Source organism: Bacillus sp. OK048 (genome assembly GCF_900103525.1).
In the GTDB taxonomy this organism is placed as follows: domain Bacteria; phylum Bacillota; class Bacilli; order Bacillales; family Cytobacillaceae; genus Neobacillus.
The window spans coordinates 173015-230685 of record NZ_FNHN01000007.1; the positions used below are offsets into that span (position 1 = coordinate 173015).

Here is a 57671-nt window from a genome sequence, read left to right on the forward strand (position 1 = left end):
AGGAGCATGCGGGTGAACTGTTGCTTCGTCATTTTACGGGAATGTCACGGGCGCAGTTGTTTGCCAATGTTCGTGAGGATCTCCAACCTTCTCAATGGGAAGCGTTTGAAGCAGCCGTCCACGAACATGCAAAGGGAACGCCGGTTCAATATATTATTGGATTCGAGGAGTTTTATGGGCGGAAATTTATCGTCAATGAAGAGGTCCTGATTCCTAGACCGGAAACGGAAGAACTTGTTTACGAAACGTTAAAGCGCATCAATAAGCGCGCGTTGAAGGTTGTTGATATTGGGACGGGCAGTGGAGCAATCGCGATTAGTTTAAAGCTTGAACAGCCGTCACTACTTGTCTATGCCTCGGATATTGCCGAAGAATCCTTGACAGTAGCCAGAGAAAACGCCGGCCAGCTTGGTGCTGACGTTCAATTTGTCCAAGGGGATTTACTGCAGCCATTTCGTGGTCAACGATTTGAAGTGGTGATCTCGAACCCACCCTATATTCCGGTAAGTGATATCGAGACTATGTCAGTAGTAGTAACGGAGCATGAGCCTCATCGTGCTTTATTTGCTGGTGAGGATGGGCTTGATTTTTATCGGCGTTTTATGGCGGAGCTGCCAGAAGTGATAGCTCCAGGCGCGCTGGTTGGCTTTGAGATTGGGGCCGGTCAGGGGGAGGCGGTAGCCGACCTTTTTAAAAAGGCTTTTGCGAACGTGAAGGTAGAAATCATCAATGATATCAATGGCAAGGACCGGATGGTGTTTGCGGAGATTAGTGAATAATGAAAACCGTCTTATGTGTAAGGCGGTTTTTTGCAAAATAATTCAGAATATTAAAAGGAAATTACCACCTTTATGTCGAAATAATAGGTGAGGGGGATGACCCAATGAATAAAGAGATATTGTTCAAGAAATTAAGTAGTTCCAGTCGTGGTAATTTGTTTGCAGTCGAGATTCAAAAGGTTACAGAAGAAGATGAAAAGGCGATTGAGGCATGGGCTGGAGAATTAGAACGTGAAGGCAAAATCAAGTTAAGAGAATGTATCCGGCGGGAATACTCCGTATACTTACATGGAATCCTGAAGTATGTACCGTAATCGTATAGGTGCATATTTTTTTTTGATTAAGACTGTTATTATTCATGGTTGATTTTCGTAGAGGTATGAGAAGTAATAGGCGGAGAATTTCCGGTTAATCTATATAGAGGAGGCTTTAGAAGCAGATATAAGCGGAGATATTCCGGTTAACTGCTCTAAATATGACAAAATCCATCGATTTGGATCGGATAACCGGAAAAACTCCGCTTATTTTAAGGGAAATATGAGTATTTTCCAATATAAACGGAATTTTTCCGGTTATTTTTAAAACGCAGGAAATCAATATTCAGTTATAACAGAGACTTTTGATTAAGCCTGTTTTCTAAAGTTTCACTCCAAAAGTTTAGAAAAGAGTCGTAATTAAAATCTAGCTTTTTTTAAATTTACTAGTTTAAGATTCTTGGCATTTGTCCACAATGAGGATAGTGAAGGGACGGTGCGAAGAATGAATAGTAAAGTGTTGGTTTGGTCTTATTTAATCATTTTATCGTTTGGAACGATATTGAATTTATATATTCCTAAAACGGAAGCGATGGCGAAGGATTCGGTGGTGATTCCGGCTGAAGCGATTCGACTGCGGATTCTAGCAAATAGCGATCGTGCACAGGATCAGGAGATTAAGCGCAAGGTTAGAGACGCGGTGAATGAACAGATTACGTTGTGGGTTCAGGAGTTAACCTCTTTGGAAAAAGCAAAAGCGGTGCTTACCTCGAAGCTTCCAGAGGTTCAAGGCATTGCTGAAAAGGTTGTGGGAGAGCAGGGCTCAAGTCAAAGTGTAAAGGTGGAGTTTGGCAAGGTTCAGTTCCCGACTAAACTGTATGGTGAGTTTTTATATCCAGCGGGAGAGTACCAAGCGATCTTGATTACACTGGGTGAGGGGACGGGCGCCAATTGGTGGTGTGTGCTTTACCCGCCATTATGTTTCCTTGATTTTTCAAATGGAGTAGCTGTTAAAAGTGATGGCTTTGAAGACAAAGCATATGCAGCAGAGAATGCAGAGGTAGAAAGTAGTCCAGTTGCAACGGAAGAGGTTGCCACTGTAGCGAGGAATACGAATGCAGAAGAAGTGGTGACTAGTAATAAGAAGAAGGTTGTTGAAGAGGTAGTAGATAGTAATAAGAAGAAGGTTGTTGAAGAGGTAGTAGATAGTAATAAGAAGAAGGTTGTTGAACAAGTAGTAGATAGTAGTAAGAAGAAGATTGTTGAACAAGTAGTGGATAGTAGTAAGAAGAAGGTTATTGAACAAGTAGTGGATAGTAGTAAGAAGAAAGTTATTGAAGAGGTTGTGGCTGGTAGTAAGAAAAAGGTTGAAGATACGAGTGCTAGTAAGGAAGCAGTGAAAGATGCTTCTGTCCGGGTAGTAGAGGCGAAGCCGAAAGAAGCTCCCGTCTATGCGTCCGATGATGAAGAGCCAGTGAAAGTGAAGTTCTTTGTGGTAGAAATGTTTGAGAGTATTTTTCGATAATCTTGCGAGGGCCAGTCCGAAATTGGGCTGGTTCTTTAGTTTGAAAAACTTTTAGTAGATTTCGTTCTAGTTCTCTTATTTTTTCATAGAGATAGAGTATCAAATAAAAGAGGTGGTAGGGATGCAAGCGGTTATTCGTTGCGCGAACAAGGACGATTTGGGTGCTTTGAGGGAGTTTCTTACGAGAGCGAATCTTGGAAGTGATGGTTTGACAGAGGAAACGGTAGAGTACTTTTTAGTGCTCGAGGATGAGGATGGTGCGATCAAGGGTACATTGGGAATGGAGGCATTCACGGAATGTGGATTATTACGTTCTTTGGTGGTTTCACCGGGTCAAGCGGAAAAGGATATTGTCCTATTGATAACCCAAATGATGCAAGTAGCGAAAGAAAAAGGAATGAGAAGCTTGTTTTTGGCAACAAATAAAGAAGTGGCATTGCCATTCTTTGAATTGCTAGGTTTTAAGAAGGTAGGGCGGGACCAATTGCCTGTAGAGTTTTATTCGTTAGAACACATTTTACAGGTATTTAATGTGGATAACTCGTTATTTTTAAAATTTTCACTATAATTGTGGATTAATCCACAAAGTTATCCACTTTTTCATGATAGTTATGCACAATTTGTGGATAAAGGGTTGTGTTTATCCCCATCATCTTTTATACTTTCAAAAGTAATATGAGACAAAGAGCCTAAATTCGGCAAATTTCGATAACATTTGCGCTTCTAAAAAAGGTGGATAACGATGAACACAAAAGTGTGGAAAGTGGATAAATATGTGGATAACCTTGAAAATAATCCACAGGTTGTGGATGCCGCTCATTTTTTACAGGAAAATGAAGTGGTGGCACTGCCGACCGAGACAGTTTATGGTCTAGGGGGAAATGCCAAAAGCGATGTGGCTGTGGAAAAAATCTTTGCTGCGAAAGGCAGACCAAGTGATAATCCACTGATTATCCACATTGCGGATAAAAAGCAAATCAATGCCTTTGTTACGGAGATTCCTGAAAAGGCTGAATTATTAATGGAAAAGTTCTGGCCGGGACCATTGACGATTATTTTTAAAAAGAAAGCTGGAGTTCTGTCAAATAAAGCTACGGCAGGCCTTGATACTGTCGCAGTTAGGATGCCGGACCATCCTGTAGCGTTGGCACTTTTGAAAAAATGCCAGCTGCCGATTGCGGCTCCGAGTGCAAATAGTTCCGGAAAGCCCAGCCCGACTAATGCCCAGCATGTAATCGATGATTTAGATGGGAAGATTGCTGGTGTGCTGGATGGCGGCGCGACGGGTGTCGGTGTAGAATCGACGGTAGTTGATTGTACAGAGGAAATCCCTGTGATCCTAAGACCGGGCGGGGTGACGAAGGAGCAGTTAGAGATGGTGATCGGCGACGTTCATCTTGATGCAGCATTGAGCGATGAAACATCGAAACCAAAAGCTCCTGGGATGAAATATCAGCATTACGCTCCAAATGCACCGCTTTATTTAGTGAATGGAAGTCAGTCCTTTTTGCAGCATTTAATAGAAGAAAAGCGAAACGCAGGGCTTCGAGTAGGTGTGCTTGCAACGGAAGAAAGTGTCGGGAACTATACGAGTGATGTGGTGATTGCTTGTGGAAAAAGAAGCGAGCTTGAAACTGTTGCTGCCGCACTTTATGAAACGTTACGGGCATTTAATCAGGAAAAAGTCGATGTTATTTTTAGTGAAATATTTCCGAGTACGGGTGTAGGCCATGCGATCATGAATCGTTTGCAAAAGGCTGCAGGGAATAAAATGATTATCGAGTAATGGCAGGTCCTCCTTCTTGGGAGGGCCTGTTTTTTTATAAGACAAATATAAGTTTTTAAACTTAGATTACTGTCCAGCTCCAGCGCCCTAACGGCTAGTGTCCTTCGCTCTCCGTCCTACGATAAGTCAACATCGAATCGCCTCTGGCTCTTCGTGTTTCCTTTATCTCGGTTGGAGCGCTCCAGGCCATACGCCGCTGACCAGGTCGCTTCCGCTTTTCTTGCTTCTAAACCGAAATGGACGTGCATATGTTAAATCAGGGCAAGTCCGAGGGGGTCGAAGTCACGTGTATGGAATGATTGGGCAATTGGTGACGCTGTTGTTAATAGCGTTTGCGCTGGGAATGGATGCTTTTTCTGTTGGCCTGGGAATGGGGATGTTTAAGTTAAGGATGCGGCAAATTTTTAAAATTGGAATTACCGTTGGGTTATTCCATGTGTGGATGCCGCTAGTTGGCATGCTTGCCGGAAAGTTTTTATCCGATAAGTTTGGAGCGTTTGCTTCCGTCGCTGGTGGATTGCTGATGATGGTGCTCGGGGTGCAAATGATCTGGTCAAGCCTGCGCAAAAGCGAAGAATCGCTGATGACACCAGTTGGATTCGGATTACTTATCTTTGCTACAAGTGTCAGTCTTGATAGCTTTTCACTCGGGCTAACGTTAGGGATATATGGGGCAAAGACAATCATGGTGATCATTTGCTTTGGCGTTGTGGCCACGATCTTAACATGGGCCGGATTACTGCTCGGCAGAAAAGCGCAAGGCTGGGTTGGTTCCTATAGCGAAGCGCTTGGAGGCAGCATCCTGTTAGCGTTCGGAATTAAATTAATGTATCCCTTTTTATAAAGCTGGGGGACGATTGCTTTAAGCGGAAAGTGTATTTTCACGAATTTTTACAGAACAGCGTTTAAAGGTTTTTTCAATGGTGATGGAGAAATGATACAATGATACATAGAAAAGCGGAAGTGCCATGTTCAAAGGCGCTGAAGCTAGACAATAGTTGAAAGGAGGCTGGCAGCTTGCAGCGCATTTTGTTTGTTTGTACAGGTAATACGTGCAGAAGTCCGATGGCGGAAGCGATATTAAAAGGTAAGAAGATTGATGGTTTTGAAGTGAAGTCGGCAGGAATTTATGCGGCAACCGGGAGTGAGGCATCTGCTCACGCCAAAAAGGTACTAGATGACCATCGAATTGATCATCAGCACTCCTCCCATTTGCTAGACCGGGCATCTGTTCAATGGGCGGATTTAATTTTAACGATGACCGGCTCACATAAAAATGCGATTCTTCACCAATATCCTGAAACAGCAAGGAAGGTTTTCACGTTAAAGGAGTTTACCGGTGAGCAATATGATGTCGATGTCGTCGATCCGTATGGCGGCAGCTTGGCGATTTATCAGGAAACGTATCAGGAACTCGATCATTTGATTTCGAAAGCGATTGAAAAAATCCAAAGCTCTCAATGATGAGGGCTTTATATTTTTTTATCATTTTCCGACAGAAGACTCCCACCTCAAGGAATGAGAAGGGCGAAGCCCAATGAGTAGGCGGGAGATGAATGTCGGTTGGCGCTAGCCAAACTTCCCTCATTATGATACGATAGGAACAAATGTTCCGTTAGATAGTGAGGTGAATATTTTGTTAAGATGTAAAGCCTTCAAATTTAGAATCTATCCTAATAAAAATCAGATTGAACTCATTAATAAGACAATCGGCTGTACAAGATTTGTTTTCAACTTCTTTCTAGGTAAACAAAAAGAGAAAGATGCTTATTGGTATATTGTTGAAGAGATGGTTCAAAACGGTCAACTTCCAGCGAACAACTGGAAAGGAATGTGCTTAAATAAATTCGAAACGGTAAAATCACTTCCAGAATTAAAGAAGCAGTATCCTTTTTTAAAGGAAGTAGATAGCATTGCTTTGCAAAAATCTGTTGAAAATTTAGCTGATTCTTATTCTCGCTACTACAAAAAACAAAACAAACAACCTCGATTTAAGTCTAAAAAGAACCCCATTCAATCTTACACAACCAAGTATACGAACGGAAATATCACAGTCTTTGAAAATAAAATTAAGATACCGAAACTTGGTCTTGTTCGTTTTGCGAAAAGTCGTGAAGTAAAAGGGCGAATTATGAGTGCGATCATAAGGCGGAACCCTTCGGGTAAATACTTTGTTTCTCTAGCAACTGAAACAGAGGTGACAGAATTACCTAAAACCAAATCGGCTATTGGTATAGATTTGGGCTTAAGGGAATTCGCTACTCTCTCGGATGGCAAAATCTACTCCAATCCAAAGTTTTTCCGTACCTTAGAAACAAAATTAATAAAAGCACAGCGCATCATGAGTAGACGAACCCCAAGCGGTGCAAACTGGTACAAAGCAAAGATTAAAGTAGCACGCATTCATGAAAAGATAGCAAATACAAGAAAAGATTACTTAGACAAGATTTCAACCGAAATTGTCAAAAACCACGACATCATCGGTATAGAAAACTTGACGGTATCCAATATGCTTAAGAATCATAGCCTCTCAAAAGCAATCAGTGAAGTATCTTGGTCCCAATTCAAAACAATGATTGAATACAAAGCGAATTGGTATGGAAAACAAGTCGTGGCTGTCGCATCAAACTACCCTTCCAGTCAACTTTGTTCTTGTTGTGGCTATAAAAACAAAGACGTTAAAAATCTCGGTTTGCGTGAATGGGATTGTCCGAAGTGCAATGCCCATCATCAAAGGGATATTAATGCAGGATTAAATCTTAAAAATGAAGCTATAAGACTTCTAACCGCAGGAACTGCGGGGATCGCCTAATCATAATCAACCGATAGGTTGGTGTTCTTAGGAATCCCCTACTTCAAATTTTTGTTAGAAAATTAAGCGGGGGTAGTTCAACGGTATGTCAATATTAAATCTGAATAGACGAAGACGCCTCGGAGCTGGACAGTCATCGAAGTTCAGTTATATAGTTAGGTTTATAAAGATTAGTAGGGAGGTTTTTTAAATGAAAGTAGCATTAGCATCAGATCATGGCGGAGTCAATCTTCGTAAGGAAATCGCCAATTTAATGAATGAACTTGGGATTGAGTATCAGGATTTCGGCTGTGATTGCGAAGGATCTGTTGATTATCCGGATTATGCCCTGCCGGTTGCCCAAAAGGTGGCAAGTGGTGAATTTGATAGAGGGATTTTGATTTGTGGAACAGGGATTGGCATGAGTATTGCCGCGAATAAGGTCAAGGGAATTCGCTGTGCCCTTGTTCACGATACCTTTAGTGCAAAGGCAACTCGGGCACATAATGACACCAATGTTCTTGCCATGGGCGAGCGTGTCATCGGTCCTGGACTTGCACGTGACATTGCCGAGATTTGGCTGACGGAAGGTTTTGAAGGCGGCCGTCACGGGACTCGTGTAGGAAAAATCAGCGAATACGAGCAGAAGTAGGATGAAGAAAATGATTCAAGAATGGGAAAAAGAGCTTGAAACGATTCTTTCGGACTTTCAGATGCAGGCTTCCTTACAGCCTGGACAGCTAATGGTGGTAGGTTGCAGCACCAGTGAAGTAATCGGCGAGAGAATCGGCACAGCGGGTACGGTTGAAGTGGCGGAGATGATTTTTCGCGGGTTAAGTCGATTTGCGCAAGGTGCGGGGGTCAGTTTGGCGTTCCAATGCTGTGAACACTTGAACCGGGCGCTTGTCGTTGAAAAATCGGTGGCGGTTGCCCGTGGATTAGAGGAGGTATCCGTTGTTCCCGTTCGAACGGCGGGCGGAGCGATGGCAACGTACGCGTTTGGAAAATTGGATGATGCTGTTGTGGTTGAATTTTTGAAGGCAGATGCTGGGGTCGATATCGGGCTAACCTTGATAGGGATGCACTTGAAACATGTGGCCGTTCCGATAAGAGTCAAGCAAAAAAGCGTTGGCCATGCTCATGTAACATTGGCGAAATCACGGCCGAAACTCATTGGCGGTGCGAGAGCAGTCTATGAAAGAACAGAGGGAAATGCAAGTTGTCGTTAGTGCATATACGAATGATTTCTCGTAATTTCCTGGTAACGTTCGGGTAAATAAAGATTTAGCCCCTTAGTAGCTTGATGTAGAATAAATAAAAAGGGGATTTTCGATTATCCCCCGTTCTCTTTTAGAGAGATCCGTGTTATTATATAGAGGGAATTTTCAAAAAGTTAATTCAGGTTCATACATACAGGGGGGAATTACCATGAAGCATTTGTCGAATCAGGACAAGCAGGTATTTGAAGCGATTCAACAGGAATTAGGCCGCCAGCGCGGAAAAATTGAATTAATTGCCTCAGAAAACTTTGTAAGTGAAGCGGTAATGGAGGCGCAGGGTTCTGTGCTGACAAATAAATATGCAGAAGGCTATCCAGGCCGCCGTTATTATGGCGGTTGCGAATATGTGGACGTTGTCGAAGACCTAGCGCGCGATCGTGCGAAGGAGATTTTTGGTGCAGAGTACGTAAACGTTCAGCCGCATTCCGGGGCGCAAGCGAACATGGCTGTTTATTTTACGGTTCTTGAACAAGGCGACACGGTGCTTGGTATGAACCTTTCACATGGCGGTCACTTAACACACGGAAGTCCAGTTAACTTTAGTGGTGTTCAATATAATTTTGTTGAGTATGGTGTCGATGAAAGTACACACCGAATCAATTATGACGATGTCTTGGCAAAAGCACGTGAACATAAGCCAAAAATGATTGTTGCAGGTGCAAGTGCCTATCCACGTGAGATCGATTTTGCGAAGTTCCGTGAAATCGCCGATGAAGTTGGCGCATATTTAATGGTCGATATGGCTCATATCGCTGGACTTGTGGCAGCTGGCTTACATTCAAATCCAGTTCCTTACGCTGACTTTGTTACGACTACTACGCATAAAACCCTTCGTGGCCCTCGTGGCGGGATGATTTTATGTAAAGAGGAATTTGGCAAGAAAATTGATAAATCGATTTTCCCTGGTATCCAAGGCGGACCACTCATGCATGTGATTGCGGCGAAGGCTGTTGCATTTGGTGAGGTTTTGCAGGATAGCTTTAAAGAGTATGCTGGAAACATTATTGCGAATGCTCACCGTTTAGCAGAAAGCTTAACGAAGGAAGGCATCAAGCTCGTTTCTGGCGGTACAGACAACCACTTGCTGCTGTTAGATATGCAGACTCTAGGACTAACGGGTAAGGTTGCCGAAAAGGTCCTCGATGAAGTGGGAATTACCGTTAACAAAAATACCATCCCATTTGATCCACAAAGTCCATTTGTGACGAGTGGTATTCGCATTGGTACGGCTGCTGTGACGAGCCGCGGCTTTGGTTTAGAAGACATGGATGAAATTGCCTCAATTATTGCGTTTACGTTGAAAAATCATGAAGATGAAGCGAAGTTGAAGGAAGCTGCTGACCGCGTTGAAGCATTAACAGGTAAATTCACGCTTTATCCTGAATATTAAACATCTGTGGAATTGGCTCGCGACAGTGGGGCCGATTTCTTTTTTATGTGTGTTGCTCATTGTAGTTTTTTTCTGTAAAATGATACGGAGTTAAATTTAATAAAAGGGGCGATCATTGTGGCAAAGGTATACGTCTTCGACCATCCACTTATTCAGCACAAGCTTACATACATACGTGATAAAAACACGGGAACAAAAGAGTTCCGCGAATTAGTAGACGAAGTGGCAACATTGATGGCATTTGAAATCACAAGGGATATGTCACTTGAGGATATCGAGATTGAGACACCTGTCTGCCTGACTAAATCAAAGGTATTATCAGGTAAGAAAATGGGCGTTGTCCCGATTTTGCGCGCAGGAATTGGTATGGTTGATGGGATTTTAAAGTTAATTCCGGCTGCCAAGGTGGGTCATGTCGGTTTATACCGAGATCCGGAAACATTACTGCCGGTGGAATACTACATCAAGCTTCCTAGTGACGTGGAAGAACGCGAATTCATCGTCGTTGATCCGATGCTCGCAACGGGCGGATCCGCCAATGTGGCGATCGATAGCTTGAAAAAGCGCGGCGCGAAACACATTAAGTTTATGTGTTTGATTGCGGCACCAGAAGGCGTGGAGGCAGTTAAGGCTGCGCACCCAGATGTGGACATTTATATTGCGGCATTAGATGAGAAGTTGAACGATCATGGATATATTGTACCTGGGCTAGGAGATGCTGGGGATCGGTTGTTTGGAACGAAATAATGGTTTTTTTGGGGCTGAGTAGACAAATTGTCTGCTCGGCTTTTTTATTTTTTCCATATATTGTATAAATTTGACTAGATTTTTTCCATATATTGTCTAAATGTACAAAAGGGGTTCAAAAATGTACAAAACCCCCATAAAAATGTACAAAACCTACGTAAAAATGTACAAAACTCCTCCCTCCCTGGATTCCCCCGATTAAAAGTTCACCAAATATCCTTATTTTTTAAAAGGAATTCGATATTTTTCTAAGAATTTAGACATTAACTTTAAAAAGAGGTGATGAAATCGTGATCATGTTGGAATTAATCGTTCCTGTTCAGGCGGAACAATGTATAGCTCTACTGAAAAGGATGCCAAAGGGCCATCCTGTAAGACCAACTGTAGAAAAGGATTTACGTTTGTGGCTGAAAGGGTATTATGGAGAATTAAATGTAGCTTATTATCTTTCATTTTTACCTGAAGACGAGTATTACATTTTTCATGGATTGCGTTTGATGGATAAAAAGTCATTCCAGATGGATTTACTACTGATCTCATCCAAATTTGCCTTAATCATCGAAGTGAAAAATATTTCAGGTAAATTGAAGTTTAATAAAGGATCGGACCTGATGACAAGGGAACTTAATAATCTTGAAGAAGGCATGGATAATCCAATTCAACAAGTCAAAAGGCATCATCTCCAATTTACTAACTGGTTGAAAAACAAGCAATTTAAGGGGATACCACTAGAACGCCTAGTCGTCATTAGCAAAACGTCTACCATTATTGAAACTACCCCGGATAACCTGCAAATTTTTCAAAAGCTGATCTACGCTGAATCACTGCTTGATAAAATTCGAGAATTAGAAGTTAAGTATACAAAGCCTCGAATCACCAAAAAAACTCTAACTCGATTATCAGATACCTTGTTACAAAACCACAAAATCGAAATTCCCGATGTCTTCCAAAAATATAACCTCAACCAATCAGATATCAAGCCAGGCGTTCAATGCCCAAAATGCGACAAATTTGGGATGGAGTACATATCAGCAAGTTGGCGATGCTCTAAATGTGAGTTCATCTCGAAGAAGGCCCATCTGCTAGCGATTAACGATTATTTCCTAATCCTAAATCAGTCGATTACAAGGAAACAGCTTGCTGCATTTCTGCAAATAGATCCAATGAAAGCGAGAAATATACTTCTCACGACCAATCTCCCCTCCACCGGCACAAAGCGTGGCACCAAATACTTTCTCCCAAAAAACTGTATATTTTCCCCTCATGATGAAAATAGTATGAAAAAAGGGGAATTTTTTACATGAAAAAATGGACACTGTTATTCGTACTGATTTTCTCCCTCCAAACGACAACTTCAGCGCGGTCACTTGAGACACCTCCGATACCGAAAGAACGGATTGCGATTGTGGTACTTGAAAGCCCGCAATCTCCACAGGACATTCAACAAATCATTAAACCCTATAAAGACATTCATGTGAGGCATGTTTTTCAAGAAGCGATTTACGGATTTTCCGTGGAAGGAAACCCGGAATCGATAGAAAAGCTAGCCCAACAGAACAGCAAACAAATCATCAGCGTTTCGCCCGTAAACCAATACAAGGTACAAACCGAGGAAAGTGTCAAAATTATTGGCGGTGAAGAGGTACGGGGGTATTTTGATAAAAATAATCGTCGCTTAACGGGCAAAGGAGTAAAAGTTGGGGTTATTGATACCGGAGTCGATTACACCCATCCGGATCTGCGAAGAAATTTTGCCGGTGGTCATGATCTCGTCGATAACGATAGGGACCCGATGGAAACAAAAACCCTAGGAAGAGCAACGGTTCATGGCACCCATGTGGCCGGAATTATTGCGGCGAATGGAAAATTGATGGGAGTCGCACCGGATGCGAAAATTCTGGCGTACCGTGCACTCGGACCTGGCGGTGGGGGAACAACGGAAAATGTACTTGCGGCCATCGAGCAGGCAATCAAGGACAAAGTCGATATTGTGAATCTCTCGCTTGGGAACGATATCAATGGTCCTGATTTGCCAATCAGCCTGGCATTGAACAGAGCAGTTGAAAAAGGGATTGTTGCGATTGCGGCTTCAGGAAATTCTGGTCCCAATGTATGGACGGTTGGTTCACCGGGGACAGCCTCTAAGGCCATTTCCGTTGGTGCTTCGACACCGACGATGGAAATCCCTTACATATTAATAGAAGGAATACGGGAAAAAATTCGGATTCAGCCGTTGGAAGGGTCTGGTAGTTGGAACATCGATCGTTCTTTGTCGATCGTAGAGGGTGGAATGGGATCAAAAGCGGATCTAAAGGATGCTAGGGGAAAAATCGTTCTGATCAAAAGAGGGAAATTAACTTTTTCAGAGAAAACGATAAATGCCCGTGACGCAGGTGCGAAGGCGGTCATCATTTACAATAACTTGAGCGGAGGCTTCATGGGTAATCTGGAGGCGCCGATCGACATCCCAGTGGGCTCCATCACCAAAAAGGAGGGTGACCTTTTAAAAGGAAAACTCAATAGCTTGGCACAAATCTCGGTCACCCAGGAGAGGGATTTGCTTGCTGACTTCAGTTCGAGGGGTCCGGTGACCGACACATGGGAAGTGAAGCCAGATATTGTGGCGCCGGGGGTGGCAATCAACTCAACGATTCCTGGTGGATATCTTTCACTCCAAGGGACAAGTATGGCCGCACCACATGTGGCGGGAGCCTGTGCCCTCATTAAACAGGCGCATCCAGAGTGGACGCCGGATCAAATTAAAGCAGCTTTGATGAATACAGCAAAACCGCTAACGAATAACGGAAAACCGTATCGCACCTATGAGCAGGGGGCGGGTAGAATCCAGGTCAATGAAGCGGTGAAGGCAACTTCACTCGTCACGCCAAGTTCGCTTAGATTTGGCAAGTATGAAACAGAAGGGGATATTCATAGAGCTTTTTTACATGTTGAAAACAAAAATGATAAGCCAGTACGCTATACATTCGACATCCCGAAGCAAGCAGATGGATTAAATTGGCGGTTCCCGTTGGCATTTTCGCTTGACCCAGGCGAATCACGAGATGTTAAAATTGAATTAGAGGTGGATCCAGCGCAATTGAAGGGGAAAATCCATGATGGGTACTTGACTATTCATGCAGGGGCCAACACGATTCAAATCCCCTACATCTATGTCCTTGAAGAGCCAAACTACCCAAGGATAATGGGGTTTGACTTTAAGGATGGCGACCAGCAGGGAGCGTATCGTTATGAGGTTTACCTGCCAGGGGGTGCTGATGAGTTTGGAATTGCCCTTTTCCATCCAGAAGATTTCCGATTTGTTGGCTTTTTGGACACTGATCAGAACGTTAAAAAGGGATTAATCAGCAAGGTGATAACAGCAGAAAATCTTCCTCCTGAAGGAACCTATCTTGCCAAAGTCTTTGCAAAAAAGGCCGGAAAAGAGGATTTTATTGAAACGATGCTCGTGATTGGTGCAGGCGTTCGGTAATATAATTGGGGTGGTGCAGAAATAATGGACAAATGCACCGCCCAAAACCTATTTGTCACAAAATAGACACAATTACTACAAAAAATCAACCTAGTTTCCACTACAATTAAAGTGTTAACTTAACATTTAAATGGAAGAATTTACGCAGTATAGTTTGTGGTTAATTTCACGTAAATCCATTGACATTGAAGAATCGCTATTGTATGCTAACAAAGGATGTAAAATGAGAGGGTTTTCACATAATTTGACAGAATCCTCGGAATTTCTACTTATCTTCCATATATACATAACCTCGATTTTTTGATTGTATTCTCTAAGGTGAGGATGCGATAGTATGCGTAATGAAAACCGCAATCCGTTTCAAGCTTATGCTCTAATGTCTGCAATCCTGGCGTCCCTCGTTGGGTCTATTCTTATCGGTATATTTTTAGGCAGATGGCTGGATAAGCAGTGGGGCACAGAACCAATTTTCTTAATAGTTGGACTGTTTATAGGTTTAGCGGCAGGTATTTTCACAATGCTCGTTTCAATTCGCAAGTTTTATTCAGGAGATTAAACCAACCATGCCAGAATTTCAAACAATGTTTGCACGACAGCGAAAATGGATGTTTTTTTTATTGTCTTTTTATGTGCTTGGTTGGGGGTTCACTGCTTATCAATCAATCTTTCTTGGATTGATTCTTGGGACAAGTTTGAGCCTCTTTAATTTGTGGTTGATGGCGCGAAAAATTGACAAATTTGGCCAAGCAGCTGCTGAAGGAAGAACGGTTCGTTCGCTGGGATCTTTTTCACGGATGGCGACCGGTGCTCTGGCGATTGTCATCACATTGAAGTATCCTGATCAGTTTCATCTCATTAGCGTGGTTATAGGATTAATGACATCCTACATTGTCATTATGATAGATTTTTTTATGCACAATTTTCATTCAGATAAATAGCGGGGGAAGCGAGGTGAATACTGTTGCATCACGAAGCTCCAATAGTTAAGTTTCTTGGACTCTATTTTAATTTGGCAAACATTTTGATGATCACCGTAGCAAGTGCGATTGTCCTTTTGATTGCCGTCCTATCTACTCGTAAGCTGGCCATGAAACCAACTGGAATCCAAAATTTCATGGAATGGGTCATGGATTTCGTAAAGAATATCATAAACAGTACGATGGATTGGAAAGATGGCGGACGATTCCAAATACTCGGAATTACCATCATCATGTACATCTTTGTATCAAACATGCTGGGACTTCCTTTCTCAGTCGTTATTGACGGAACTCTTTGGTGGAAATCACCAACTGCCGATCCGGCTATAACATTGACGTTGGCGACATTGGTTGTGGGACTATCCCATTTCTATGGCGTCAAAATGAAAGGCGCGAAAGCATATGGGAAGGAATTCTTTAAACCGTTCTGGTTTATGTTCCCAATCAAAATTATTGAAGAGTTTGCCAATACTCTGACTCTCGGTCTCCGTCTTTACGGAAACATTTATGCGGGGGAAATTTTATTAGGCTTACTTGCAACCGGGTTAGCAACCGGTGTGGGCGGAACACTTGTCGCCGCACTACCAATGCTCGTATGGCAAGGCTTCTCACTGTTTGTCGGTGCCATTCAATCATTTATATTCTGTATGTTAACAATGGTGTACTTAGCCCACAAAGTGAGCAGCGACCATTAAGATAAACCTGTTCAATTTTTTGAACAAAGAACTAAGAATTTATTTTTTCATACATTAAAGGAGGAAATTTTCAAATGGGTCTTATAGCAGCAGCAATTGCAATTGGTTTAGCAGCACTAGGTGCAGGTATTGGTAACGGTCTTATCGTATCAAAAACAGTAGAAGGTATCGCTCGTCAACCAGAAGCTCGCGGTATGCTTCAAACTACAATGTTCATCGGGGTTGCGTTAGTTGAGGCGATTCCTATCATCGCGGTTGTTATCGCGTTTATGGTTCAAGGTCAATAATCGAACGCGTTTTTCAGCAGCGTTTATGTAGATGGCGAAGATCATTCGTGAGAACCTTCGCCATTCGTTTATGTTTATTAATAAACATAAACCTTTGATTTCGACAATTATTTCGACTGATATAGAGGTTGTTTTAAGGGAAAGACCTTGAAAGGAGTGAACCCGCTGTGTTAACAAATAGTTTTGTATTGGGAGCAGCAGCCCATACCGGTGTAATGTGGGGAGATGTACTTTTCCAACTTGTCATGTTCATCATCTTAATGGCGTTGCTGAAAATATTCGCTTGGGGCCCATTAATGGGCATCATGAAACAGCGCGAAGACCATGTTGCTGGTGAAATTTCAGCTGCTGAACAAAGTCGCGGTGAAGCAAAGAAGCTATTAGAAGAGCAACGCTCCCTTTTAAAGGAAGCTCGTTCCGAAGCACAAGTGCTAATTGAAAATGCGAAAAAGCAAGGCGATATTCAGCGTGATGAAATCATTGCTGTTGCTCGCACTGAAGCAGAACGCATGAAAGAGTCTGCAAAGCTTGAAATTGAGCAGCAGAAAGAAAAAGCAGTTGCCGCTATTCGTGAACAAGTTGCTAGCTTGTCTGTCTTAATTGCTTCTAAAGTAATTGAAAAAGAATTAAATGCAGCAGACCAAGATAAACTCATTAACGAATATATTCAAGAGGCAGGAGATCCGCGATGAGCAACTCCATGGTAGCAAGACGCTATGCGTTGGCTCTTTTTCAAATCGCAAAAGAACAGCAGCTTCTTGGAGTAATAGAAGAAGAACTTCGTGTAGTGAGAGAAGTCTTTGTTTTCAACACAGATTTAAAAGCTGTTTTAAAGTCTTCAAAGCTTACGATTGATAGAAAAAAAGAGATTTTAAAAGCCGCTTTTAGCTCTGTTAATCCATATGTACTAAATACACTATTAATCTTGATTGATCGCCATCGTGAAGATGAGATCATTGAAGTAGCGAACCAATTCTTTGAACTCGCAAATGAGGAATCAGGGGTTGCTGAAGCTAAAGTTTACAGTACGCGTGAGCTAACAGACGCAGAACGCGATGCCATCTCTGCAACATTTGCTGCAAAGGTTGGCAAGAAATCACTCAGAATTGAAAATATCGTGGATTCCGAATTGCTCGGCGGCGTTAAGCTCCGAATCGGAAACCGTATATACGACGGTACTTTGCGCGGAAAGCTAGACCGTTTAGAACGTAAATTATTAAGCTAAGATTCGAAAGATTAGGGGTGAAACTCATGAGCATCAAAGCTGAAGAAATTAGTGCCCTGATAAAACAGCAAATTGAAAATTATCAGGCTGAAATTCAAGTGAGTGATGTCGGTACAGTTATCTCCGTTGGTGACGGTATCGCACGTGTTCATGGCCTCGACAATGTCATGGCTGGAGAACTTGTTGAATTTTCAAACGGCGTTATGGGTATGGCTCAAAACCTTGAGGCTAATAACGTTGGTATTATTATTCTTGGACCTTTCACTGAAATTAAAGAAGGTGACGAGGTTCGTCGTACAGGACGCATCATGGAGGTTCCGGTAGGTGAGGAACTAATTGGTCGTGTTGTAAACTCTTTAGGACACCCAGTTGATGGTATGGGTCCAATCAATACAACGAAAACTCGCCCTGTTGAGGCTGTAGCTTCAGGCGTTATGGCTCGGAAATCCGTTCATGAGCCATTGCAAACAGGTATTAAAGCGATTGACGCGCTTGTTCCAATCGGCCGCGGTCAGCGTGAGTTAATTATCGGAGACCGTCAAACAGGTAAAACATCTGTTGCCATCGATACAATCATCAACCAAAAAGGTCAAAACATGATTTGTATCTATGTTGCAATTGGTCAAAAGGAATCCACTGTACGTGGTGCAGTAGAAACTCTTCGTAAGTATGGTGCGTTAGACTATACAATCGTTGTAACAGCATCTGCTTCACAACCAGCTCCACTATTATTCTTAGCTCCATATGCAGGTGTTGCGATGGCGGAAGAATTTATGTATGCTGGCAAACACGTATTAATCGTATATGATGATTTATCAAAACAAGCGGCTGCATACCGTGAACTTTCTCTATTACTTCGCCGTCCTCCAGGTCGTGAAGCATATCCAGGGGATGTATTCTACTTGCACAGCCGGTTACTTGAGCGTGCAGCAAAATTGAACGACACACTAGGTGCTGGTTCTATTACTGCATTGCCATTTATCGAAACACAAGCAGGTGACGTTTCTGCTTATATCCCAACGAACGTTATCTCCATCACAGATGGACAAATTTTCTTACAATCAGACCTTTTCTTCTCCGGTGTACGTCCAGCGATCAACGCAGGTCTTTCCGTTTCTCGTGTAGGAGGATCCGCACAAATCAAGGCGATGAAGAAGGTTGCAGGTACACTGCGTCTTGACCTGGCTTCATACCGTGAATTAGAAGCATTTGCTCAGTTCGGCTCTGACCTTGATAAAGCAACACAAGCGAAGCTTAATCGTGGAGCTCGTACAGTTGAGGTTCTTAAGCAGGATATTCACAAGCCGCTTTCTGTTGAAAAGCAAGTTGCAATCCTTTACGCATTAACACGCGGATTCCTTGATGATATTCCATTAACGGATATCCGTCGTTTTGAAACAGAATACCATAATTGGTTAGACCACAATCGCAAAGACTTGTTAGACCATATTGTAACCACGAAGGACCTTCCTTCTGATGAAGATATGGCTGCTGCAATCAACGCCTTCAAAAAGACGTTCGCAGTTTCCGAATAAGTAGGGTCTGACATTAGTAAATTGTTGGAAAAGGGATGGTGAAGGGTGACAGGCACGGTTTTGGGTGCCTGTTACCCTTCACCGAACTGAACCCATCAAAACATTCTTTGTATGAGGGTGGTGAGAACCTATGGCTTCATTACGCGATATAAAATCTCGTATTAATTCAACGAAAAAGATGAGTCAGATTACGAAGGCAATGGAAATGACGTCCGCTGCGAAATGGAATCGTGGAGTTTTGAATGCAAAAGCATTTGTTCCTTACATGGAAAAAATCCAGGAAGTAACAGCTGCGATTGCCATCGGCAGTAAAGGCGTTAATCACCCAATGCTTCAATCTCGACCTATTAAGAAAACTGGATATATTGTCATGACATCTGACCGTGGACTTGCTGGTGCGTTTAACAGTAACGTCTTGCGTAAAGTGTACCAGGCCATTCAAGAACGTCATAAATCAACTGATGAGTTCGCGATTATTGCCATCGGTCGTGTTGCACGTGACTTTTTCGTCAAGCGCGGTATGAATGTAGCTCTCGAAATCGTCGGAGTTTCAGATCAGCCAAGTTTTGATAGCATTAAAGCCATGACTAGCGCTACCGTAGGAATGTTCTCAGACGGCACATTTGATGAACTTTATGTATATTACACGCACTATAAGAGTGCGATTACCCAAGAAGTAACAGAGAAGAAGCTTCTGCCGTTAACGGATATTTCCACAACAGCTAAGCTTACTTCATATGAATTCGAGCCATCTGCAGAAGAAATTTTAGAAGTTCTCCTGCCGCAATATGCTGAGAGCTTAATTTATGGAGCGCTATTAGACAGCAAAGCGAGTGAGCATGCTGCTCGAATGACAGCAATGAGAAATGCAACCGACAATGCTAAGGAATTAATTAAATCCTACTCATTATTCTACAACCGTGCCCGTCAAGCCGCGATTACCCAAGAACTAACAGAAATCGTCGGCGGTGCATCAGCGTTAGAATAGCCACCTGGCTGCTTGCGCTATCTTTTCGCGAGGGAAACACTCTTGCAAAACCAACTTTTTAAAAATGAACCCTATTTAGGGACCTTGATAAGTCCTGCCAAGAGGGAATGGTTTCAATGTTCCCGACTACATATCAGGACGATAACTAGTAAAGTGTGATTCACTGGGTTCCTTTTTAAATAAAGGGCTTTGTGAAAAAGTAAGTTAGGAGGGAAAATGATGAATAAAGGACGCGTTCTTCAGATTTTGGGTCCGGTTATTGACGTTAAGTTTGAAAACGGCCAACTTCCTGCGATTTATAATGCTTTAAGAATTGAGTATAAAGCGCAAAGCCAATCTGAAGTTGATATCAACTTAACTCTTGAAGTAGCCCTTCATTTAGGCGATGATACGGTTCGTACAATTGCAATGGCTTCCACTGATGGTGTTACGCGTGGAATGGAAGTTGCGGATACTGGTGCGCCAATTTCTGTACCAGTGGGTAACGTAACGCTAGGCCGTGTATTTAATGTATTAGGTGAAGTAATTGACCTAAATGAGGAAATTCCAGCGAGTGAGCGCCGTGATTCGATTCACCGTGAAGCACCAACGTTTGAAAATCTTTCTACTGAGGTAGAAATTCTTGAAACGGGTATTAAAGTAGTAGACTTGCTTGCTCCTTACATTAAGGGTGGTAAGATTGGTCTATTCGGTGGTGCCGGTGTAGGTAAAACAGTTTTAATCCAGGAATTGATCAATAACATCGCGCAAGAGCACAGCGGTATTTCGGTATTCGCTGGTGTTGGTGAGCGTACACGTGAAGGTAATGACCTTTATCATGAAATGACAGATTCAGGCGTTATCAAGCAAACAGCGATGGTATTCGGACAAATGAACGAGCCGCCAGGAGCACGTATGCGTGTTGCCTTGACTGGTTTGACGATGGCTGAATATTTCCGTGATGAGCAAGGACAAGACGTATTGTTATTCATCGATAACATTTTCCGTTTCACGCAAGCAGGTTCGGAAGTTTCGGCGCTATTAGGCCGTATGCCTTCTGCGGTAGGTTACCAGCCAACTCTTGCTACTGAAATGGGTAAATTAGAAGAACGTATTACATCTACTAAAACAGGTTCTGTTACTTCAATCCAAGCGATTTACGTACCAGCCGATGACTATACGGATCCGGCACCGGCTACTACTTTCGCTCACTTAGATGCAACAACGAACCTTGAGCGTAAGCTTTCTGAAATGGGTATCTACCCTGCGGTGGATCCATTGGCTTCGACTTCTCGTGCCTTGTCACCTCAAATTGTTGGTGAGGAGCACTATGAAATTGCCCGCCAAGTGCAACAAACTTTACAGCGTTACCGTGAATTACAGGATATCATTGCCATCCTTGGTATGGATGAGCTTTCTGATGATGATAAGTTGACCGTACTCCGTGCGCGTCGTGTTCAGAACTTTTTATCACAGAATTTCCATGTTGCTGAACAGTTTACTGGCCAGCCAGGATCTTATGTACCTGTTAAGGAAACGGTTCGTGGATTCAAGGAAATCCTTGATGGTAAGTATGACCACCTTCCTGAAGATGCATTCCGCTTAGTTGGACGTATTGAGGATGCAGTGGAAAGTGCAAAACGCATGGGTGTAGAGGCCTAAAGCCTGTCAGGAGGGTAAAAAATGAAGACGATTAAAGTCAGTGTTGTTACTCCCGATGGCCCGGTGTATGAGTCAGATGTGGAAATGGTAAGTACGAAGGCTCAAAGTGGTGAATTAGGTATTTTACCAGGGCATATTCCAATGGTTGCTCCGCTTGCGATTGGGGTTGTGCGCCTCAAGAAATCTGAGAGCAAACAGCCGGATCTTATTGCGGTGAGCGGCGGTTTCCTTGAAGTTCGTCCTGACCAAGTAACAATCCTCGCGCAATCTTCTGAAAAAGCAGAGGATATCGACGTGGAACGTGCTTTACGAGCAAAAGAACGTGCCGAGCAGCGTATGAAAGAGCAAAAGGTGGAAGACATCGACTTCCGTCGTGCCGAGCTTGCTCTGCAGCGTGCCGTCAATCGCCTTGCAGTATCGCAGGGTAAAATGTAATGATATGAAAAACCCCCACTTAGTGGGGGTTTTTGTTGTATGGGGGCTCGGATGGTGTTTGGCACGTAAATAGTAGAATCTCTGGTATCTTTTATACAATGTTTACATTTTTCTATTATTGTCATGGAGAGATTTTTGCAACTGAATGATCTCATTCTGTATATTTGGGAACGATTCAATTTCAGGAACGATTTTAATGCTGGACGACTGTTTTCGTCCGGCAGCAATGGCCATCGTTTCACAAACATACAGCAGTTGGGCAAGCTTTTCCTCTGAAAGAATTGGGCGATTTACTACTTTAGAGCAATTTTCTAAAAAATACCCTAATCGTTCTATGGAAAATATAATTGGCCAATAATACTCCAACGCCTTATGATTGACCGGGATCTCACCAGCAGCTGTAGTATAGAGTGTTTTTAACGTAATGATATTTGTTTGCATTTTTTTAATTTCACTGCTTTCTTTGACATTCAATCCTACACTTTGGTCAGAGAAAAGGAGTAATAAAAATTGTGCTTGACTTCGGATGCTTTTGGTTACTAAATGAGGTAGCCGGCTAGAGGCAGACCTTCTCCCTACAAACCATACTCCAATTAAGCCGATGGCAGTCCCGATTAGGACATCCATTAATCTAGCTGAAGCAAAATAAGAAAAACTAAAATCTCCATGACTTGTGCTTTCAGCCATAAGCAATGCATTCGGTGTGAAGAACAGTGCAGCTAACCCGTAATTTTTCACAATAAAAAGCTCAGTAATAAACGTCAATAGTAGAATGAAAAGAGCAATGATGTATCCATATGGTTGTGTAGCAAGAATGAAGCTAGCAATTAGAATACCCACAATTGTACCCAATCCTCTTTGAATCGCACGATGATAGGTAGAAACAATCGTTGATCCTGACATAACTGCAACACATGATAAAGGCACCCAGTAGGAGCGGGCTAAATTAAATTGATAGGCGATAATCGCCGCGATGATTGTTACGACACAGAAACGTAATGCAGATATAAATACAATTGAATTTTTGTCAAATGCTCCACCAAAAATCGCCTTAAGTGATGGTTTAGAAATTCGTATCACGTTATTAATTTTTGATGTTGGTTCATTCATGATCGCATCTGCATCATATATTTTTTTGAATAATGCAGCAACATTTTCATTGATACCTTCTGGCTGGAGGACTTTTTTACAAACCTGTTTATCCTTATTGTCCAGAGAAAACATCATTTCTCGGATCGTTTGCCCTAGTTCCGGTGGTAATTTTGAATGAGCCTCTGAAAAATTGTCGAGAATATACAAAAATATTTGGTTTGCATGATCATTCAATACATACAGTCGATTAAATAAATCCGTTTCTCTCCAAGGAATATACCCCGCTGCAAGTGTTTCCTCTGCTTCTTTTAAAACGGACATGACTCGATTCTTAGACTCATTAAACCTCTTTGTACCAACTGAATCAACAAATGCAGCAAGTTCTATATAAACTCTTTTTACTACACCTGTTTCAGGTCCATGAGGATTAAAGAACCAACCAAGCATTGCAATGACCCACGATAATGTCCCACCTAAAAAAACGAGGCCAGCCCGTATTGGGGCAAGTTCTGGATGAACAGGCATACCTGTTGTCATCGCAAAGACTAAAACGAAAAAAATAGCAGATGGCCCAGCAATTCGTAATGCTCCAAAAATAAAAATAGCGGTAGCTCCGATAATCCCCATCAAAATTGCTATTGCAAGCGGGTAAGGGGCAGCAACTGTCCCAAGTGCTGAAACCAACGTCATACCAAGTACAACAAAAAATAGCTTTTGAGCATTTTGAGCATAGGGAATATTGAAAAAGTAAAGGTAGGTGAATCCCCCCATCCCAGCGATCAACCCATATTCGAAATTGCCAAGCAATAATCCAATCATGACTGGCAAGGCTGCAGCTACTCCTGCACAAAAGGCTTTAACCCAAGGAAACGGCTTTTGATTCACACTCATGGCCTGTTTTAAAAGAGATGGGGAGGTAGCAGAAATTGATTTATTTGTTTCTCTCATACGATGGCTCCTTAAAAAAATATGTATGGCGACATCTGAACAGTTTTTGAATCTTCATCATGACGTAAAAGGCACCAGATTTTTGACTACTATTAAATATAGTAACCACCCACCCAACTTATCATGAAAAGATTTTTGTTATCTTAAGCAAATAAGGAAAGCATTCTGTTCAGGCACAGAACACTTTCCTAGTAAAGAGAGTGTATAATCAACAATAAATTGGTAACTTTATTTAATTATTTGGCTTCTGGTTTCTCTTTTCCCATTGAGTCAAATAATTGTGTAGAGGATAAGGCATTGAATGGTAACGATACATTGTGTTTAAGCCCTTCATTATAAGCCGCTTTTAAGTCTTTAAGTAGAACGGCTAAGGCAGTGTCTGCAGTCCACTCAGAAACATCGCTCCAATTTCTAACTACCCAGCTATCACCTGTACTAACTTTTAATAAGTTTAATAACTCTTCTTCAGGTAAGTTATAGTGTTTACCTAATTTTAAACCTTCAGCGACAGTGTTCATGTTCACACCTAGAATCATATTATTCACTAATTTTGCTACTTGGCTGTTACCTGGTTCCGCACCATAGTAAAATGTATTCGATCCAATCGCATCAAAGTATGGTTGGAATGATTTTACAATATCTTCTGAACCTGATGTCATAATCGATAAGGTTCCTGCTTGTGCACCTGAAGCACCACCGCTTACTGCAGCGCTAATTAATCTCAAATCACTTTCCTCTTCGACTTTTTTTCCTAATTCATTCATGGTATCAGGGTCAAGTGTACTCATGACAATAATGGTTTTATTTTTAGGTTGGGCAGATAATAGAGCACCTTCACCAAAAATAATATCAACATTTTGGGCATAGTCACGAACCATTGAAATAATTGCCTCGTCGGCTTGTTCAGCCACTTCTTTTAACGTTTCTACCATTGTGAATCCCGCAGCTTCTGCCTTCTCGTAAACACCTTTATAAGCATCATAACCGATTACTTCAAAACCAGCTTTCTTTAAATTTACTGCCATTGGGAAGCCCAAGGTAAGGATTAGGGGTTAGATGTATTAATTGGAATATAGGGGTTTTTAAAGATTAATAGGGAAGGAAAAATGGTGATGGCCAGTCTTGCGACTGGCCTTTTGGAGTGAATTTTGTGGTGTGAATTGATTAGGCAGGTAAACAAAGGGGTTTGGCAGGTGAAATGGAATTTTGGCAGATAAGGGCTCTAAAATGGCAGGTGGGGGGATCTATTTGGCAGGTAAGGATTAGGGGTTAGATGTATTAATAGGAATATGGGGGTTTTTGAAGATTAATAGGGAAGGAAAAATGATGATGGCCAGTCTTGCGACTGGCTTTTTGGAGTAAATTTTGGGGTGTGAAATGATTAGGCAGGTAAACAAAGGGGTTTGGCAGGTGAAATGGAATTTTGGCAGATAGGCGCTCTAAAATGGCAGGTGGGGGGATGTATTTGGCAGGTAAGGATTGGGGGCTAGACGTATTAATAGGAATATGGGGGTTTTTGAAGATTAATAGGGAGGGAAAAATGATGATGGCCAGTCTTGCGACTGGCTTTTATAGTCATTTTTGGGAGATTGAATTGATTAGGCAGGTAAACAAAGGTATTTGGCAGGTGAAATGGAATTTTGGCAGATAGGCGCTCTAAAATGGCAGGTGGGGGGATGTATTTGGCAGGTAAGGATTGGGGGCTAGACGTATTAATAGGAATATGGGGGTTTTTGAAGATTAATAGGGAGGGAAAAATGATGATGGCCAGTCTTGCGACTGGCTTTTATGGTCTTTTTTGGAGGATTGAATTGATTAGGCAGGTAAACAAAGGGGTTTGGCAGGTGAAATGGAATTTCGGCAGATGAAAGCTCTAAAATGGCAGGTGGGGGGATCTATTTGGCAGGTAAGGATTAGGGGCTAGACCTATTAATAGGAATATGGGGGTTTTTAAAGATTAATAGGGAAGGAAAAATGATGATGGCCAGTCTTGCGACGGGCTTTTATGGTCCTTTTTGGGGGATTGAATTGATTAGGCAGGTAAACAAAGGGGTTTGGCAGGTGAAATGGAATTTTGGCAGATGAAAGCTCTAAAATGGCAGGTGGGGGGATCTATTTGGCAGATAAGGATTAGGGGCTAGACGTATTAATAAGAATATGGGGATTTTTAAAGATTAATAGGGAAGGAAAAATGATGATGGCCAGTCTTGCGACTGGCTTTTACGGTTTAATTTTGGGGATTGAATTGTTAGGCAGGTAAACAAAGGGTTTTGGCAGGTGAAATGGAATTTTGGCAGATGAAAGCTCTAAAATGGCAGGTGGGGGGATCTATTTAGCAGGTAAGGATTAGTGGCTAGATGTATTAATAAGAATATGGGGGTTTTTGAAGATTAATAGTGAAGGAAAAATGGTGATGGCCAGTCTTGCGACTGGCTTTTACGGTTTAATTTTGGGGATTGAATTGTTAGGCAGGTAAACAAAGGGTTTTGGCAGGTGAAATGGAATTTTGGCAGATAAGGGCTCTAAAATGGCAGGTGGGGGGATCTATTTGGCAGGTAAGGATTAGTGGCTAGATGTATTAGTAGGAATATGGGGGTTTTTGAAGATTAATAGGGAGGGAGAAATGACGATGGCCAGTCTTGCGACTGGCTTTTATAGTCATTTTTGGGGGATTGAATTGATTATTCAGGTAAACAAAGGGGTTTGGCAGGTGAGGGGATCTATTTGGCAGGTAAGGATTAGGGGCTAAATGTATTAGTTGGAATATGGGGGTTTTTGAAGATTAATAGGGAGTGAAAAATGACGATGGCCAGTCTTGCGACTGGCTTTTATGGTCTTTTTTGGAGGATTGAATTGATTAGGCAGGTAAACAAAGGGGTTTGGCAGGTGAAATGGAATTTCGGCAGATGAAAGCTCTAAAATGGCAGGTGGGGAGAACAATTTGGCAGGTAAGGATTCAGAGGTATAAGAATTTATGGGATCCATGGGGGAGTTCCACTCTTGCACCTGGACCATATAGGATTTTGGTAGGATGTTGATTATATTTATTCCTTTTTAATAGAAAGTTTTGAATGATTTGGTATATTGTGAATATGATGGTGTTGATGAGTGTATAAGCTTCCTAAGGAATTGTTGCATTGTTAGGTTGTGGATTTATTTTTTGTATATATGGTTACGATGTGGTGAAGGTTTTATGACAATTCTCACTGACATTCGTTGATATTTGTTGTTTAATGTCGATAGAGTCGAAGATATGGCTCTTGCGAGCCTATTGCTAGGCACGTCATCTTCCGCTCCGCTTCAGATCACGTGCATGAGTTCTAGTTTTTACAATTCGCTTTTGCGTCATCTCTGGAGTGATTTCTGGAAGGTTTCTCTGTGAGATCACGCAACGCTCAAGGGGCGGGGCCTTTGTGTCGTAACACCGGTTTCGGCCATAAATTGGAATTTCTATCGCCATGTGCTAACGCACATTGCGCTTCCGCTGTCGCTGCAGCTTGCAAAACTTCCCATGCCAAGGCGTTTTTGTGAGCGAGCTCCCAAACGCTTGGCATGGGAAGTTTTGCGGCGATGGAAATTCCAATTTTAATGAGGTGGTGTTGTCGACACAAGTTTGTAACAATGCTATAATGTTATCGGTTACAAGTTTAATTGTTGTGAAAATTTACAGCATTGGAGGGGATGGACATGGAACTTTTGAATGTATATCAGAATAATTATCTGATAGTTTTCGTGTTCCTATGTCTTGGGGTACTGCTACCAGTGGTGGCATTATATTTAGGTAAACTTTTGCGTCCTCATAAGCCGAGTGATGAGAAGTATACTACATATGAAAGCGGTATTGATCCATTTCACGATTCCCGTGTACAGTTCAATGTCCGCTATTATATTTTTGCCCTGATGTTTGTCATTTTTGATGTGGAAACTGTATTTTTATATCCATGGGCGGTTGCCTATGATAAGCTGGGTGTTTTTGCATTAATTGAGATGTTGATTTTCGTAGTTATGCTGTTGATTGGCTTAATCTATGCTTGGAAGAAGAAGGTGCTACAATGGATTTAAAACTAGATGACCTCTCGCCATTAGAAATGAAGGAATTAGAACGAAATGTATTTTTGGCAACGCTGGAGCAAATTAAGGCATGGGCGCGTAGTAATTCGTTGTACCCGATGACGTTTGGTCTGGCTTGTTGTGCGATTGAGATGATGGGTGTGGGTGGTGCGAACTATGACCTTGACCGGTTTGGATCGTTTTTCCGGACGTCTCCAAGACAATCGGATTGTATGATTGTATCTGGAACCGTTACGAAAAAAATGGCACCGATTATCCGTCGATTGTATGATCAAATGCCGGAGCCGAAGTGGGTAATTGCGATGGGCTCTTGTGCGACTGCAGGCGGACCGTATGTAAAGTCGTATTCGGTGGTAAAGGGCGTTGACCAAATTGTCCCTGTTGATGTTTATATTCCTGGATGCCCGCCAAACCCGGCCGCATTAATTTATGGAATTAATAAATTAAAGGAAAAGATCCGCTATGAAGCGAAGACTGGGAAGAAGGTGATCTAACCGATGAGCGGGGAGAAGAATCTCGACCAATTAAAAAGAGAAGCAGCTGAAAAAGCGAAGGCGGCGGCATTGGCGAAGCGTCAGGCGAAAGCAGCAGGAGAGTCTCCGGGTGCTTTAAAGCAGGAGGACAAACCTTCTGAACAAGCGCTTGTTCAGGATGAAAAACCAGCTGAAGCAGCCACAGCCGAAACAGCTCAAACACAGCCAACTCAACCAGCAGAAACGCCTGCAGGAGCTGAAGATGGCGCAGACCTTGCCAAGAAAAAGGCAGCAGCGGTAGCGAAGGCAAAAGCAGCGGCAGCAGCCAAACGCAAAGCGATGGAGCTGGCAGGTGGAAATGCACCGGCTGAAGAAACGCCAGCAGCTGAAACTAGCGAAGACGGCGACGATTTGGCGAAGAAAAAAGCGGCAGCAGTAGCGAAAGCAAAAGCAGCGGCAGCAGCCAAACGCAAAGCGATGGAGCTGGCAGGTGGAAATGCACCGGCAGAAGAAACACCAGTAGCTGATACCAGCGAAGATGGCGACGATTTGGCGAAGAAAAAGGCAGCAGCGGTAGCGAAGGCAAAAGCAGCAGCAAAAGCCAAAGCAGCAGCAGCGGCAAAGGCTAAGGCAGCAGGAACCGGTGACGCAGACACTGCGGCCATGGGAGACGATGAAAAAGCGAAGGCCAAGGCAGCGGCAAAAGCCAAAGCGGCAGCGGCCGCCAAGGCGAAAGCAGCTGGAAAACCAGGCGTCGCAACAACAACTGAAACAGCACCAGCTACTCCATCACCGAACCAGCCTGTCTTAGATAGATACAGGAAGGCCATTGAGGAAAACCTGGGTTCTGATGTTTTAGAAGACTCTTATATTAATAAATTATCTAAAGATGTTCCGACACTGGTTGCGAAGAAAGATACATATTTCAAGGTAGCTCAATTTTTAAAATATAATGAGCTCCTAGGCTTCGATTATCTATCTGAGCTGCATGGAACAGATTTTGTTACACATATGGAAGTATATGTTCACTTATTCTCATACAAAAATCGCCAATCAGTGGCGTTAAAAGTGAAAATTGACCGCGATGAACCAACAATCGAGTCCTTGCAGCCAATTTGGGCAGGAGCCAACTGGCCTGAATGCGAAGCTTATGATTTACTAGGAATTAAGTTTACCGGACATCCGAATTTACATCGGATTTTGCTAGGAGAAGATTGGGTTGGCCATCCACTGCGTAAAGATTATGAACCGTATGATGTGGAGGTGTAGCCAATGATCAGAACAGAAGAAATGCTGCTTAACGTCGGTCCGCAGCATCCAAGTACGCACGGAGTATTCCGGCTAGTAGTTAAAATTGATGGGGAAGTCATAACCGAAGCAACGCCAGTCATCGGTTATTTACACCGCGGAACGGAAAAAATTGCTGAAGATTTGCAGTATACGCAAATTATTCCTTATACTGACCGGATGGACTATTTGTCCGCGATGACCAACAACTATGTCATCTGTCACGCCGTCGAAACGATGATGGGCATTCAAGTTCCAGAGCGTGCTGATTTCCTTCGTGTCATCGCGATGGAATTGGGCAGGGTCGCCAGTCACCTGGTTGCCTGGGGTACCTATATCCTTGACCTTGGTGCGACAAGCCCGTTCATCTATGCGTTCCGTGACCGTGAAATGATTATCAATATGCTTAATGAATTATCAGGTGCTCGCTTGACCTTCAACTATATGCGTGTTGGCGGGGTGAAGTGGGATGCTCCAGAAGGCTGGATCGATGGAGTTAAGGAATTTATTCCTTATATGCGCGAACAGCTCAAGGGCTATCACGACCTCGTATCTGGAAATGAAATCTTTTTAGACAGGGTAAAAGGGGTTGGCGTTTATTCAAAAGAAGATGCCATCAACTATTCACTGAGCGGTCCGAACCTGCGCAGTACCGGCGTGAAATGGGACCTTCGGAAGGATGAGCCATATTCCATCTATGACCGCTTTGACTTTAATGTCGTGACCAAGGAAACGGGCGATTGCTTGGCCCGCTACCATGTGCGCCTAGAGGAAATTGAAGAATCATTGAAAATCCTTGAGCAGGCTTGTGAACAATTCCCTGCAGAAGGCGAAATTATGGCGAAAGTGCCAAAAATAATCAAGGCACCAAAAGGGGAAGCCTTTGTAAGAATCGAAGGTCCACGCGGAGAAATTGGCTGCTATATTGCTAGTGATGGTAAAAAAGAGCCGTACCGTTTGAAGTTTAGAAGACCTTCATTCTATAATCTGCAAATTCTTCCGAAATTATTAATAGGTGAAAATATTGCAAACTTGGTTGCTATTTTAGGGGCAGTTGATATTGTCCTTGGGGAGGTGGACGGATAATGGTAGAAGAATTACTCCAATCCAGTCCAGGCTTAGCGAACTTTGGAATCTTCTTTTTATTGGGTGCAGTTTTACTATTAATCGTCTTAGGATTCGTAACCTATGGAATTCTAGCAGAACGTAAAGTTATGGGATACATGCAGCTGCGCCATGGTCCAAACCGAGTCGGTGGAAAATGGGGACTATTACAAACCGTAGCCGACGTTCTCAAGCTATTACTAAAAGAAGATATAATCCCTAAAGCAGCAGACAAACCATTATTTATCATAGCACCAGTCATTGCCTTTGCACCGTCATTCATGGTGCTGGCGACGATCCCGTTTACAGACAAATTTCAATTTGCCGATATCGGAGTCGGACTTCTCTATTATATTGCTATTTCCGGAATGACCGTTTTTGGAATGGTTCTCGGCGGTTGGGCTTCAAATAACAAATATGCTCTCTTAGGAGGCATGCGTGCAGCGGCCCAGATGGTTTCTTATGAAATTCCGCTCGTCATGTCCGTATTAGGAGTCATCCTCTTAACCGGAAGCTTAAACCTAAATGATATCGTCGCTCACCAGGATGACACAGCTTGGTTTATTCTTTTACAGCCGGTGGCATTTGTCGTGTTCTTCATCGCATCGATTGCCGAATTAAACCGGACACCATTTGACCTGCCAGAAGCTGAAAATGAATTAGTTGCCGGATACCATGTTGAATATTCAGGTTTCCGCTGGGCATTCTTCATGCTTGCCGAATATGTGTACTTATTCGCAATGTCCGCATTGATTACCGTCATCTTTCTTGGAGGCTGGCTGCCGCCTTTTGATTTCCTTGGCTTCATTCCAGGCGCAGTTTGGTTCTCAGTTAAATTCAGCGCTGTTGTCTTTGTTTATATCTGGCTGCGCAGTACGTTGCCGCGGTTTCGCGTTGACAGACTCATGGAGTTCGGCTGGAAAGTCCTGTTCCCAGTCGCACTAGCCAACATATTCTTAACAGCCCTAATCAAAACATTATTTTTTTAAGTGATTTTTTTGAAAAAGGAACCTTTTGGGGCGTTCGCGTTGAGCACAGTCCTTAAAGGGGTTAACCATACGAATGTAGATTGTATTTTTAAAATGAAAAAGGGGTGAAAAACGTGCTTGGATTTACAAAAGGCTTGAAATATACCCTAAAACAGCTAACTAAAGAAAAGGTAACCTATAAATATCCAGATGAGCCGCTTCCGCTGCCGGACCGCTTCCGCGGTATTCAGAAGTTCTATCCGGAAAAGTGCATCGTGTGTAATCAGTGCATGAACATTTGCCCGACAGAATGTATTGATTTAACGGGGAAAAAGCATCCGGATCCAACGAAAAAAGGGAAAATCATCGATACCTACGATATTAACTTCGAGATTTGTATCCTTTGTGACCTGTGTACGGAGGTTTGCCCGACAGAAGCGATTGTCATGACCAATAACTTTGAGCTAGCGTCATACAGCCGTGATATGTTATTTAAAAACCTTGAATGGTTAGATGAGAACGACGAAAACGTACGGCAGGTGAATAAACCATGACATTATCAGGCGAGTTTATCGCATTTATGGGCCTCGCACTTGTAGCGATCATTGGCGGTGTCCTGTTATTAAACCTTACTAAAGTCGTGCATATGGTCGTTGCCCTGATCTTCACCTTCGTTGCCATTGCTGGAATTTATGTAGTACTGTCAGCAGAATTTGTAGCGGCAGTACAGGTGTTGATTTATTCTGGTGCGATTACGATTATCATGTTGTTTGGAATCATGTTAACGAAGCACGATGATGAAGGGGAAACCACCACAGGCAAGTGGAGAAAGATCTTTATTTTTCTAGGCGTAATGGGCTTTGCAGTCGCGGTGTACATTGGAATTTACGATTTCAACGTCGTCCAGGTTCCAACAGACCTGCATGTAGACAATACATTGAAAATTGGGGAAGCCCTTTATTCTAAATGGGTGATTCCATTTGAATTAACATCTGTTTTACTATTGGTTGCACTTGTTGGATCGATTGTTCTAGCAAAGAAAGAAAAGAAGGGGGATGGTAAGGAATGAGTTCAGTTCCTGCTTCAGCCTTCTTGGCACTCGCACTGATTTTATTCTGTATCGGTTTATACGGGGCACTGACAAAAAGAAACACCGTCATCATCCTCATCTCAATCGAACTCATGCTGAATGCCGTTAATATTAACCTGGTAACCTTCAGCAAATACGGGGTGGTACCATCCATTACCGGACAAATCTTCGCATTGTTCACGATTAGCGTAGCCGCTGCAGAAGCAGCCGTCGGACTGGCAATCCTAATGGCCCTGTACCGCAACCGCAAAACCGTCAACATCGACGAAATGGATACAATGAAAAACTAATTGGCAGATAAATTTTTTTTCAACACTGCGGTGCCTGTCACCGCAAAAAGACACTGTCCGTCCCAGATGGACAAATTGGTAATTATTGGTATTATACTTCGTAGGTAGTGTCCGCCTCGGGTGGACACTGTCCACGAGAGGTGACAGGCACCATTTTTAAAAAAAGGGGATTGTGATGATGATGGAAAATGCATGGATCATACCGCTTTTCCCGCTATTATCGTTTTTGATTCTTCTTCTATTTGGTAAGCGCCTGAAGGATGCGAGTGCCTATGTGGGTATTCTCGCAACGCTTGCTGCGCTTGTGTATTCGTTGTTGGTGTTGTTCGAGCGTTTCTCGCAAAGCACGTTTAAAACTTCAACGGAGTGGCTCAGGATAGGAGATATTTCTTTAACAGCGGGCTTTGAAGTGAATCAATTGAATGCATTAATGCTTGTGATTGTCTCGCTCGTCAGCTTCCTGGTACATACATATTCGAAAGCGTATATGCACGGGGATGAGCGGTTTCCAGTATTCTATGCTTATTTAGGACTATTTACATTTGCGATGCTTGGCCTTGTCATCTCGCCAAACCTGCTGCAAACGTATATTTTCTGGGAGCTCGTCGGAGTAGGTTCCTTCCTCTTAATCGGATTCTATTTCAATAAAGAAGAAGCGAAAGCTGCGGCAAAAAAGGCATTTATTATGACCCGTATCGGAGACGTGGGTCTCTTAATCGGGATGATTTTACTATTTTGGCAAACCAATAGCTTCGAATATAGCGAAATCTTTCAGGCCGTCGAGGCTGGCGCTGTATCAAGCACCATGATTACCTTAACAGCGATCTTAATCTTCATTGGTGCTGTTGGTAAATCAGGTCAGTTTCCACTGCACACCTGGTTACCGGACGCGATGGAAGGTCCGACACCTGTTTCTGCGTTAATTCACGCGGCGACGATGGTTGCTGCTGGGGTTTACTTGGTTGCGGCACTTTTCCCGCTGTTCGCAGCGAGTGAAACAGCACTCCTAACAATTGCGATTATCGGTGCATTTACGGCAATTTTCGCAGCCAGCATCGGTCTTGTACAAACAGATATTAAACGCGTCCTAGCGTACTCAACGGTCAGCCAGCTCGGCTACATGATGCTTGCGCTTGGCTCTGCCGGTTATGTGGCTGGGGTATTCCACCTGATGACACATGCCTTCTTCAAAGCCTTGCTATTCTTAGCAGCTGGAAGTGTCATTCATGCGGTCCACACCCAAAACATCGAAGAGATGGGCGGGCTGTGGAAAAAGCTAAAGTTTACTGCACCACTATTCTTAATCGGAACACTCGCGATCAGCGGTGTACCATTGTTTTCAGGGTTCTTCAGTAAAGACGAAATTTTAATTGCAGCCTGGGAAGGCGGACATCCAGTCCTGTTCTTACTAGCGCTGGCAGCGGCCTTCATGACGGCATTTTACATGTTCCGCTTGTTCTTCATGGTATTTACCGGTGAAGCTCGCAGTCCATTGAAAAATGTTCACGAATCGCCAGCAACAATGACGTACCCAATGATTCTTCTTGGCGTGTTAGCGATCATCGCAGGTTATGTGCAGACTCCAATTAATCACAACCTGGGCGCATGGCTCGTTGACGGCAATGAAGCTCTCGGACATAGTCATATCGAAGGTCCAATTTGGATAATGATTGCAGCAACCGTCGTTTCCTTAGCAGGAATCTACCTTGCGTACTTGATTTACTACAAGCGTTCCGTCGCACGCAACTGGCTTTCAGGCAGCGGCGATACGCTGCACACGATTCTTACCAACAAATACTACATTGATGAATTCTATCAACTGTCAGTAGTTGCCATCACAAAAGGAATCAGCTACTTCCTGCGCTTCATTGATGAATTCCTTGTTGAGGGAATCATGAAAGGCGTAGCTGGAATTGTTCAAGGACTTGGAGCGGCCATGTCGAAGCTGCAATCCGGTCAAACTCAAACCTATGCAGCATTTGCCTTCGTCGGTCTCGCGCTCTTAGCGGTCATCTTTGTGTTAACAGGGGGGTACTTGTAAATGGATCTTTCTTTCGTTCTATCACTATTAGTATTCTCCCCGTTACTCGGTATCATCGTGTTAGCGTTCTTACCGAAAACACAGGAAAAATTACTTAAAATCGTCGGCTTCCTAGCCACGTTGCCTGCATTGGGAATCGCAGCCGGTCTTTATCTTCATTATCTATGGGGCAAGGATTTAAGCGACTTTGACGTTGCAAAAGATTGGATTACCTTCGGCGGCCTTCAAGGCACCGAAGCCGGTTATTGGGCAGTAAACTATGAACTTGGCGTCAGCGGATTAACGATGTTACTAGTCGTCCTGACAACGGTAGTAGCAACACTTGCAGCGATTGCCTCCATTTATATTAAACACGAATGGAAAGGCTATTTCATGCTGTTCCTATTACTAGAAATCGGCATGCTCGGCGTCTTTACCGCTGAAAACTTAGTGCTATTTTTCTTATTCTTCGAAATTACCTTAATTCCGACCTTCTTCTTAATCGGAAAATGGGGTTATTTTGAAAAAGAAAAAGCCGCTTACAGCTTCTTAATCTATAACGGTTTAGGCTCAGCTGTCCTGTTAATCGTGATTATGATTCTGTTTGCGAAAACAGGTACAACCAATATCAACATCTTAACGGAGATCATGAGCCATCCAAACATTCCGCTTTCGGGAGAGTTAAAATTAGGATTATTGATTGCCCTTTTAGTCGCTTTCGGCGTCAAATTGCCAATCTTCCCGTTGCACAGCTGGATGCTTCGTGTTCACGTACAAGCACCGCCATCGATTGTGATGATTCACTCTGGTATTCTATTGAAAATCGGTGCGTACGGCTTAATTCGTTTTGGAATGGGAATTTTCCCAGAGCAGTTTGAAACCCTTGCGGTAGTGCTAGCTGTCCTTGGAGTGATTAACCTCCTCTATGGAGCGTTCCTAGCGTTCATTCAAACAGATTTTAAAATGGTTTTGGCGTATTCATCGATTTCTCACATGGGAATCGTGTTAATCGGGTTAGCGGCGATGAACGAGGCAGGCATCCAAGGCGCAATTTTCCAAGTGGTCTCACACGGATTAATCTCAGCACTGTTGTTCTTCCTAGTTGGTGCCTTCTATGAGCGGACAGATACATCACTCATCGAGAACCTTGGCGGAATGGCAAAAGGGATGCCGATTGCTTCGGGCTTCTTGCTCGCAGGTGCACTCGCTTCTCTCGGCTTGCCAGGCATGTCCGGCTTCGTCAGTGAATTTATGGCATTCTTAGGCTTATTCGAAGAGATGCCTTGGATTGCCGCGGTCGGCTGCATCGGGATTATCATGACCGCTGTCTATTTATTACGTGCCGTGCTCGGCATTACGTACGGAAAGGCACACCGTGAATTTACAGGAGTCGTCGATATCAAAGGCGTCGAATGGGTTCCGGTCATCGTGCTGATTGCTTTAATTGTACTAATCGGAGTCGTACCAAGCGTTCTAAGCTCACCGCTGTCTGCCACTCTTGAAACGATTATGCTAGGGTTAGGAGGGTGATGAAGGATGAGTCTTGAGGAATTAACATCATATAATTGGGGCATCATGACACCGGAGTTCATCATCGTTGGTGTTGCAGCGCTTCTCACACTAATCGATTTATTTATGCCGAAAAAACAGGACCGCCGCATTCTTGGCTGGATCGCAATCGCGGCCATCTTTGCCGCCATCGTTTCCGTCGTTAGCCTACTAGGTGCTGCGCCTGATTCGATTTTAGACGATACATTCCGGCTTGATTCTTTCGGAAAAGCATTTAAGCTACTTCTGCTTGCAGGGTCAGCGCTAGTACTATTTTTAGCTGTCAGCTACAAGGCTGATCAGGGGATGGAAGAATACCGCGGTGAATTTTATTATTTATTCCTAACCGGATTGCTCGGCGGAATGATTATGACTTCAAGCGGCGACTTAATTACGTTATTTATCGGTTTAGAGTTGTTATCAATCTCTTCCTATATATTAGCAGGGATTCGCAAACACAATTTGCAATCGAATGAGTCGGCCATGAAATATGTCATCAACGGTTCGATTGCTACGGCGATTACCATGTTCGGGATGAGTTATGTCTACGGCTTAACGGGAACAACCAATTTGTTTGCTATTGCTGGTACACTGCAGGGCTTAGCTGACGCGCAGCACGCGTATTTGCTCGGACTGGCATTCTTAATGATTTTTGTTGGCTTAGCCTTTAAACTGGCGGCTGCTCCGTTCCATATGTGGGCGCCAGACGTTTATCAAGGAGCACCAACACCGGTTACCGCATTCTTAAGCGTGGTTTCTAAAACAGCGGGCTTCGTCATTGTCGCAAGGATTTTGATTTCTGTGTTTGGAGTAGCGGCAACAGAAGGTCCTGGATCGATGCCAATTCTTTATAATATGCAGGACTATATCGCAGTTGTGGCTGGAGCAACGATGATCATCGGAAACGTCGTTGCCTTAAAACAAAGTAATATTAAAAGAATGTTTGCCTACTCAAGTATTGCACATGCCGGTTATGTGCTCGTAGCATTCACGTCCTTGAGCTCGAACTTCTTTTACACTGTTTGGTTCTATTTATTAGCCTACTTGTTCATGAACCTCGGTGCTTTTGCCGTCATTCAGTTAGTGGAGGCGAAGACAGGTTCAACCCGGATTGCTGATTTCGCGGGCTTGTACCGCCGTTCACCGCTGTTAGCAGTGGCGATGGGAATCTTGTTGGTCGCATTGGCTGGCTTCCCAGGAACAGCTGGCTTCATCGGGAAGATGAACATCTTTATCGGTGCCTTCATGGTACCGGAACCGCATTATGTATTAGCATCCGTCATGATTGCCACAACGGTCGTATCGTATTTTTACTATTTCGGTATCATGACACAAATGTTCTTCCGCCCGGCAGCGGACGACAGCAAGTTTTCGAAAATTCCAGTTGGAATTCTGGTTGTGTTAATCGTCACCGTCGCAGCGTCCGTACTGTTTGGAGTATTCCCAGACATCGCGATCGACTTCGTGAACGAAAACTTCAACCAATTCAGGGACTTTTTACAATAAGGGAGTTTTATCGGCCGGCAACTTTGGGGGAAGGACCCGGCCATGGTCAAATAAAAGGGGTACAATATATAGCAAAAGAAGAGGCGCCGGTGGCCTCTTCTTAACAAAAAGAAACGGTCCTTTCAAAGGGCCGTTTCTTTTGTCTAGGAATGGAATTGGATCAGGAAATCGTCTTTTTACCTGTGGAACTTCCTTGGAATCCGTATTCGTCTTTTTTCCTGCTGAACTTCCTTAGATTCCGTATTCATCATTTCAGTGCCAATCTTTTTCAGTTCGTCCTATTCCTGTGCCATTCGAGCTATGGTTTGCTTCCTTCAATGAATAAACGTTTTACATCATTGGTTCTCTATTCTTCGTTAAAACTAAAATTTTTCCTTCTTCAACGGAGTTCCCGTAGTATTCGGCTTCATGGTCTGGAATTCCTAATCCAATGAGTGCTCCAGTTAATCCACCCAATCCTACACCTGCTAATGCTCCGATTAAACTTGAAGCAATGGGACCTGCGGCGATTATCGGGCCGGCTCCAGGGATCGCCAGAGCACCTACGCCCACTAGTAAACCTGTTAAGCCACCGAGTGTTCCACCTGTTAACGCACCTGTAGCAGCACTATCTTCCGCTACGGCACCTGTTTCGTCAGCAATATAATTAACATCTTTGAGATCTTTACCAATTACACAGATATCTTGTTTATCAACTCCTTGTCTAATCAGACCTTCAATAGCTAGAATCGCATCTTGTTCTGAATTATAAACACCTACAACGTTCCTTTCGGGCTTGTCCATTTTATTTCCTCCTCTTATAAATAGGTAGTTACTCTCGAATTTTTTCATTCCTATAGTTTGTCTTTTACTTTTCCATAGCCTTCCCTTAGTTTCCCTTTCAGTTTATCCAGTTTCCCTTCCGTCTCGGTAGCGGGCTGGTCGGTTAATTTGCCCCATTGCTCTTTTGCTTCGCCTTTTACTTGTTCTAAACCGCCTTTAACTTGATCTTTATTCATTTTTCTTCCTCCTTTATTTGCTAGAATCCAATTTTTCCTTTTTCTCACCGTCGCTGATCCCATTATCCTGGTCAACGCCGTCCCCGACACCATTCTCTTTTAACTCGTTGCTAATATTATTTTCAGCATCTTTTAAATTCTCTTTTGCATCTTTAAAGGTACTTTCCTCTTTCACGGTTCCGTTATCGATGGCGTCCTTTTTCTCGCCATCACTGATTCCGTTGTCCTGATCGCCGCCATCGCCGCATCCTGCTAATAGTCCTAAGGATAATAGTGCTGTCATGCCAGCTGTTACTAGTGTTTTTTTACTCATGTTCTCTCCTCCTTTGGTTATTTGAGCATGTTGGATGTATACCCGCTGAATGAGCAAGTGAAACCTTATTCTAGAAAAATAGTTTTTTACTTTTTCGAGGTTTGAAACTATGGTGGCAGGGTATTACAGCTAGCAAGACAACCAAAATAGAGAAGAGGAGAGATGGTACATGAGTATAGAAAGTATGATGACGGGTTGGTACATATATACGGACCGAATTCCCCAACTGTTGTTGGCAGTGCTCGTTCTAGTAATTGGCTGGCTGGCAGCAAAGGGGATTGGTAGGGCTGTACAAACTGCACTGGAGAGAACTACTTTAGATGAAAAACTTTTTTCAGGATTTAAAAATAGAAAGTATTCAACTGAAACGATTATCGGAAAAGTCGTCTATTATATGTTACTTGTTGTCGTCTGGCTTATCTTTTTCAATATGCTGAACTTAAGCCTAATCGCGGAACCGCTTGTAGCCATGGTCTCAACGATAACAGCAGCAATCCCTCATCTGTTAAAAGCGGCACTGATTCTATTATTCGCCTGGGTGATTGCATGGTTGCTTCGTTATCTTTTTATAAAGGGAGCAGGGATGATCCAATTAGGGCCAAAGCTTGTGAAATGGAAATTGGCACATAACGCCCTTGAAGCTGGCAACCGAATAAATGGTATCGCAATGACAATCTTTTATTTTGTACTACTGCTATTTATTCCAGCGGTCCTTGGGGCGCTTCAATTAGAAGGAATCTCAGAGCCCTTTTCGCATGCACTGACGATGATGTTCGCGTTTATTCCTAAGTTATTTGCAGCCGCACTGATTGTGCTTATTGGCTGGCTGATTGCAAAAATCGTCCGTGATATTTTAACGAACTTTTTAAAAAGTGTTGGCTCGGACAACGTAGGTTCTCGGTTTGGATTTTTGAAAAATGGTGAAGAGGCGACGAGTCTTTCCACGATGATCGGAAATATCGTATTTATCTTACTGTTAATTCCAGTCATTATAACGGCATTGGAAAAATTAGAATTAAGGGGAATATCTGAACCAGCGATTGCCATGCTTCAAGATGTTCTCGCGATGATTCCAAACATCATCGTGGCCGTCATCCTCATTGTAACGGGGATTTGGCTTGGAAAATGGGTGGCGAAATGGGTCACACAAATGCTATGGCGCTTGCGATTCGATCAAGTCTTTCATCAGATGGGGATCGGGGCATTAACACCAGACTCATCGAAATATACCCTGTCCCAAATGGTGGGATTACTGGCCCAGATCATTGTGGTCCTCTTGTTTACGGTAGAAGCCTTACAAATTGTTCAGTTAGACTTCTTAGTTACCTTAGCAACCGGGGTGATTGCTTATCTGCCTATGCTGCTGACGGCCATCATGATTCTCGGAATTGGATTATACGTCGGACAGTTTATCGAACGAATGCTCCAAACGATTGTTCAGAACAATTATTCTAGAATGCTGGCAAGAATCGCAAAATATACGATTTTTACCATCACCGTGTTTATGGCATTAGATCAATTAGGCGTCGCACATTCGATTGTTACTGCTGCTTTCATCCTGGTATTAGGCGGATTGGCGCTGGCTTTTGGTCTAGCATTCGGACTCGGCGGAACAGAGTTTGCTAGAAAATATCTAGGAAAGCTGGACAATAAGCTGGAAAGAGGAAAATAAGCCTTTAACAATCCGAAATCCACTGGTGATTTCGGATTGTTTTTTAAGGGGCAGTTAAAACTGAATGTTGATTTTACATCGTTTGAAAAATAAACGGAGAAATTCCGTTTAAATTGAAAAAGACTATTAATATCTTGAAAATAAAGGGAGGTTTTCCGCTTATTTGATCCAAATCCTTGGATTTTGTCTTATTTAGGGCAGTTAGTCGGAAAATCTCCGCTTATATCTGCCTCTTTGGCTTCCTCTATATACATTAATCGGAAATTCTCCGCTTATGAATTATCATACCTACACGAAAATCAACCAGGAATAGTAACAGAACCTTTTTAAAAGGGCTGTGATTATTGCTTGAAAAAAGGGAGGTGCGCAGATCATCATGCTGGTTGTTAACTTATTAACATTCATCTTATTAATTGCCATGACGGCATTTTTTGTGGCTATAGAATTTGCGATTGTAAAAGTAAGGGGATCGCGAATTGATCAGCTTGTGGCTGAAGGGAGGAGGAATGCGGTTGCAGCGAAAAAAGTCGTTTCCCATTTGGATGAATATCTGTCAGCATGTCAACTGGGGATCACGGTTACGGCTTTAGGTCTTGGCTGGCTGGGAGAACCGACGGTAGAAAGCCTCTTTCAGCCTTTGCTGGCGCTGCTTCCTATCAATGCTGGTGTTTCGCATCTGATTTCCCTGGTACTTGCGTTTACCTTTGTCACCTTTGTTCATGTGGTGGTGGGTGAATTAGCACCTAAATCGGTTGCCATTCAGAAAGCGGAGGAAGTTACCTTGCTGTTCGCGAAGCCGATTATTTTGTTTTATCGAATGATGTATCCATTTATTTGGAGTTTAAACTATTCTGCACGAAAGCTGGTTGGCTTCTTTGGAATAAAACCTGCATCTGAACATGAGTTGGCGCATTCCGAGGAGGAACTAAGAATTCTCTTGTCAGAAAGCTATAAGAGTGGGGAAATTAACCGAAATGAATGGCGTTATGTGAATAATATTTTTGAATTTGATGAACGGATTGCCAAAGAGATTATGGTTCCGCGCACAGAAATGGTCTGTATCAACGTGGATGATAGCCAGGATGTGGTGGCTCAAAAACTTAAAGTTGAAAATTACACCCGCTATCCGGTGATTGATGGGGATAAGGACCATATCTTGGGTGTGCTAAATGTCAAAATGCTAGTTACGGCAAAGCTAACGAACCAATCAGTGGATATCAGGAGGTTAACGCAGCCAATCATTCGGGTGATGGAAACGATTCCGATCCATGACTTACTGGTCCGGATGCAGACCAATGGTATCCATATGGCCATTTTGTCCGATGAATATGGCGGTACTTCGGGTTTAGTGACGGTGGAAGATTTGATTGAAGAAATCATCGGCGAAATAAAAGATGAATTCGACCGCGATGAAGTTTCGAAGATTCGTAGACTGAAGCGCAACGAGTATCTGATCGATGCCAAGGTCCCGATTCGAGAGGTAAACAAGCTTTTACGGATTGACTTGTATGCGGAGGAAGTGGACACTATCGGCGGCTGGTTTCTATCCAAAACCGCGGATTTAGAAGAGACCGCTGGCGAAGTAGTGGAAGAAGAAGGCTGTATATTCAAGGTTCATGAAGCCGATGGCTATCATATTAAGTATTTAGAAGTGAAGAAGGTGTGCCATGCAGCAACCTAGTTTTTCACAACGCTTGGTGAGGTGAGGTGGTGGGGGAATTGATAAGGCAGGTAAACAAATGAAATTGGCAGGTGAAACGGAATTTTGGCAGGTAAGAGCAAAAAATCGGCAGATGGAGGGATCCAAATGGCAGATAGGGAAAAAGGAGTTGGGGTACGTATACCCCAACTCCTAACCCAACACCATTATTGGATTTTCTCATTGTAAAATTGAACGGAATACTGTGCGCCCTCGCTCACCATTTCGTTATCGGCCAAATCCTGTGGATGCGGGTTGCCGCCTTTTTCGATCGGCAGTTGCTCCGACTTCGCATATACATTCGGCTTCACCTTGCGTTTCCAGTCCCTTAACACACTTTCGGCCTTAATCCGGTTTGGTTTATTGGAAAGCCATACCGCAGCCGTTGCCCCAATTCCTACCGCTACGAGCGAACTCACATTAAAGACTCTATTCATCATTACAACCTCCTTAAGTTTTGCTTACTAAATACCCGTTTTCTTTCCCTACTAAACATATTTCTACGTTTCGTTTTTCTCCTTTTAGGGGAATCAACTGATAGATAGGGAGGGAAGTTGTTTGGAGAGAAATATCAATTTTGACAAATGGAAGTGGGTACAAATAAAAAAGAATAAACAAAGTACGGTTTGGGAACAGGAGACAACGCCATCAGGATGGTTAACGACTGTTCGAAAAAATAAAACCAATTACATAAGAGTGCCTGGGCTGATAAACGGTGAAAGGGCCGTCAGTGATTCTCTTATTTTTAGACAAGATGTAGAAAAGGAAGAGGACAATCAAATCTTCCATTTTTACTTAACTGGTAACACATTAATGACGATTGACCTGGAGTTTACCTCCTTTAATCAAATACCCCCAGAAGTGATCCTGCGGCAGTTAAATATGACGGACAATGCGGTGGATGGTTTTTTATTTTTACTAGGGGAACTCGTAAACGACTTACTGGTTGAGATTGACCAGTTCGAAGAGTCGCTTCACCGGTTGATGTGGGGGGTGAAAAAGAAGAATGAAATGCGGATTTTGGAACATGTTTTTGAGCAGAGGCATGAATTAATGGTTTGTAAGAACCTGTTGATTCCCATTCAGGAGTTGAAAATGGCGATTGAAGAAACTGATTTTCCACAGGTTAATAACGGAGAAATTTTTAGCCGGACATGCAAACGGATTGATCGAGCGCAAGTGTTACTTCAAGCGTACGGGCAAGAATTAGATTCGATCATAAATTTAGAGGAGGTCATCTCCTCCCACCGCGGGAATGAAATTATGAAAACCTTAACGGTCCTGACGACTGTTTTTACCCCCATTATGGCGTTAGGGGCATTATGGGGGATGAATTTTAGGCATATGCCTGAACTGGAGTGGCAGTATGGGTACCTGATTGCTGTGCTCCTAATCGTTACTTCGACGCTACTACTCTATCGATATTTAAAAACAAAAGGTTGGACGGGTGATCTACTAAAAGGAAAAAAACAGGATTCCTTTTTAAAATAAAAGGTTTGAACGCCCTGGAATGGTGGTATAACACTATCAAGGTTAGAAACTAGCTAACCTAATCTATCAGATTAAGTGGAAAGAGGGTGGTTGAAGTATGTGGTTGCATGTTCGGTAAAACCAGCAGGAATGAAAAACAGCAATCTAGAAAAAATAAAAGGAGGCAACAATCATGGCTAAGAATTTTGTAGATAACAAGGATATTGAAGTATTTGGACGTGCAGGTGAAAATAAAGTTACGGAAAGTGATGAAAGAGGACGAATGGGTTACTATGATAGCGATAATCCTCCCATGAATGAGGAGGAAAAGCAATTGCCTGGCGATGACATTGTGGAAGATTTGAGAGAGTTATCCCGTCAACAGGGGCAACATGACGAGGATCCATCTCACGTAAATGGCGAAAATGTCCTGCAACGGGAGGACCGGTTAAGGGATAGGGATTCCATGTCCGAGACGGATGATAAAGAATTTCGAAAAGAAGAAGTGGAATCGCCTTCCGAAACGCCGAATGGACATGTCTATCAAGTTAACGGGCAGAGTTGAAACAGTAATTGATCCTTTATCACAATACACTACCCTAATATATAATAAGTGTAAGGCGTGAATTCACTAGAATTCACGCCTTACTTTTTAACGCAAAGGCTCTGTTATTATTCATTGTTGATTTTCGTGTAGAAAAATTTTTAAGCGGAGAATTTCCGGCTAATGTCGATAGTGGAGGCTTAAGGAGCAGATATAAGCGGAGATATTCCGACTAACTGTTCACAATAAGACAAAAGCCACCGTTTTGGAACGTATAACCGGAAAAACTCCGCTTATTTTAAGGGAAATATGGGAATTTCCCGAAATAAACGGAATTTCTCCGCCTATTTTTCAAATTGAGTGAAATCAACATTTACCTTTAACACAGCCAAAGCAAAAAAAACTGCCCCACTATCGAGGCATTATTGCTTTGGATCTGGGATGAGCTTTTCTTCTTTTAACTCTTGATTGGTTTTAGACCCTTCCATTTCTTTGCCGAGCTTTTTCATTTCTTGGAGGTTCTGGGCCATGGAACTATTGTTTAAAATCGGAAATTGATCCTTGGGTTTTTTGTCCATCACTATCACTCCTTTTTTTTGTATATACCCTCTTTGAAAAAAGTGAAACCACTATTTTTCTACTAGGATTATGTGACTATTTCGTAGCACTTCCTTATTTTGGTATAATGCTAGAAACATATTTTTTAAAAAATAGGTTTAACTTTCTACCATAAAGGGTATGTAAACGGTAAATATTTCAGGGGTGATGATGAAATGAAGGTAAATATCGAAAAGCAACAGGATGATAAGGTTATATTCGTAACGGTTACTGGTGAAATCGATGCCTATACTGCGCCGAAGCTTCGTGAAGAGCTATTGCCGCTTTCGGAAGGCACTCATAAAGTGATTACAGTCAATCTAAAGGATGTCTCTTATATGGATAGTACTGGACTAGGAGTGTTAGTTGGTTTATTCAAACAGTTGGATAAAAATGACGGAGAGCTTAAGCTGGTCGAGCTTTCAGACCGTTTGAAGCGACTTTTTAAAATTACCGGTTTGAGTACGATTATGAAAATAACGGTGGAAACAGAGGATGGGGGACAATGAAACGCGTGATGGACTATGTGGAAATGAAGATTCCGGCGAAACCAGAATATGTTGGTGTGATTAGGTTAACGATTTCAGGAATAGCGAGCCGTATGGGGTATACATATGAGGAAATCGAGGATATAAAAATTGCCGTTAGTGAAGCATGTACAAACGCTGTACAGCACGCGTATCCCGACGGCGAAGGTGGTGAAGTGATTGTCGGCTTCGGTATTTATGAGGACAGGCTTGAAACGATGGTAGCGGACAGCGGCAAGAGCTTTAATTTTTTACAGACGAAAAGTGAACTTGGACCTTATACCGAATCCAGTACAGTCGATCAATTATCAGAGGGAGGGTTAGGTCTATTTCTAATCGAAACACTCATGGATGAAGTCCGAGTGATGAATCGTAGCGGAGTAACGGTCTTCATGGTGAAGTACCTAGGCGGGGGGCGTGAAAATCATGACAAAGCCATCTCAGACCATGAAACCATCTAAGGAAGAAATCTATGGATTCATCCAAGAGTTCCAGGAAACTGGCAGTGAAGCTGCGCAACTGGCCATTGTCGAGCATTACAGTAATCTAGTTGGGAGTATCGCACGAAAATATTCAAAAGGAAGAAATCTGCATGAAGATATCGTGCAGGTCGGGATGATTGGTTTATTATCGACAATCCGCCGGTTCGATCCTAGTACCGGGACCCCATTTGAGGGCTATTTAATCCCGATGGTGATAGGGGAGATTAAGCGTTTTTTAAGGGACAAGACATGGGATGTTCATGTCCCAAGGCGGATAAAGGACACGTGGCCGAAAGTAAATGCAGCAGTGGACGAGCTGACGACCCAGTATCAACGCTCGCCGAAGATTGACGAGGTTGCGGATTATATCGGGATTTCTGAAGAGGAAGTCCTGGAAACAATGGAATTAGGAAAAGGGTATCAAACGGCTTCCGTGGATAAATCAATTGAAACGGGTTCTGACGGCAGTGAGATGACGGCTTTAGACGTTATTGGCTCTGAAGATAAAGGCTTTCAGCAAGTCGATGAGCGGCTGTTGGTGGAGAGTGTTCTTTATGTATTGGATGATAGGGAGAAGCAAATTATTCAATGGACCTTTATTGAACATAAGAGTCAGCGCGAGGTAGGGGAAACACTGGGAATTTCGCAAATGCATGTCTCCCGTCTGCAAAAAAAGGCGATTGAAAAATTGCGCAAGGTTCTTGCCCGTCATGCCTATCAAGATTATAAAACCTAGAATAGATGCCTGACTCTACGGGTCGGGCTCATTCTTTATTAAGGAGGGGAAGTCCCTATGCCAATGAAGATTGTCATCGTTGATGATAATAAAACAAATCTAATGATAGTTGAGAAAGTCCTACGGAAAGCAGGCTATAATAATTTGCTTCTGCTGCCCTCTGCAGGGGAGTTATTTCAGTATTTACAGCTTGATGCCCCTCAACCTTGCGAAGTACCTGTGGATTTAATCTTAATGGATATGATGATGCCGGAAATTGATGGGATGGAAGCCTGCCGGACGGTACTAGCGAATGAACGGTTCTCCGACCTGCCGATTATTTTTGTCACAGCGATGGGAGATTCCAACAAGATGGCAGAGGCAATGGATGCGGGCGCTCTTGATTATGTGATGAAGCCGATTAATAAAGTCGAGCTCCTCGCCCGGATTCGTTCCGTGTTAAGGTTAAAGCAAGAAAAGGACCGGCGCAAGGCTAACGACAGACGAATTCAAAATGAACTCGACCTGGCCAGACAGGTACAGAGAAGCATGCTAAGCAGCCCGCTTCAGGAAAAGGATGTCACCATTTCAGCGGTATACAGACCTACTTTTGAGCTTGCCGGCGATTTCTATGCCTGGTATCAAATTAGTCCCAATCAGTATGGAGTCATCTTGCTCGATATGATGGGGCACGGTATTTCATCCTCACTTGTAGGGATGTATATTTATTCCGCGTTGAAGGATACGATTACAGCGATCGCGGATCCGGAAAAAGTAGTAAAGGAACTGAATGCACGAATGCTCCAGCTACATAGTTCTGATAGTTTAATGAATTACTATTTTACAGCGATTTATTTTGTCCTCGACACGGAAAGGCAAACAATTGAGTATGTCAATGCCGGACATCCTACCGGGATTGCCATCGTCGATGATGAAGTGAAACATTTATCCGAAGGCTGCTGCGCACTTGGGTTTTTTGAGGAAATTGAAGTCATGAAGGGGATCATTCCTTATCAGCAGGGGGCTCGAATTTTACTTTTTACAGATGGATTGTCCGAATGGCTGGAGGATAAATATGAAGATGCAATGGATAAACTGACCCACTCCTTACAAGCAGAGGATATCGCGGATCCAGCGGTGTTGCTTCATCAGCTGCAACCAGGCTGGGAGCTTGTGAACCCTCCAAAAGACGATATGTGTATGGTGTTGATTTCAACAACCTCTTCGCGATAAAAGGGTGTCAGCATTTGGAGCTGACACCCCGTTAGTGTTAGGAAAGATTATTTATGTTTCGTAGATAAGCTTCGAACTTGAGTAGTGGTGCGAAAAATTATGCACCTAGATAAGCTTCGAACATCCATCTGTGTTTTTCTAATGAGGTACGAATGTGAACGAACAAATCGGCAGTCGGCTCATCCTCTTTTTCCTCAGCAAGGGAAATCCCTTCTGTCAGTTCGGTGCAAATCATGTCAAAATCATCAACAAGTGTTTGGAGCATTTGCTGTGCATCCTCATCACCGGTTGCTTCTTTAAGTGTTGAAAGTTCAAGAGCCTCGGTTAGGGTGCCCATTGGTAATCCCCTTTGCGCAAGCATTCGTTCCGCGATCGTATCAAGATGTAAGGCAGCCTCTGTATAGAGCTCCTCAAATTTAACGTGCAACGTGAAAAAATTTTCACCTTTCACGTACCAGTGATAATGGTGCAGCTTCATATGAAGGACAGAAAAATTAGCCACCTGCCGGTTAAGAGCCTCGGATAAGGATTGTTTTTTAGCTTTCGCTTTTGTAGTTGTTGCCACATTGATAACCTCCTATTTTTCTGGTGTACCAGATATATACCCTGATGACGAGTAGTTGAAACTAGTAAATTTTGATGAAGGACATTTGGTGCCAGGTGGAGAAGAGAAATGTCCTTCATGGTGGTGATGAAGGACATTTGGTGCCGGGAGAGGAAGAGAAATGTCCTTCATGAAGGTGATGAAAGACATTTGGTGCCAGGTGGGGAAGAGAAATGTCCTTCATGGGGGTGCTGAAGGACATTTGGTGCCAGGTGAAGAAGAGAAATGTTCTTCATGGTGGTGATGAAGGACATTTGGTGCCGGGTGAAGAAGAGAAATGTCCTTCATGAAGGTGATGAAGGACATTTGGTGCCAGGTGAGGAAGTGAAATGTCCTTCATGGTGGTGATGAAGGACATTTGGTGCCAGGTGAAGAAGTGAAATGTCCTTCATGGCGGTGATGAAGGACATTTGGTGCCAGGTGAGGAAGTGAAATGTCCTTCATGGTGGTGATGAAGGACATTTGGTGCCAAATGCGGAAGAGAAATGACCTTCAAAAGGGTTGGGACCAATTTCCCATTGGGTGAGATTGCTAGAAACGATATGATAGAGTCAACTATTTTTTTACAAAAGGGGGGAGCAGATAATGAAGGGATTGCACTTTAATATCAACACGAAAATGATTGCCGGCTATTTATTCATTTTGGTTTGCTTAGTCGTCTCCTTGCTGATCGTGATGAATCGGATGTCGGCGCTCCAGGAAGAGGTTGATTTTGTCTCACAGCATGATATTGAGGTACACAATTTAACCAATCAAATTCACAAAAACGTATTAGATATGGAAACGGGGATGAGGGGGTATGTGATAACCGGCAATGAGGAGTACCTCGAGCCCTATCGTTCCGCGAGCAGGAGCTGGCTGGAAAACTACAACACCCTTCACTCGCTGTTGGCCAATAACAGCAACCAGCAGCGGAATTTAGAAGAGATTAAACCGCTGATCATGAACTATATCACGAATTCAACGGATTATGTGATCGATCAAAAAAAGCTGAATAACCAGACAGCGTTAGACGACTTTTTTAAAAATAACAAAGGCAAAAAAATGACAGATGAGCTCCGGTCTCACTTTGATTCCTTTCTTGAAAATCAAAAAAAACGGACCAAACAGCGGGTCGAACAACTGAATCAGGATAATAGCAATTTAAAAGTAACGTTGTATGGGATCATTTTAGTCGTTTCCCTGATTACGATTTCAACGGCCATGTTCCTGTCTAATTCGATTGTCAAAACGATTAAACAGGTGGTCCAGACGATCAATAATATTATGGATTCGAAAGAGACAGAGGTGGACCTGACCACAAGAATCGAAGTCAGCACCCATGATGAAACCCGTGAACTCGCAGAGGCGATGAATGAGCTGCTGAGCAGTCTTGAAAAACAGAGCTGGATTCAGAAAGGTATCGCAGAAATTTCGACCATGTATCAGGGAATCACGGATTTAACAGAATTAACGCATGCCTTTATCACTAAGCTGGCGCCAATGCTCGATGCAGTCTATGGAGTGGTTTATCTGCGTAGAAATCAAGGCAGTGAAGTTCGGTACGTGAAAGAGGCAGGCTATGCTCTAACTGGGGAAGCAACTGGTGGTGCTAGTTTCCGGTTAGGGGAAGGGTTAATCGGTCAAGCAGCTATGGATAAAAGAATCTTCCTGATTGATCAGCTGCCAGAAGACCATTTTAAAGTCACATCGGGTTTAGGTGATTCATCGCCTCGCAATCTTTTGGTTGCGCCTATTTTAGTGGAAGGCACGGTCGAAGCGGTGGTTGAGTTCGGCTCGTTCAAACCGTTTATGTCGCAGCATCTCACCTTATTGGATCTGCTTCAAGATAAATTCGGTTCTGCGATTACCAATGTTGCAGGGCGGATGGAGGTAGAAAGACTGCTTGGGGAATCACAAGTGTTAACCGAAGAACTCCAGGCGCAATCCGAGGAACTTCAAGCCCAATCGGAAGAATTGCAAATGCAGCAGGAACAGCTGCGGATTACCAACGAATTTTTAGATGAACAGAGGCAGCGTGCCGAACAAAGAGCATCCGAGCTGAAGACGGCCAAGGATGAACTAGAAGACTATTCACGGAAACTGCAGATGAGCTCGCAGTATAAAACGGATTTTCTAGCCAATATGTCACACGAGCTGCGCACGCCATTAAATAGTATTTTAATCCTGTCGCAAATGCTGTTGGAAAATGACGAGGACATGGAGCTGTCAGAGGTCAGGGATTCCTCTCGTGTCATCTATACAGCGGGAAGTGATTTGCTGCGGCTAATTAATGACATCCTCGATTTATCAAAAATCGAAGCAGGAAAAATTGAAATTTTTACAGATGAAGTGAACGTGACCGAAATTCCACAAATGATGAAGAACATGTTTGACCCAGTCGCGGCGAAAAAGAAACTTAGTTTTGACGTGGCGATTGCTTCAAATGTACCGAACGTCATTACGACCGACGGGCAGCGCCTGCAGCAAATTTGGAAAAATCTATTATCCAATGCTTTTAAATTCACAGAGCAAGGGTCTGTAAAAGTAACCATCGAAGTTGCCAAACCAGAACTGGTACAGGAACTAATCCCTGCTCTCGACGAAGAGGATATGGTGCTGGTCATCGCAGTTACCGATACTGGAATTGGGATTGCACAGGAAAAGCAGCAAATTATCTTCGAGGCCTTTCAACAGGTTGATAGTACGACGAACCGGCAATTTGGCGGGACCGGCTTAGGGTTATCAATCTGCCGTGAATTTACCCGATTACTTGGTGGAGCGATTACCGTCCAAAGCGAGCCGCAAAAAGGAAGCACGTTCACCCTCTATATCCCTGGCAGGCTGGATGCGGCCGAATATCACCGGATTGAGCAACTGGCATTGAATGAGGTAGCGGCAAGTGTCAGTGCGGTAACGGAGGAGCAGGAACAAGTCCACGAAGAAGCAGAAGTGGAAGTGGCGGCAGCAGAAGTTTCAGATGACCAGTTATTTAAAGGAAAGAAAGTGCTGTTAGTCGAAGACGACCGCCGGAACGTATTTGCTTTGGTAACCGCCCTGGAGAAAAAGGGTGTGAAGGTTCAAGTGGCAGAGAACGGTAAGCGGGCCATTGAATTTTTACAAAAACAGGCTGATTACGACCTGGTTTTCATGGATATTATGATGCCGGTAATGGGCGGCTATGAAGCGATGAACATCATTCGTCAGGATTTAGCGATGGACAGCTTGCCGATTATTGCGCTGACAGCCAAGGCGATGAAGGGTGAGCGGGATAAGTGTATGGAAGCAGGGGCTTCCGATTATATTATGAAGCCATTGAATATCAACCAATTATTCTCGTTAATGCGGGTGTGGCTGACCGAGCAGGTGATTGAAAGTTGAACGAAAGATCGACAAACATTGACATCATCGAGCCAAATGAACTTCAGGAGATAGAAATCAAGCTGCTGCTGGAAGGCTTGTACCAGATGTATGGGTATGACTTCAGGAGCTATGTGCGGGGGTCGATTGGCAGGAGGATTGTAAACAGAATGAAGGCGGAGCGGCTGCCAACGATTACCGCGTTACTGGAAAAGGTGCTCCACGAACCAGGGGTTTTGGAGCGGTTGTTGAATGATTTTTCCATCAGAATGACGGAAATGTACCGTGATCCCAGTTTTTTTGCCGCCTTTCGTAACGAAGTAGTGCCATTGCTTCAGGAGCTGCCTGAAATCCGGATTTGGCATGCAGGCTGTGCCACCGGTGAAGAGGTTTATTCGATGGCGATTCTGATGCAGGAGGAAGGCCTAAGCGAAAAAACAAAAATCTACGCAACCGATATGAATGAAAAGGCACTGACAGCCGCGCAAAAGGGAGCTTTTCCGCTAAAAAAAATGCAGCAGTATACGAAAAATTACTTGAAAGCAGGCGGGAAAATGGCCTTCTCAGAGTACTACACAACGGATCATCAGTTTGCCTATTTTTCACCTCACCTGACTGAGAATCTTACATTTGCCCAGCACAATTTAGTGAGTGACAGCTCGTTTAATGAATTTCATGTGATCGTATGCCGCAATGTCATGATCTATTTTGACAATGCCCTGCAGCAAGAGGTCCACGGGCTGTTCTATGACAGCCTTGCTGACGGTGGATTCATTGGACTCGGAAGTAAAGAATCCATCCTCGGGATGACCAAAGGGATGAAATACACAGAATTTAATTCATATGAAAAAATCTATCGGAAAAAGTAGTGGCTGGCTTTAGAACTGTTTTGGGTGGTGGATCTAGGGTTTGGCACATAAATCTGTGGATTGGCACATAAACCCCAGTATCGGCACATAAATAAAAAAGAAGATTGCAGCTAACCTGCAATCTTCTCTTGGTGCTATGTTATGCGTTGCGTCGGATGGTTCGTAGGACTATGCTTAGAATAAGTACAAAGACAATGGCACCGAGGAGTGCTGGTAGGATGTAGAATCCTGCGACCACTGGCCCCCAGCCGCCTACAAGTGAACCAATCCAGGCACCGATAAAACCTGCGATGATATTTCCGATTATACCTCCGGGGACATCACGCCCCAGAATCAGGCCGGCTAACCAGCCGATAATTCCTCCAATAATTAATGACCAAATAAATCCCATGATAACCTCTCCTTTCAATTTCAATGAGCTATGGTTACTACATACCCGAAGTTTAAGCAGCTAAACTTAAGAGTTTAAAAAATTACCACGTTTTTGCTCGAAACCCCTCTTATAGCGCACCTTATGGTTGGTCGTACAAGCTTCCAAGTAATGTTGGCACACCTTCAATTCTAGAGATAAATGATAGAAGCCTTGTCGATCCCGCTCATCCAAACACTGATCGATTTTTCGTTTTAACAAACTGATCCTTGTAATTAACTCTGCTTTTTTCCGCATCATACACCTCCAGCTTTTTCTTCTTATTTACCCAAAACTTTTTTACTCAAACAAGTAGAATTTTTAAAAAATAGGTTTTGTTTCTTTGGAGTGCGGATATATACCTGGTACAAGCTGACATACAGCTGGAAAGTAAATCTTGAGGAGGAATAAACATGGAAAATGTAAAAATCGTAGAAAATGGAGTCGAAGCGAGAAAGGAAATTGATCAATTTTTCAGAGAGGGATACACGAAGGATGAAATTTATTTATTAGCGCATGACAACGACCGCGCGGAACATCTAACCGATGCAATGGATATTAACGAAGTCGGGATAGGAGAACAGGGGATTTTTGGAGCGGTTGCCAATGTTTTTCGTTCTAGAGGTGATGAACTGCGATCGAAATTAGAGTCGCTGGGGTTATCGGCAGCGGCGGCGGCGCATTGTGAGGAAGAAATGGATCACGGAAAAGTGATTGTCGTGGCAACGAAAACGGCCTAATAAAAAAATGAGGTGAAAATTCATGAAAATATCGAAACAAAGTATCGAAAAAAAAAGGGATCCGTAAACGAGCTAGGCATAAACGGAGCGATGGCCACTCGCTGATCCATTATTTCAGGAATCCAATTGTTCATCAGGAGATACATGGAAACAGGGTCATTGTCCCACTACGTATTAATAGGGTCTGGGATGGTATCTAAATTTATTAACTGCCTAAACACTGATAAAGAGCAGAAAATCAGTGTTTAGGCAGTTAATGCGTTAAAAATTAGCCATAATATAAACGAAACTTTTCAGACTTTCATCCGTCAGTATCATATGCGCCGATTTTACACACAGAATTTATGCATCGGTTTTATGCATCAAATTTATGCATAAAGGCAGTTTTTTGTATAAATGGTGACAGGCACCGATGTATGATAGAATGTTCTTGGGCCTCTAAGGGAGGGATATTATGGAAGGTTTTGGACAAATTGCGTTGTTGAGTATTTTTTCGCACCTGGTGTTTATTGCGCTTGCGTGGTGGGCGCTGCAGTCGATTCGTTTAGATAAGCTGCTGAAGCCGAGCCATGTTTTTCAGGCACGATTACTTTATATATTATTGGCGATTATTATGGGTTCATCGGTTAGTAATTTTTTCTTAGACTACCTTCAATGGTCAAGGCAGCTGCCTCTGATTTTACAATACATACACAACTGGTAAAAATTTAGGTCTTCATACATGTATCTTTTTCCGTGAAAATTGAGTACAATTCAATTTGTGTGTAAAAAGTGCAATCTGATTGAAAAAGCTCACAGCTTAGAAGATAGATAAAAATACGGTTAGAGAAAAGCAAAATGACTTCAAAAAAGAAAACGAATGTACAAACTGTAACCAATCAACCTGCAGAAATTAGGTAATTTTTAAAAAAATCTCGAAAATCCTAAAAAGCTTGTCAAAAAGTGACGACATTTCCCAAGTATGCTCTTGCTTTCCTTGGTAACAATGGTAGTAAGGGGGAGAGTAGAGATGAAGAGAAAGTCAAAGGTGCTTTTTGGCATTAGTATGTTGATGATGGTTGGTTTGATCGTGGTCTTTGGCAGCCGGTTGACGGCCGCGGGCGGTGATGATGCTTTAGTGAAGATCGCCGACGTTTTTCAAACAGAAGATATTTTGCTCGAAGAATGGTCGTTTTATGCAAGGGAGCATTTGGTTGACCTGAAAACAGAGAAAGAAGTGCAGGAATATGTGAAGGAGCTCGAAGCACAGTTCCCTGATTGGGATTGGTCGACAAGTGAGACCAGCGACAATTGGGAAATAACAGCCATCTCTCCGACTTCTAAACACCACACAGAAATGCTTCAAATTATGGCAACCCACACAAAACAACCTGTTAATGCGTATATAGTATATAGGGTCACTGGAGACGAGTGGAACAAGGAGATGGAGTCCTTTTTCACAAACGCTCACTTTAAAAATAGGCTTTCCGACATATTTCGGGGAAATCCAACAATTTTCTCTAGTATGAAGGGCAGCATCAGTGATAAGATTGATATGGCTTTACCAAATGTTGCAAATGATTTATTGAAAAGTTTTGATGGAAAAAAGATCGAGGCGTTAGAAGAGGAAATGTTCATGTCTGTATCGGCGAATTCGCCAATGTTTTCAGACTCCATAGCGCGGGACATGAATTTACAAATTGGGATACGCTCCGAGGGATTGGGCGCAAGGACTACCATCGTAGTTGGCACACCAATCATTACGATTGAATATTAATATAGAGAAAATGGACGCGGAGGGGAATACTCTTGGAAAAGATCATCGTCCGCGGCGGACAAAGGCTATACGGATCGGTTAAAGTAGAAGGCGCAAAAAACGCGGTCCTGCCTGTACTCGCTGCCACATTATTAGCAAGTGACGGAAAAAGTGTAATACGTGATGTACCTACACTCTCCGATGTATACACAATTAATGAAGTATTGCGCAACTTGAATGCGGAGGTTGCCTTTGACAATAATACAGTTGTCGTTGATGCATCTAGAGTGTTGAAAGATGAGGCACCATTTGAATATGTGCGTAAGATGCGTGCGTCTGTCCTCGTGATGGGTTCACTGCTAGCACGCAATGGTCGTGCACGTGTGGCTCTGCCAGGCGGTTGTGCGATTGGTTCTCGACCGATTGACCAGCATCTTAAAGGGTTCGAAGCGATGGGTGCAAAGGTAAAAGTAGGAAATGGCTTTATTGAAGCGGAAGTTGATGGCCGCTTAAAAGGTGCCAAGATTTACTTGGATTTCCCAAGTGTTGGCGCCACCGAAAATATCATGATGGCGGCGACGCTTGCACAGGGTACAACCATCATTGAAAACGTAGCAAAGGAACCGGAAATCGTTGACCTTGCTAACTTCTTGAACAAAATGGGCGGAAATGTCCGAGGCGCAGGCACGGGCACTCTTCGTATTGAAGGTGTCGATGTATTGTTTGGCGCTGAGCATCATATTATTCCTGACCGAATCGAAGCGGGAACCTTTATGGTTGCTGGTGCGATTACCGGCGGAAATGTACTTGTACAAGGTGCAGTTCCTGAACACCTTTCTTCCTTAATTGCAAAAATGGAAGAAATGGGCGTTACGGTTATTGAGGAACATGATGGCGTTCGTGTCATCGGTCCTGAAAAGCTTAAAGCAGTTGATATTAAAACGATGCCTCATCCTGGTTTTCCAACTGATATGCAGTCGCAAATGATGGCACTGCTCCTTCGCGCAGAAGGCACTTCCATGATTACGGAGACGGTTTTCGAAAATCGTTTCATGCATGTCGAAGAATTCCGCCGGATGAACGCCGAAATTAAAATTGAAGGCCGTTCTGTCATTTTAAATGGACCTTCAAACTTACAAGGCGCTGAAGTGTCTGCCACAGATCTTCGTGCTGCTGCCGCTCTTATTTTAACAGGGTTGGTTTCTGATGGACATACCCGCGTAACCGAGTTAAAACATTTAGACCGTGGTTATGTGAACTTCCATGGTAAATTAGCAGGGTTGGGCGCGGATATTGAACGTATTTCTGAAGCGGAAGAAGCTTTTGCGGAAGTGGAATCGTTCATTACTGATTTAAACGCATAATGGTTCGAGGCCGAAGAGGATGACTCTTCGGTTTTTTCGTGCTGTTTTTTTGAATATTCAGTTATGCTTTTTTAGTCATAAATGCTTGTCCGCCTCCATATGATGGAATGAGAAGCGCCCGCAGAAGGGTGCACAAATT

63 protein-coding genes (1 of these 63 cut by a window edge) are annotated in these 57671 nt (G+C 43.1%); 53 read left to right on the forward strand and 10 right to left on the reverse strand.

What is annotated here, in order from left to right:
- The 24 genes from prmC to BLR86_RS14615 form a co-directional block, all read left to right on the forward strand.
- Positions 1-779 carry the 3' portion of a peptide chain release factor N(5)-glutamine methyltransferase gene (prmC, locus tag BLR86_RS14500; protein ID WP_090762647.1) on the forward strand. Its footprint begins 64 nt before the window's first position, so the window shows 779 of its 843 coding nt (coding positions 65-843); its start codon lies beyond the left edge, outside the window; its stop codon occupies positions 777-779.
- Positions 780-883: 104 nt separating this feature from the next.
- Positions 884-1093, forward strand: a complete 210-nt coding sequence (locus BLR86_RS14505; protein ID WP_090762649.1) for a hypothetical protein — start codon at positions 884-886, stop codon at positions 1091-1093.
- Positions 1094-1538: 445 nt separating this feature from the next.
- A complete protein-coding gene (gene spoIIR / locus BLR86_RS26950; RefSeq protein WP_090762651.1) occupies positions 1539-2558 on the forward strand; it encodes a stage II sporulation protein R in 1020 nt (339 codons plus the stop codon).
- A 121-nt stretch (positions 2559-2679) separates the two neighbouring features.
- Positions 2680-3126 (forward strand): GNAT family N-acetyltransferase, encoded by a 447-nt coding sequence (locus tag BLR86_RS14515; RefSeq protein ID WP_090762653.1) that lies wholly within the window; start codon positions 2680-2682, stop codon positions 3124-3126.
- Between the two features lie 174 nt (positions 3127-3300).
- Positions 3301-4344, forward strand: a complete 1044-nt coding sequence (locus tag BLR86_RS14520; RefSeq protein ID WP_090762655.1) for an L-threonylcarbamoyladenylate synthase — start codon at positions 3301-3303, stop codon at positions 4342-4344.
- 286 nt (positions 4345-4630) lie between these two features.
- Positions 4631-5188, forward strand: coding sequence for a manganese efflux pump MntP (locus BLR86_RS14525; protein ID WP_090762657.1), 558 nt, complete (start codon positions 4631-4633; stop codon positions 5186-5188).
- A 173-nt stretch (positions 5189-5361) separates the two neighbouring features.
- Positions 5362-5808, forward strand: a complete 447-nt coding sequence (locus tag BLR86_RS14530; RefSeq protein WP_090762659.1) for a low molecular weight protein arginine phosphatase — start codon at positions 5362-5364, stop codon at positions 5806-5808.
- Between the two features lie 172 nt (positions 5809-5980).
- A complete protein-coding gene (gene tnpB / locus BLR86_RS14535) occupies positions 5981-7156 on the forward strand; it encodes an IS200/IS605 family element RNA-guided endonuclease TnpB (RefSeq protein WP_090762661.1) in 1176 nt (391 codons plus the stop codon).
- Between the two features lie 190 nt (positions 7157-7346).
- The gene (rpiB, locus tag BLR86_RS14540) at positions 7347-7787 is read left to right on the forward strand and encodes a ribose 5-phosphate isomerase B (protein WP_090762663.1); all 441 of its coding nucleotides are present in this window, start codon (positions 7347-7349) and stop codon (positions 7785-7787) included.
- Position 7788: 1 nt separating this feature from the next.
- On the forward strand, positions 7789-8364 hold the full coding sequence (locus tag BLR86_RS14545) for a TIGR01440 family protein (protein WP_090762665.1): 576 nt from the start codon (positions 7789-7791) through the stop codon (positions 8362-8364).
- 199 nt (positions 8365-8563) lie between these two features.
- Positions 8564-9805: a serine hydroxymethyltransferase gene (glyA, locus tag BLR86_RS14550; protein ID WP_090762667.1), complete on the forward strand. Its 1242-nt coding sequence runs from the start codon at positions 8564-8566 to the stop codon at positions 9803-9805.
- 117 nt (positions 9806-9922) lie between these two features.
- Positions 9923-10552 (forward strand): uracil phosphoribosyltransferase, encoded by a 630-nt coding sequence (upp, locus tag BLR86_RS14555; RefSeq protein ID WP_090762669.1) that lies wholly within the window; start codon positions 9923-9925, stop codon positions 10550-10552.
- A 296-nt stretch (positions 10553-10848) separates the two neighbouring features.
- Entirely contained in the window at positions 10849-11856 is a 1008-nt protein-coding gene (locus tag BLR86_RS14560; RefSeq protein WP_254782338.1) for a nuclease-related domain-containing protein, read from the forward strand.
- Positions 11853-14042 carry a S8 family serine peptidase gene (locus tag BLR86_RS14565; protein WP_090762673.1) on the forward strand — a complete coding sequence of 730 codons (2190 nt, stop codon included), beginning with the start codon at positions 11853-11855 and terminating at the stop codon, positions 14040-14042. Before BLR86_RS14560 ends, BLR86_RS14565 begins: the two co-directional genes overlap by 4 nt.
- 334 nt (positions 14043-14376) lie before the next feature.
- The gene (locus tag BLR86_RS14570; RefSeq protein ID WP_090762675.1) at positions 14377-14598 is read left to right on the forward strand and encodes an AtpZ/AtpI family protein; all 222 of its coding nucleotides are present in this window, start codon (positions 14377-14379) and stop codon (positions 14596-14598) included.
- Between the two features lie 7 nt (positions 14599-14605).
- Positions 14606-14980 carry an ATP synthase subunit I gene (locus BLR86_RS14575; RefSeq protein WP_090762677.1) on the forward strand — a complete coding sequence of 125 codons (375 nt, stop codon included), beginning with the start codon at positions 14606-14608 and terminating at the stop codon, positions 14978-14980.
- A gap of 23 nt (positions 14981-15003) precedes the next feature.
- On the forward strand, positions 15004-15714 hold the full coding sequence (atpB, locus tag BLR86_RS14580; RefSeq protein ID WP_090762679.1) for a F0F1 ATP synthase subunit A: 711 nt from the start codon (positions 15004-15006) through the stop codon (positions 15712-15714).
- A 74-nt stretch (positions 15715-15788) separates the two neighbouring features.
- Positions 15789-16001, forward strand: a complete 213-nt coding sequence (gene atpE, locus BLR86_RS14585) for a F0F1 ATP synthase subunit C (protein WP_059171849.1) — start codon at positions 15789-15791, stop codon at positions 15999-16001.
- Positions 16002-16168: 167 nt separating this feature from the next.
- A complete protein-coding gene (locus BLR86_RS14590) occupies positions 16169-16693 on the forward strand; it encodes a F0F1 ATP synthase subunit B (protein ID WP_090762681.1) in 525 nt (174 codons plus the stop codon).
- Positions 16690-17226 (forward strand): F0F1 ATP synthase subunit delta, encoded by a 537-nt coding sequence (locus tag BLR86_RS14595; protein WP_090762683.1) that lies wholly within the window; start codon positions 16690-16692, stop codon positions 17224-17226. Before BLR86_RS14590 ends, BLR86_RS14595 begins: the two co-directional genes overlap by 4 nt.
- A gap of 26 nt (positions 17227-17252) precedes the next feature.
- Positions 17253-18761: a F0F1 ATP synthase subunit alpha gene (gene atpA / locus BLR86_RS14600; RefSeq protein ID WP_090762685.1), complete on the forward strand. Its 1509-nt coding sequence runs from the start codon at positions 17253-17255 to the stop codon at positions 18759-18761.
- A gap of 130 nt (positions 18762-18891) precedes the next feature.
- A complete protein-coding gene (atpG, locus tag BLR86_RS14605; protein ID WP_090762687.1) occupies positions 18892-19749 on the forward strand; it encodes an ATP synthase F1 subunit gamma in 858 nt (285 codons plus the stop codon).
- Positions 19750-19968: 219 nt separating this feature from the next.
- On the forward strand, positions 19969-21390 hold the full coding sequence (atpD, locus tag BLR86_RS14610) for a F0F1 ATP synthase subunit beta (RefSeq protein WP_090762689.1): 1422 nt from the start codon (positions 19969-19971) through the stop codon (positions 21388-21390).
- Positions 21391-21411: 21 nt separating this feature from the next.
- On the forward strand, positions 21412-21825 hold the full coding sequence (locus tag BLR86_RS14615) for a F0F1 ATP synthase subunit epsilon (RefSeq protein ID WP_090762691.1): 414 nt from the start codon (positions 21412-21414) through the stop codon (positions 21823-21825).
- A gap of 102 nt (positions 21826-21927) precedes the next feature.
- Here the strand turns inward: BLR86_RS14615 and BLR86_RS14620 are convergent, their stop codons facing one another.
- Both BLR86_RS14620 and BLR86_RS14625 read right to left on the reverse strand, forming a co-directional pair.
- On the reverse strand, positions 21928-23865 hold the full coding sequence (locus BLR86_RS14620; RefSeq protein ID WP_090762693.1) for an FUSC family protein: 1938 nt from the start codon (positions 23863-23865) through the stop codon (positions 21928-21930).
- A 236-nt stretch (positions 23866-24101) separates the two neighbouring features.
- On the reverse strand, positions 24102-24890 hold the full coding sequence (locus BLR86_RS14625; protein ID WP_090762695.1) for an NAD(P)-dependent oxidoreductase: 789 nt from the start codon (positions 24888-24890) through the stop codon (positions 24102-24104).
- Positions 24891-25288: 398 nt separating this feature from the next.
- Here BLR86_RS14625 and BLR86_RS14630 point away from each other — a divergent pair, with 398 nt between their 5' ends.
- The 14 genes from BLR86_RS14630 (at position 25289) to nuoN (ending at position 38222) form a co-directional block, all read left to right on the forward strand.
- Positions 25289-25516, forward strand: coding sequence for a hypothetical protein (locus tag BLR86_RS14630; protein WP_090762697.1), 228 nt, complete (start codon positions 25289-25291; stop codon positions 25514-25516).
- Positions 25506-25733: a hypothetical protein gene (locus tag BLR86_RS14635; protein WP_090762699.1), complete on the forward strand. Its 228-nt coding sequence runs from the start codon at positions 25506-25508 to the stop codon at positions 25731-25733. Before BLR86_RS14630 ends, BLR86_RS14635 begins: the two co-directional genes overlap by 11 nt.
- Positions 25734-26488: 755 nt before the next feature.
- Positions 26489-26614, forward strand: a complete 126-nt coding sequence (locus tag BLR86_RS26815) for a hypothetical protein (RefSeq protein WP_302847220.1) — start codon at positions 26489-26491, stop codon at positions 26612-26614.
- Between the two features lie 938 nt (positions 26615-27552).
- Positions 27553-27927: an NADH-quinone oxidoreductase subunit A gene (locus BLR86_RS14640; RefSeq protein ID WP_090762701.1), complete on the forward strand. Its 375-nt coding sequence runs from the start codon at positions 27553-27555 to the stop codon at positions 27925-27927.
- Positions 27918-28430, forward strand: coding sequence for a NuoB/complex I 20 kDa subunit family protein (locus BLR86_RS14645; protein ID WP_045518726.1), 513 nt, complete (start codon positions 27918-27920; stop codon positions 28428-28430). The genes BLR86_RS14640 and BLR86_RS14645 overlap by 10 nt, the downstream gene beginning before the upstream one ends.
- 3 nt (positions 28431-28433) lie before the next feature.
- Positions 28434-29678: an NADH-quinone oxidoreductase subunit C gene (locus tag BLR86_RS14650; protein ID WP_090762703.1), complete on the forward strand. Its 1245-nt coding sequence runs from the start codon at positions 28434-28436 to the stop codon at positions 29676-29678.
- 3 nt (positions 29679-29681) lie between these two features.
- A complete protein-coding gene (locus BLR86_RS14655; protein WP_090762705.1) occupies positions 29682-30782 on the forward strand; it encodes an NADH-quinone oxidoreductase subunit D in 1101 nt (366 codons plus the stop codon).
- A complete protein-coding gene (gene nuoH, locus BLR86_RS14660; protein ID WP_090762707.1) occupies positions 30782-31789 on the forward strand; it encodes an NADH-quinone oxidoreductase subunit NuoH in 1008 nt (335 codons plus the stop codon). The genes BLR86_RS14655 and nuoH overlap by 1 nt, the downstream gene beginning before the upstream one ends.
- Before the next feature lie 113 nt (positions 31790-31902).
- The gene (gene nuoI / locus BLR86_RS14665; protein ID WP_045518731.1) at positions 31903-32322 is read left to right on the forward strand and encodes an NADH-quinone oxidoreductase subunit NuoI; all 420 of its coding nucleotides are present in this window, start codon (positions 31903-31905) and stop codon (positions 32320-32322) included.
- Positions 32319-32837 (forward strand): NADH-quinone oxidoreductase subunit J, encoded by a 519-nt coding sequence (locus BLR86_RS14670; protein ID WP_090762709.1) that lies wholly within the window; start codon positions 32319-32321, stop codon positions 32835-32837. Before nuoI ends, BLR86_RS14670 begins: the two co-directional genes overlap by 4 nt.
- Positions 32834-33148, forward strand: coding sequence for an NADH-quinone oxidoreductase subunit NuoK (gene nuoK, locus BLR86_RS14675; RefSeq protein WP_090762711.1), 315 nt, complete (start codon positions 32834-32836; stop codon positions 33146-33148). The genes BLR86_RS14670 and nuoK overlap by 4 nt, the downstream gene beginning before the upstream one ends.
- A 178-nt stretch (positions 33149-33326) precedes the next feature.
- Complete coding sequence (gene nuoL, locus BLR86_RS14680; protein WP_090762712.1) at positions 33327-35189, forward strand: NADH-quinone oxidoreductase subunit L; 1863 nt, start codon at positions 33327-33329, stop codon at positions 35187-35189.
- On the forward strand, positions 35190-36698 hold the full coding sequence (locus BLR86_RS14685; RefSeq protein ID WP_090762714.1) for a complex I subunit 4 family protein: 1509 nt from the start codon (positions 35190-35192) through the stop codon (positions 36696-36698).
- Positions 36699-36704: 6 nt separating this feature from the next.
- Positions 36705-38222, forward strand: a complete 1518-nt coding sequence (nuoN, locus tag BLR86_RS14690; protein WP_090762716.1) for an NADH-quinone oxidoreductase subunit NuoN — start codon at positions 36705-36707, stop codon at positions 38220-38222.
- 330 nt (positions 38223-38552) lie between these two features.
- On the opposite strand, the gene BLR86_RS14695 is transcribed toward nuoN, so the two are convergent.
- From BLR86_RS14695 to BLR86_RS14705, 3 genes are read right to left on the reverse strand one after another with little or no spacing between them, the layout of a single operon-like run.
- Positions 38553-39005 (reverse strand): general stress protein, encoded by a 453-nt coding sequence (locus tag BLR86_RS14695; protein WP_090762718.1) that lies wholly within the window; start codon positions 39003-39005, stop codon positions 38553-38555.
- A gap of 50 nt (positions 39006-39055) precedes the next feature.
- The gene (locus BLR86_RS14700) at positions 39056-39220 is read right to left on the reverse strand and encodes a CsbD family protein (RefSeq protein WP_090762720.1); all 165 of its coding nucleotides are present in this window, start codon (positions 39218-39220) and stop codon (positions 39056-39058) included.
- A gap of 13 nt (positions 39221-39233) precedes the next feature.
- Complete coding sequence (locus BLR86_RS14705; protein ID WP_090762722.1) at positions 39234-39533, reverse strand: hypothetical protein; 300 nt, start codon at positions 39531-39533, stop codon at positions 39234-39236.
- 169 nt (positions 39534-39702) lie between these two features.
- Here BLR86_RS14705 and BLR86_RS14710 point away from each other — a divergent pair, with 169 nt between their 5' ends.
- Both BLR86_RS14710 and BLR86_RS14715 read left to right on the forward strand, forming a co-directional pair.
- Complete coding sequence (locus BLR86_RS14710) at positions 39703-41205, forward strand: mechanosensitive ion channel (protein ID WP_090762725.1); 1503 nt, start codon at positions 39703-39705, stop codon at positions 41203-41205.
- A 376-nt stretch (positions 41206-41581) separates the two neighbouring features.
- Positions 41582-42886: a hemolysin family protein gene (locus tag BLR86_RS14715; protein WP_090762727.1), complete on the forward strand. Its 1305-nt coding sequence runs from the start codon at positions 41582-41584 to the stop codon at positions 42884-42886.
- Between the two features lie 185 nt (positions 42887-43071).
- Here the strand turns inward: BLR86_RS14715 and BLR86_RS14720 are convergent, their stop codons facing one another.
- Entirely contained in the window at positions 43072-43344 is a 273-nt protein-coding gene (locus tag BLR86_RS14720) for a hypothetical protein (RefSeq protein ID WP_139185616.1), read from the reverse strand.
- A gap of 118 nt (positions 43345-43462) precedes the next feature.
- Between BLR86_RS14720 and BLR86_RS14725 the strand changes: the two genes are divergently transcribed.
- Both BLR86_RS14725 and BLR86_RS14730 read left to right on the forward strand, forming a co-directional pair.
- Positions 43463-44395 carry a magnesium transporter CorA family protein gene (locus tag BLR86_RS14725; RefSeq protein WP_175492900.1) on the forward strand — a complete coding sequence of 311 codons (933 nt, stop codon included), beginning with the start codon at positions 43463-43465 and terminating at the stop codon, positions 44393-44395.
- Positions 44396-44567: 172 nt separating this feature from the next.
- Complete coding sequence (locus BLR86_RS14730; RefSeq protein WP_090762733.1) at positions 44568-44939, forward strand: hypothetical protein; 372 nt, start codon at positions 44568-44570, stop codon at positions 44937-44939.
- A gap of 401 nt (positions 44940-45340) precedes the next feature.
- On the opposite strand, the gene BLR86_RS26120 is transcribed toward BLR86_RS14730, so the two are convergent.
- A complete protein-coding gene (locus tag BLR86_RS26120) occupies positions 45341-45496 on the reverse strand; it encodes a hypothetical protein (protein WP_175492901.1) in 156 nt (51 codons plus the stop codon).
- 195 nt (positions 45497-45691) lie between these two features.
- On the opposite strand from BLR86_RS26120, the gene BLR86_RS14735 reads away from it, so the two are divergent.
- From BLR86_RS14735 to BLR86_RS14750, 4 genes are read left to right on the forward strand one after another with little or no spacing between them, the layout of a single operon-like run.
- Positions 45692-46024, forward strand: a complete 333-nt coding sequence (locus BLR86_RS14735) for an anti-sigma factor antagonist (protein ID WP_090762735.1) — start codon at positions 45692-45694, stop codon at positions 46022-46024.
- Complete coding sequence (rsbW, locus tag BLR86_RS14740) at positions 46021-46503, forward strand: anti-sigma B factor RsbW (protein WP_090762737.1); 483 nt, start codon at positions 46021-46023, stop codon at positions 46501-46503. Before BLR86_RS14735 ends, rsbW begins: the two co-directional genes overlap by 4 nt.
- Positions 46469-47260 carry an RNA polymerase sigma factor SigB gene (gene sigB / locus BLR86_RS14745; protein WP_090762739.1) on the forward strand — a complete coding sequence of 264 codons (792 nt, stop codon included), beginning with the start codon at positions 46469-46471 and terminating at the stop codon, positions 47258-47260. Before rsbW ends, sigB begins: the two co-directional genes overlap by 35 nt.
- 57 nt (positions 47261-47317) lie before the next feature.
- Positions 47318-48472, forward strand: coding sequence for a PP2C family protein-serine/threonine phosphatase (locus BLR86_RS14750; protein ID WP_254782332.1), 1155 nt, complete (start codon positions 47318-47320; stop codon positions 48470-48472).
- A gap of 97 nt (positions 48473-48569) precedes the next feature.
- On the opposite strand, the gene BLR86_RS14755 is transcribed toward BLR86_RS14750, so the two are convergent.
- On the reverse strand, positions 48570-49037 hold the full coding sequence (locus tag BLR86_RS14755; protein ID WP_090762741.1) for a Dps family protein: 468 nt from the start codon (positions 49035-49037) through the stop codon (positions 48570-48572).
- Between the two features lie 160 nt (positions 49038-49197).
- Here BLR86_RS14755 and BLR86_RS26820 point away from each other — a divergent pair, with 160 nt between their 5' ends.
- The 3 genes from BLR86_RS26820 to BLR86_RS14765 all read left to right on the forward strand — a co-directional run bounded on the left by BLR86_RS26820 (position 49198) and on the right by BLR86_RS14765 (position 53284).
- Positions 49198-49320 (forward strand): hypothetical protein, encoded by a 123-nt coding sequence (locus BLR86_RS26820; RefSeq protein WP_302847221.1) that lies wholly within the window; start codon positions 49198-49200, stop codon positions 49318-49320.
- A 341-nt stretch (positions 49321-49661) separates the two neighbouring features.
- Positions 49662-52436: a CHASE3 domain-containing protein gene (locus tag BLR86_RS14760; RefSeq protein WP_090762743.1), complete on the forward strand. Its 2775-nt coding sequence runs from the start codon at positions 49662-49664 to the stop codon at positions 52434-52436.
- Complete coding sequence (locus BLR86_RS14765) at positions 52433-53284, forward strand: CheR family methyltransferase (protein WP_090762745.1); 852 nt, start codon at positions 52433-52435, stop codon at positions 53282-53284. The genes BLR86_RS14760 and BLR86_RS14765 overlap by 4 nt, the downstream gene beginning before the upstream one ends.
- Positions 53285-53423: 139 nt before the next feature.
- Here BLR86_RS14765 and BLR86_RS14770 read toward each other — a convergent pair whose 3' ends face one another.
- Both BLR86_RS14770 and BLR86_RS26955 read right to left on the reverse strand, forming a co-directional pair.
- Entirely contained in the window at positions 53424-53675 is a 252-nt protein-coding gene (locus BLR86_RS14770; protein ID WP_090762747.1) for a GlsB/YeaQ/YmgE family stress response membrane protein, read from the reverse strand.
- 66 nt (positions 53676-53741) lie between these two features.
- Positions 53742-53954 carry an IDEAL domain-containing protein gene (locus BLR86_RS26955; RefSeq protein WP_090762749.1) on the reverse strand — a complete coding sequence of 71 codons (213 nt, stop codon included), beginning with the start codon at positions 53952-53954 and terminating at the stop codon, positions 53742-53744.
- A gap of 152 nt (positions 53955-54106) precedes the next feature.
- Here BLR86_RS26955 and BLR86_RS14780 point away from each other — a divergent pair, with 152 nt between their 5' ends.
- The 4 genes from BLR86_RS14780 (at position 54107) to murA (ending at position 57532) form a co-directional block, all read left to right on the forward strand.
- Positions 54107-54433 carry a YflT domain-containing protein gene (locus BLR86_RS14780; protein ID WP_090762751.1) on the forward strand — a complete coding sequence of 109 codons (327 nt, stop codon included), beginning with the start codon at positions 54107-54109 and terminating at the stop codon, positions 54431-54433.
- A gap of 451 nt (positions 54434-54884) precedes the next feature.
- Complete coding sequence (locus BLR86_RS14785) at positions 54885-55136, forward strand: DUF1146 family protein (RefSeq protein ID WP_090762754.1); 252 nt, start codon at positions 54885-54887, stop codon at positions 55134-55136.
- 306 nt (positions 55137-55442) lie between these two features.
- Entirely contained in the window at positions 55443-56189 is a 747-nt protein-coding gene (locus BLR86_RS14790; RefSeq protein WP_254782333.1) for a YwmB family TATA-box binding protein, read from the forward strand.
- Positions 56190-56221: 32 nt separating this feature from the next.
- The gene (gene murA, locus BLR86_RS14795) at positions 56222-57532 is read left to right on the forward strand and encodes a UDP-N-acetylglucosamine 1-carboxyvinyltransferase (RefSeq protein ID WP_090762758.1); all 1311 of its coding nucleotides are present in this window, start codon (positions 56222-56224) and stop codon (positions 57530-57532) included.
- Positions 57533-57671: the final 139 nt, after the last annotated feature.

Excerpts from the sequence above, each read along its gene's own strand:
- BLR86_RS14505 (WP_090762649.1), top strand. The coding sequence starts at position 884 with ATGAATAAAGAGATATTGTTCAAGAAATTAAGTAGTTCCAGTCGTGGT.
- spoIIR (WP_090762651.1), top strand. The coding sequence starts at position 1,539 with ATGAATAGTAAAGTGTTGGTTTGGTCTTATTTAATCATTTTATCGTTT.
- BLR86_RS14515 (WP_090762653.1), top strand. The coding sequence starts at position 2,680 with ATGCAAGCGGTTATTCGTTGCGCGAACAAGGACGATTTGGGTGCTTTG.
- BLR86_RS14520 (WP_090762655.1), top strand. The coding sequence starts at position 3,301 with ATGAACACAAAAGTGTGGAAAGTGGATAAATATGTGGATAACCTTGAA.
- rpiB (WP_090762663.1), top strand. The coding sequence starts at position 7,347 with ATGAAAGTAGCATTAGCATCAGATCATGGCGGAGTCAATCTTCGTAAG.
- BLR86_RS14545 (WP_090762665.1), top strand. The coding sequence starts at position 7,789 with ATGAAGAAAATGATTCAAGAATGGGAAAAAGAGCTTGAAACGATTCTT.
- glyA (WP_090762667.1), top strand. The coding sequence starts at position 8,564 with ATGAAGCATTTGTCGAATCAGGACAAGCAGGTATTTGAAGCGATTCAA.
- BLR86_RS14560 (WP_254782338.1), top strand. The coding sequence starts at position 10,849 with ATGTTGGAATTAATCGTTCCTGTTCAGGCGGAACAATGTATAGCTCTA.
- BLR86_RS14565 (WP_090762673.1), top strand. The coding sequence starts at position 11,853 with ATGAAAAAATGGACACTGTTATTCGTACTGATTTTCTCCCTCCAAACG.
- BLR86_RS14570 (WP_090762675.1), top strand. The coding sequence starts at position 14,377 with ATGCGTAATGAAAACCGCAATCCGTTTCAAGCTTATGCTCTAATGTCT.
- BLR86_RS14575 (WP_090762677.1), top strand. The coding sequence starts at position 14,606 with ATGCCAGAATTTCAAACAATGTTTGCACGACAGCGAAAATGGATGTTT.
- atpE (WP_059171849.1), top strand. The coding sequence starts at position 15,789 with ATGGGTCTTATAGCAGCAGCAATTGCAATTGGTTTAGCAGCACTAGGT.
- BLR86_RS14595 (WP_090762683.1), top strand. The coding sequence starts at position 16,690 with ATGAGCAACTCCATGGTAGCAAGACGCTATGCGTTGGCTCTTTTTCAA.
- atpA (WP_090762685.1), top strand. The coding sequence starts at position 17,253 with ATGAGCATCAAAGCTGAAGAAATTAGTGCCCTGATAAAACAGCAAATT.
- atpG (WP_090762687.1), top strand. The coding sequence starts at position 18,892 with ATGGCTTCATTACGCGATATAAAATCTCGTATTAATTCAACGAAAAAG.
- atpD (WP_090762689.1), top strand. The coding sequence starts at position 19,969 with ATGAATAAAGGACGCGTTCTTCAGATTTTGGGTCCGGTTATTGACGTT.
- BLR86_RS14615 (WP_090762691.1), top strand. The coding sequence starts at position 21,412 with ATGAAGACGATTAAAGTCAGTGTTGTTACTCCCGATGGCCCGGTGTAT.
- BLR86_RS14620 (WP_090762693.1), bottom strand. The coding sequence starts at position 23,865 with ATGAGAGAAACAAATAAATCAATTTCTGCTACCTCCCCATCTCTTTTA.
- BLR86_RS14625 (WP_090762695.1), bottom strand. The coding sequence starts at position 24,890 with ATGGCAGTAAATTTAAAGAAAGCTGGTTTTGAAGTAATCGGTTATGAT.
- BLR86_RS26815 (WP_302847220.1), top strand. The coding sequence starts at position 26,489 with ATGACGATGGCCAGTCTTGCGACTGGCTTTTATAGTCATTTTTGGGGG.
- BLR86_RS14640 (WP_090762701.1), top strand. The coding sequence starts at position 27,553 with ATGGAACTTTTGAATGTATATCAGAATAATTATCTGATAGTTTTCGTG.
- BLR86_RS14645 (WP_045518726.1), top strand. The coding sequence starts at position 27,918 with ATGGATTTAAAACTAGATGACCTCTCGCCATTAGAAATGAAGGAATTA.
- BLR86_RS14650 (WP_090762703.1), top strand. The coding sequence starts at position 28,434 with ATGAGCGGGGAGAAGAATCTCGACCAATTAAAAAGAGAAGCAGCTGAA.
- BLR86_RS14655 (WP_090762705.1), top strand. The coding sequence starts at position 29,682 with ATGATCAGAACAGAAGAAATGCTGCTTAACGTCGGTCCGCAGCATCCA.
- nuoH (WP_090762707.1), top strand. The coding sequence starts at position 30,782 with ATGGTAGAAGAATTACTCCAATCCAGTCCAGGCTTAGCGAACTTTGGA.
- BLR86_RS14670 (WP_090762709.1), top strand. The coding sequence starts at position 32,319 with ATGACATTATCAGGCGAGTTTATCGCATTTATGGGCCTCGCACTTGTA.
- nuoK (WP_090762711.1), top strand. The coding sequence starts at position 32,834 with ATGAGTTCAGTTCCTGCTTCAGCCTTCTTGGCACTCGCACTGATTTTA.
- nuoL (WP_090762712.1), top strand. The coding sequence starts at position 33,327 with ATGATGGAAAATGCATGGATCATACCGCTTTTCCCGCTATTATCGTTT.
- BLR86_RS14685 (WP_090762714.1), top strand. The coding sequence starts at position 35,190 with ATGGATCTTTCTTTCGTTCTATCACTATTAGTATTCTCCCCGTTACTC.
- nuoN (WP_090762716.1), top strand. The coding sequence starts at position 36,705 with ATGAGTCTTGAGGAATTAACATCATATAATTGGGGCATCATGACACCG.
- BLR86_RS14695 (WP_090762718.1), bottom strand. The coding sequence starts at position 39,005 with ATGGACAAGCCCGAAAGGAACGTTGTAGGTGTTTATAATTCAGAACAA.
- BLR86_RS14700 (WP_090762720.1), bottom strand. The coding sequence starts at position 39,220 with ATGAATAAAGATCAAGTTAAAGGCGGTTTAGAACAAGTAAAAGGCGAA.
- BLR86_RS14705 (WP_090762722.1), bottom strand. The coding sequence starts at position 39,533 with ATGAGTAAAAAAACACTAGTAACAGCTGGCATGACAGCACTATTATCC.
- BLR86_RS14710 (WP_090762725.1), top strand. The coding sequence starts at position 39,703 with ATGAGTATAGAAAGTATGATGACGGGTTGGTACATATATACGGACCGA.
- BLR86_RS14715 (WP_090762727.1), top strand. The coding sequence starts at position 41,582 with ATGCTGGTTGTTAACTTATTAACATTCATCTTATTAATTGCCATGACG.
- BLR86_RS14720 (WP_139185616.1), bottom strand. The coding sequence starts at position 43,344 with ATGATGAATAGAGTCTTTAATGTGAGTTCGCTCGTAGCGGTAGGAATT.
- BLR86_RS14730 (WP_090762733.1), top strand. The coding sequence starts at position 44,568 with ATGGCTAAGAATTTTGTAGATAACAAGGATATTGAAGTATTTGGACGT.
- BLR86_RS26120 (WP_175492901.1), bottom strand. The coding sequence starts at position 45,496 with ATGGACAAAAAACCCAAGGATCAATTTCCGATTTTAAACAATAGTTCC.
- BLR86_RS14735 (WP_090762735.1), top strand. The coding sequence starts at position 45,692 with ATGAAGGTAAATATCGAAAAGCAACAGGATGATAAGGTTATATTCGTA.
- rsbW (WP_090762737.1), top strand. The coding sequence starts at position 46,021 with ATGAAACGCGTGATGGACTATGTGGAAATGAAGATTCCGGCGAAACCA.
- sigB (WP_090762739.1), top strand. The coding sequence starts at position 46,469 with ATGACAAAGCCATCTCAGACCATGAAACCATCTAAGGAAGAAATCTAT.
- BLR86_RS14750 (WP_254782332.1), top strand. The coding sequence starts at position 47,318 with ATGCCAATGAAGATTGTCATCGTTGATGATAATAAAACAAATCTAATG.
- BLR86_RS26820 (WP_302847221.1), top strand. The coding sequence starts at position 49,198 with ATGTCCTTCATGAAGGTGATGAAAGACATTTGGTGCCAGGTGGGGAAG.
- BLR86_RS14760 (WP_090762743.1), top strand. The coding sequence starts at position 49,662 with ATGAAGGGATTGCACTTTAATATCAACACGAAAATGATTGCCGGCTAT.
- BLR86_RS14770 (WP_090762747.1), bottom strand. The coding sequence starts at position 53,675 with ATGGGATTTATTTGGTCATTAATTATTGGAGGAATTATCGGCTGGTTA.
- BLR86_RS26955 (WP_090762749.1), bottom strand. The coding sequence starts at position 53,954 with ATGATGCGGAAAAAAGCAGAGTTAATTACAAGGATCAGTTTGTTAAAA.
- BLR86_RS14780 (WP_090762751.1), top strand. The coding sequence starts at position 54,107 with ATGGAAAATGTAAAAATCGTAGAAAATGGAGTCGAAGCGAGAAAGGAA.
- BLR86_RS14790 (WP_254782333.1), top strand. The coding sequence starts at position 55,443 with ATGAAGAGAAAGTCAAAGGTGCTTTTTGGCATTAGTATGTTGATGATG.